The following is a 56,519-nucleotide window of genomic DNA, read 5'->3' on the forward strand; positions in this document are numbered from 1 at the left end:
TTCACCCATTCCAGAGTGATCGGAACCATTGCCAGCGCCGCGTCCAGTTCCTGCCAGAGTTCGGCGTTCGCCAGTTGCTTCTCCGGGCCGCGCTTCCAGCCCTTTTCCTTCCAGCCGTGACGCCAGGTGTTGCAGCCATTGACCACATACCGGCTGTCGCAGAGCAGGCGCACGGGCTCGACAACGCCGCGATCACGAAACCACTGGAGCGCCATCAGCACCCCGGTCATTTCCATGATGTTGTTCGTGGTGTCGGGATCGCCCCCACAGTCGGCGTGGATCTCGCGGCCGTCGCGATAGACGGCAAATCCCCACCCACCGGGGCCGGGGTTCGGATCACATGCGCCATCCGCGAAGATCACCAACCCGTCAGATAGGCCGGTTGCGCTGACCGGTGCGGGTCGAGCGCCGCTCTTGCCACCACGCTTGCGCGGTGACCTGCACTTCTTCGAGCCGTCCAGAGCGCCGGCAGCATGATAGGGCAACGCCTTCTGGATCTGCTGCAGAACCGGAAAGCAGGTTGCCCCCTTGGCCGGGAACCTGAAACGTGTCCCGGCAAGACGCTGCGCCATGAAGGCGGCCTGTCTCTCGGTCTTGAAGGCGGCTACGTCCATGCCCTGAGCTCGGAGCCAGTCACGGAGGCGGTGCAGGCCGTCAGGAAACTCATACATCGCTCGCCTCCCCGAAATGTCCGGGCAGCGCCTCGTGCAACTCCGTCAGGGCCTGCTTCCTGAATTGCTCCACAATCGGCAGCACAACCTTGTCGGCGCGCGCCTTGATCTCCCGGTCGGCACGCTCGCCAATCTCGAACAGGCGATCACGCAGAGCCAGAAGCTCCTTCTGATCGTTCGAGAACGCCACAACGTCCTCGCGATAACGCCGACCGGAATACGCCTCGCGCCGCGCTCCATGGCGCAACTCGCCTTCGGCCATAAAGGTCTTGGGCATCACCTTGGTAACCCGGAGAACGGGCATCATGGTTTCGGGATCATCACGATCCCAATTGCTGGTGAAGTCGTAGCCGCAACTAGCAAGGCCGCTGAGGTTCTCGGAAATATCCTTGCTCGGGTCGAAGTGCGCATCATCGAGAACAAGCGCATAGCCACCGGCTTCAATGTCTACGAATTTCGTCATGTCGATTCCTTTTCGTCTCGCGCGCGCGGATGAAGAGCTGTGTCGCTTCGCGATGCAGGGATTTCATCCCCGCACCCCAGACCGGGAGATGATCTCCCGGACCCTCCACGTGCCGCTGCGCGGCCCGAAGGTCTGCCCATCTCCTGGTCAGAACCGAAGAGGAAATCACAGAGCTCTTCGCCTTGAAGATTTTTCAGGGAGGGATTGAGTTTCGGATGCACGGGCGTGCCAGCTGGATGAGCGGCTGTGAATTCGATCTCTCGAATGGCTACTCGGATTTCAGCTTCCGCGAGGTCTTGAGCCTCGTGCCTGCCGAGGTCCAATTCGAAGCCGTCAACCTTGAGCTTTGCTCTCCAAAGCTGACGATCTTTTTCGAAGAAAACTCTTCCAACGCAGCGATGAATTTCAGCGCCGCCATCACCGTATATACTCTTCCTTATATGGGACAGCGTGGGGGCACCGGACATTTGTCCGCTTAACTGGCTCTGGGGCACACCGGACATTTGTCCGCTTAATATCTTTCCGGATTTAGCGGCAAATACGTCCTCTTTGCTCACGTCAAAATCGACATCAAGCGAGAGGCAAATGACATCGGTGGCGCGCCCTCGTTTTCCCCATTCCGATTGCTTGGATCGCGCGATGACGCCCATGGTCTCCAGAGCGGTTAGACCACGCCGGACATTCCGATCCGACATGCTGACTTTCTTGGCGAGTTGAGCTTGCGTGATCCTGCACACACCGTCCGAGCGTGGGGGCACCGGCAAAATTGCCGCTTAATTCACCGTGGGGCACACCGGCAGGTTTGCCGCTTATTCCCTTTCCGGATTTAGCGGCAAGAACGGCCTCTCGATCAATGTCGAAATCGAGATCAAGTGCGAGGCAGATGACATCGACTGCGCGCCCACGCTTCCCCCAGCCGGGTTGTTTCGTCCGATGAACGACGCCAAGCACCTCAAGTGTCGATATGCCGGCCCTGACCGTGCGCTCACCCAAGCCTGATTTGGAAGTGAGCTTCTTCTGCGTGATCCTGCACACACCGTCCTCGGTGGACGCTGCCAGCGCCTGGAGGATTGCTGTGAGCGACTTGTCCTCGATCTTCTGGCGCTTGAACCACTCTCGAGCTGCCTTGCTCATAGGCCCCTCCTCCGCAAGCGCATGGAAAGGAAGGCGTTGGCGGCACGAAGCCGCCAAATCTTGCACCAGAGGAAAGGGATCGCGATAAGCAGGCCCGGAATGGTCTGCGGCCCTAAGCGGGAATCTGCGGCCGGCATCTGGGGAACCGTTCTCGTCATGAGGCACCTCCACGCTTCTGGGCATCGTGGATTTCGTGCCAGATGCGTTTGACCTCCTCGGCCTTCTCCAGCATCAGGCGGGCAACGTAGAGGCCTGTATCGGCCTGCCGTGCTGTGAGCACGACACGATCATTGCAGCGATGCTCTTCAAGCAGATTGCGGATGGTCTCCATGGTGAGGTGAGCCATGTCGACCAGATCGTAGACCGGGCATTCCAAGGGGCTCATGTTCCAGACGGGAACATGGTCGAAATGAGAGTTGTTTGCAGCCATGTCACACCCCCTTGCTGCTTGGGAACACCATGTCCCAATTCGGGGTTTTGTAGGCATCGAGGTTTTCCAGAAAGATCGCATGCCGATCCGAGGCAGGCGGGAAGATGCGGATTGCCCATTTCTCGCCCTGCATCTCCTCTTCGATCCAGTCTGCAAGAGCGTTGGAAAGCTCCTGCGAAAGACGACGGATGCGCTCCATGCGCATTTCGCCACGTGGGTCTGTACGCGCGGCCGGCGGGGTGCTATCGCTTGTGCTGTTCATTTGCTCACCTGTTGGGATGCTGTTGAACACAGGCTCGGAAGGTGTGCCAGCACCTCCGGGCCGTTTTTGTTTCTGGGTCATGCTGCGTCTTCCTCCATGAAGAAGGCGATCAGCTTGCTGCGGCTGACGACATAGCGCTCACCGATTTGCTTCACCATCGGCAGCTTGCCGCCTGCGATCATGTGATAGGTCTGCTGGTAGGAGCGGCCGATAATGTCGGCAATCGCCTGCACGCCCCAGACCAAATCGAGTTCCTTCTCTTCGCTCATTTTAAGTTTCCTTAAACCACGTTTGTCGTTGTTGCTTGCGTAGAAGATATCCAATGGACATCATCGAATGTCGTTATATCCATTGGACATTATTGACGCAAGATCGAAAATATCCAAAGGACATCTTAAATGTGGAGAACTTAGAGAGATGGCCGAAAACAGGAGCAAGTCAGACGGGTTCATGCTCCGTTTCCCAGATGGTTTGCGCGATCGCATCAAAGAGGCCGCTCGGAGGCATGACCGATCAATGAATGCTGAGCTCATCGCTCGGATTACGGAGCATGATAATCTCCATCAGTTTTGGATGACCGCTGATTCCGAGATCGCGAAACTTGAGGCGCAAGCATCACAGGCGCAGGAATTGCGAGAAGAAATTGAGAAGCTACGGGAAAAGGTAGAAGAGCTTCGCGGGCAGGTCGCCTATCAGGAGGGCGTGACAGCCGCCTACCGAGATTCGTTGCTGGTCTTCGCTCAGCGAATGAAGGGCAGCAAGGAGGATGGCGAAACCCTCTTGAAGGAGATTGCGAAGGAAATCGCTGGGCGCGGTAAGGGGGAAGGCTCTGACGAATGAGCGTCCGCAAGCGCACATGGACCAACGGCAAGGGCGAAGAGAAAACGGTCATGAGACACCTCCGCGCTTCTGAGCGTCGTGGACCTCGTGCCATATCCGTTTGACCTCTTCGGCCTTCTCAAGCATCAGGCGAGCAGCGTAGAGGCCCGTGTCGGCCTGCCGTGCGGTGAGGGTGACCATGTCCGAGCCGCGATGCTCTTCCAGAAGATCGTGGATGATCTGGAGAGTGAGGTGCGCCATGTCGACCACATCGTAGACAGGGCATTCCAGATCGGCATGGGTGGTGTTGGCGCTCATGCCGCTGCCCTCCCGCTATTGCTGGAGCGGAAAGCAACGCCGTGATGACGCGCGACCAAGCTGGCAGCCAGCGCGCTGAAATCAGCGAGGTCATCCGAGAGCCAGACATTCAGCTTGAGCAGCAGCCATGCGCGATGCTCATCCATCTGGGGATCGACAGGATCGGACGCGGTCGCGATCTTTCGGACCTCATCGAACAGCACGTCGAAGAACTCAGCGACCTTGGAAACCACGTCGCCAGCGGGGTTGAGGCTGTCGTCGCTGTTGCGAAACCTCGGCTCATTGCTGATGCCGAGCAGCGCCTCACGCCCTACGTAAAGCGCATCGGCTACATGGTGGAGGTGCTTTGCAGTCAGGGCCGACAGCTCGGCCTTGCTCAAGGTGACAGTTGCGGCAGCGCCCGTGGACGTGCTATCGGTCTTCGCGTTCATATTCTCACCTGTTGGGGTAGGGTTAGAACCACGGTCCGGAGAGGTTGCAGCCTCTGCCGGGCCTTTCTTTTGGGTGCGTGTCATGCTGCATTCCCCTTGCGAGGCTCGACAGTGATCGTGAAGGCTGCCGGCTCCTGATGTGATCCATCTCCAACGGCGCGCTCGATCTTGGTGACCTTGTTCGCAAGCATTCGGACAATGCCGTCCGTCCGCTTGATCATCTCGATCAGCTCGGAGGGGAAATCCACCGATGCGGCGCGGCCTTCCATCCGTTCGCGGACAACCGTGTTGCACCACATATGAAATTCCGGGGAGAGGTACTTCGCGTAGGCCATGGCGATCTGCCAGTGAGCCCATGTCACGCCGTTCCGGCCACGACCTGCCGAGATAATATCGGATTTTCCGACAATATCGGCTACGTGCTCAACAAAGGCTTGGCTGCCGGGGAGAGCGCGCCATTTCGCAGGCGCCTTCTGCGGGTCGGAGCCCGACGCCTTCCACATTCCAGTCAGGCTGATCATTTCGCCCTTGAGAGAGATGCGGCTGCCTGCGTAGTCGACCATTTGAACTGCGGTGTTCATGCCACCCTCCGATCGCTGGTCGAACGAACCGGCTCCGAGAGCCGTTCAGCGGCCCATTTGTCCAGATCATCAACATGGTAGAGCGGGATGCGTCCCGAGTAGGTCATCAGCGGACCACCGCCGATGGAAGCGAGCTTGTTTAGAGTGGCGACGGCAATCGGGATGCCGTGTTTCTCCGCGAGATATGCCGGAACCTCTGACCGGCGAAGACGTGGCTTTTCGTCATTCATCGTTTGTTAAATCCTATTCCAGTAAGGTTGATGGCATCGGTGCCATCACTGGAATATTCCCCAGAAGGATGCTTATGTCAATGATGTGGTGGCATTGGTGCCATCTTTTTTGTGCGTGAGTAAAATGGTCAAAAAATCAGCAGCCAAGGATCAGGATAAATTCGTCGTTCGTCTGCCAGACGGCATGCGGGATCGGATCAAGGCGAAGGCTGACCGCGCGGGCATGTCTATGAATGAGGCGATCGTCTGGTGTCTGGATCAATATTTTCCTGCGCCAACCACCATCGACGAGAAGCTTAATGAGCTGGCCGATATGGTTTCAATCCTGAAGGGTGACAACACCTACGAAGGCGTTGACCGTCTTGTCGCAGCGGTACAGGACACAATCGGTGACGTTTACAGTGGCGCTCTGAAAACGCCGCCTGAGTTCAATAAATTGGTTTCTGAGCGGTTCGAGCGTTGGCAGGAAGAGGAACAGGAGAACCTGCGCGAACGGCACGAGAACCCGTTCGATGACGCCAATTGGCCCTCTGAGGAAGATCCGTTCCCTGATCCAGTTGACGACGAAAAGAGCTAAGCCCGCCTCGGCATCTCCAGTACCTTCCCGCTCTCGCCGGTCATCTGGCGATGTACTTCCCCGCAGACCTTGTTCGCAGCCGCCACGAGCACGCTGTCGAGCCTATGGATATAGCGGCTCGTGACTGTGCCTGTGGTGTGTCCGAGCAATGCGGCGATGGTGCTCTCGGCAAACCCGATGTCGCCCGCCACACTGGCATAGCTATGGCGCATGGTGTGAGGCGTCACGCCTTCCAGATCGGCCCGCTCCATGAAGCGCGCCCACGCCCCCGACAGGCCGTTGTAGTGGCCGTTCTTCCGTAGTGCCGGGAGGACGTAGGGATTGCCAGGCACGCGCAGCGCCTTCCGCAGCACGTCGAATGCTTCCTTGCCGACCGGGCGCACTGATGGACCGCTCTTGCTGTCCTCCAGCCGAAAGCACTGGCCTTCCTCGTCCACCTCCGACCAGCGCAGCTTTACGATCTCCCCAAGGCGGCAGCCGGTCAGCACCAGCAGCAACGCTCCTGTCACTGCTTGAGGGGTGTCGTATTCGGCAGTCTCGCCGGTCAGCGCCTTTCCAAGCGCCCTGTACTCGTCAGGCACAAGACGGCGGGTCCGTACGCCATCGGCAGGCAGTTTGATGCCCTGAGCGGGATTGCTGGGGATGATGCCCTCATCAACGGCGTAGGTGAGAATGCCGCCGAGAAAGCCCGTGGTGCGGGCTGCCGTGCCGATGCCGCCCTTGACCTCTACTCGGGCTCCGTTCTTCCCGGATCGATCCTTGCGCGCTGTCTTGCCGGCCGCCACGTCACGCATGAACTTCGTCACGTCCGCGCGGGTGAGGTCGATAACGAGCTTGTTGCCGAGGAGTGGCTTGATGTGCCGAGCGATGCGGCCACGATCAATCTCGATGGTGGAGGCTTTCTTTGGCCGGTTCGTTCGCCGCCCAAGGATCTGACCTTTCTCCGCCACGCTCATGTACTGGTCGCAGAGCTGCGCCACCGTGAGCGAATTTCGGCGCGTCCGTCTCTCCAGCAGAGGATCGGCCTTCTTGAGCACCACCCCGCCCATGGTTTCGATTGCCAGCTTGCGGGCTTGGTCCGCAGTCAATACGCCGTGCTTGCCGATGGTCATCCGCCGCCGCCGACCGTCAACACGATAGTCCACGAAATAGGTTTTCGAGCCGGATGGATGGACGTAGAAGCCGAAGCCCTTAAGGTCGGAGCACCAGACGGTGTATTGCTTCTCGCGAGGATCGGCATTGTCGACAACAGACTTGGTGAGTTTCGGCACGGTGGGCTTCCTTGGTGAGCGTCAACTCACAGTATGCTCACCACAATGCAGGAAACAAGAGCCACTTGCCGGCATGATGGGAAAAGGTAAGGGAACACGGCAAGCCTTGCATCGCATGGCATTGGAAAGGATGGGGAAACTCCATCTATAGCGGGATAATGCCATGCTGCCGCCCAAGGAAGGAAGCCATTATGACTTGCCCATCGCCCTTGGGCTTATGGCGGCGCTTGGCGCGGTACCGGCTGATGCATTGTCCGAATATGTGGTTCTGGGCGAACTTTCCCTCGACGGAACAGTGGCAGCGGTGAACGGTGTTCTTCCTGCAGCGATCGGAGCCAACGCCATGGGCAAGGGGTTAATCTGTCCACACGCCTGCGGACCGGAGGCTGCCTGGGCCGGCACCGATATCGACATTCTGGCGCCACGCAGCCTGATCGCGCTCGCCAATCACTTCCGGGGTACGCAGGTGATGACGAGACCGGAGCCTTCCATGGGACCGCAAGCGACGAAAGGACCCGATCTGGCCGACATAAAGGGGCAGGAGACCGCGCGCCGCGCGCTCGAAGTGGCCGCTGCCGGCGGCCACAACATGCTCATGATCGGCCCGCCCGGCGCCGGAAAATCGATGCTGGCGCAACGTCTTCCATCCATCTTGCCACCCCTCTCGCCCAAAGAACTGCTGGAGGTGTCCATGATCGCCTCCATCGCGGGTGAACTCGCGGAAGGCAAGCTCACGGACCGGCGCCCTTTCCGCGCACCGCATCATTCCGCATCCATGGCGGCCATTGTTGGCGGCGGATTGCGGGCGCGGCCGGGCGAAGCTTCCCTTTCGCATCATGGCGTGCTGTTTCTGGATGAATTGCCCGAGTTCTCGCCGCAGGTGCTCGATTCACTCCGCCAGCCTCTCGAAACAGCCGAATGCGTGATTGCCCGCGCCAACCACAGGATCAGCTATCCCGCACGCATCCAGCTTATCGCCGCCATGAATCCGTGCCGCTGCGGCATGGCGGGCGAGCCGGGCCATCGATGCCAGCGTGGGCCACGCTGCCAGGTAGACTACCAAGCGCGCATTTCAGGTCCATTGCTGGATCGGATCGACCTGCGGATCGACGTTCCTGCTGTCTCCGCAACGGATCTTATCGGTGCATCCTCCGCCCCTGCGGAGACAAGCGCCACGGTCGCCGAGCGCGTCGCGCGCGCACGTGACGTGCAGCGGCGGCGCTTTTCCGCACTCGGCCTGCCGGACTGGACCACGAATGCGGCCTGTTCCGCCTCCATGATCGAGGAAATCGTAAGCCTGGACGCAGACGGCGCGCGCCTGATCCGCGAGGCGAGCGAGAAACTCGGGTTTTCGGCGCGCGCCTATCATCGCGTGCTGAAGGTGGCCCGCACGCTTGCAGACCTTGACGGGGCAGAAGCGGTCAGGCGTATCCATCTTGCCGAGGCCATCTCCTACCGCACGGCCGGTGCACGGCTGCCGCAGGCGGCATGAATTGCCGGGCGCCTGTCCATCGGGACTATTCCATTGCTGCAGCCATGGTTGGCGCGTGAGGTACAATTCGATGTCGGTCACGCATACGGATCGCTTTGTTCGAACATCTGCCCCGCGACCGATGATGCCCTTGTCTTTTCCTCACCGTATCCGCCTTTAAAAACCGGAAATCCCCGGCCTGCCCGGCAGGCGATCAAGGGCGCCCAGAGCAATGAGAGCCCTACCTTCGGGCAAGTCGGTGTTCGACGCCCTGGAAGCGCTCTTCCCGCCAATGCGAAAGCAGGGTATCGCTGCACGAAAGGTTTGTGATCCTGCTTCGGAGTGCATCTTGACCAATTCTTCCAGCAGACTGCGGATTGCTGTTCTCTTCGGCGGGCGATCCGCCGAACACGACGTCTCGGTGCTTTCGGCCACGAACGCCGTGCGAGCGATGGATCCGGAGAAATACGACGTGATTCCGGTGTTCATCACACGTGAAGGTGTTTGGCTTCTCAGCCATTTTGAGGGCGGAGAACTGACGCAACCCGCATCTGGAACCGAGATTTGCCCGGTGCCGGGCGGCAGGGGCCGGTTGCTCGCGATCCCCCCGGAGGGCGCTCCGTTCGAGCTTCCCGCCATCTCAGCGCTCTTCCCGGTTCTGCATGGGCTTCCGGGGGAAGACGGGGCGGTTCAGGGGCTGGCGGAAGTGGCCCTCGTACCACTGATCGGCTGCGGCGTTCTGGGGTCGGCCACAGCGCTCGACAAGGACATTGCCAAGCGCCTGCTTCTCCAGGCCGGTCTTCCCGCCGCCCGTTCCATCACCATTCGTCGGGGAGAGGCGCCCAAGTTTGCGGCGCTTTCTGGTGAGCTCGGCCTGCCACTCTTCATCAAGCCTGCCCGACAGGGTTCGTCAGTCGGCGTGAGCAAGGTCACAGGTGAAGACGACTACCTCGCGGCGCTCGAACTGGGTTTCCGGCATGACGGCAAGCTCCTCGCCGAAGAATTCATCAAAGGCCGCGAGATCGAATGCAGCGTCCTTGAAGACGCGCAAGGCACGCTTTTCGTTTCACGGCCCGGCGAGATCGTGACCGGCCAAAGCCATGGCTTCTACAGCTATGAAGCGAAATATATCGATGAGGCCGGCGCCCAGCTGGTGGTGCCTGCCGTGCTGCCCGAAGCGGTGGAGGCGGCTATCCGCGAAACCGCTGGAAAAGCCTTCCAGGCCTTGGGCTGCGACGCGATGGCTCGCGTGGACTTCTTCGTCACCGAGGATATGCGCTTTCTCGTCAACGAGCTCAACACCATTCCCGGCTTCACGAATATCAGCATGTATGCGAAGGCGATGGCAGCGAGCGGCATCGCCTATCCAGACGTGATCGACCGGCTGATCGCTCATGGCCTGACACGCGCCGACCGCAACGGCTAGAGTATCCGCCGAGAGCCGGAAGCGATTTTCGGAAAGCACGGTGCATAGTTCAATAACGTGCCGCACTCTTTGAGACCCAAAAGGATGCTCAAAGGGCGTTCGATTTTCACGCTTTCAGATTTATGCAGACCTAAGCTCCGTTCAGCTGTCTGCAAAATGTCTTTCGGGTAAAGCTGCCCGACCACCGCGTAATCCCCCAGCAGTTTTCGGACGGGTTCAGCCACCCCTGGCGGTTACTGGCTGACGGCGCCCACGACCGGGTTGTTGTCTTCGCGCAGACTTACCCACATGCCCGTGTGGTTGCTCGCCTGACGCTTCAGATAGCGATAGCCGGTCTGGTTCCAGAGCTTTACCGTGTCATTCAGATTGTCGAGAACGAAATCTCCACGGTCCGTGCGCACCGTGAGGATTGCGTGCCCTTCGCCATCGGGCTTACGCACGACAGTGATCAGGAGATTGGCCAGCGATATTCCCTTGCGCATCAGCGCCCGGCGCTTCTCCAGCACGTAGTCCTCGCAATCGCCTACGCCCGTCGACGGATAGGTCCAGACTTCCTCCTCGCCGTAGATATCGATGTCGTTCATCGGCTTGACAGCCTGATTGACCGACTTGTTGACAGAGACCAGCTTGCGCCAGAGCGCCTTGTTCATCTTCTCAGGCCCCGTGTCCCGTGGGCGCAAAGAACATTCCAGCGGATTGGCCTTGCAGAATTCGTAATGGCCGATGGGCTGCGACGTGAGCCCGCCAGTGGCCATGCTGTTTCCGGCTTCGGCTTGTGCCAAGCCAATGGCCAGCAGCACGCCAGAAAGCGCGGTCAGGGCAAAGCCCGACCGGGCGCGAAACGCGCCCCTGCATAAGACGGATAAGATTCCGCGAGATATCGCGGCCACATTCCGCCCGTGGCCTCCAAAGAGGAAGCCCCCCCGCCAAGCAGCCATCATGCCGCTCTCCGCTTCTTTCTATCGTTAATGAAACGTTAAGAAGCAGAACGGTCGACTGTCAATCGATGCAGGGACAAAGTTTCAAGGATGGTTACCGCCGAGACGGTGAGGAGCGGTTTTTGCGCGGTGGCTGTTGCGAAAATGCAAATCGCCGTGACCGCAACCAACTTCATGAGCGACACCGCAGCAGGCGTCGCCCTGTTCCCGGTCAAACCGGCTTTCGCTCAAGCCGGTTTGGGACCGTTTCGCCGTGCGGCGGTTGTGGCCTTTCCGCTCTTGGCGCGCGAACTCGCCGTCTTGCGCGGCCCCCCCTTGCCGGACGTTGCTGCGGCAGGTTTTTTCGGTGCGGCGGCACGCGGCTTGGGAGCCGATGTTGCGGTCGCCGAAGTCTTTTCGGCCTGTCCCGCCGGATTGCTGCGCATGAAATCGAGGATGCGCGGCGCGATCTCCGAGCGGAACCGCGAGCCATTGAAGACCCCGTAATGGCCTACCGCGGGCTGAAGATAGTGATGGCGCATGTCCGCCGGGATGTTCTCGCACAGCCTGTGGGCTGCTTCCGTCTGGCCGACGCCGGAAATATCGTCGTTCTCGCCCTCTACCGTCAGAAGAGCCACACGACGAATTGCCTTCGGATCGACAAGTTTGCCACGATGCTTCATCTGGCCTTTGGGCAGATCGTGGCGGATGAACACCGTTTCGACCGTCTGCAGATAAAACTCGGCGGTCAGATCCATCACCGCCAGATATTCGTCATAGAAGTCACGGTGTTTCTCGGCGGAATCGCCGTCGTTCTTCACCAGATGCATGAAAAACTCCTTGTGCGCCGTAATATGGCGGTCGAGGTTCATGCTCATGAAGCCGGAAAGCTGCAGAAAGCCGGGATAGACCATGCGCATGAAACCGGGATTCGGCCATGGCACTGGCATCACGGCATTCTCGCGGAACCAGCCAATGCCTTTTTCTTCCGCCAGCTTGTTGACGGCAGTGGGGTTCTGGCGCGTGTCGATCGGGCCGCCCATCAGGGTCATGCTGGCAGGCGTGCATTTATCCTTGCGCGCTTCCATCAAAGAGACAGCCGCCAGCACCGGAACGGAAGGCTGGCAAACGGCCATCACATGCGTATCAGGCCCAAGGTGCTGGAACATTTCGATCAGGTAATCGATGAAATCATCGAGGTCGAACATGCCCTCGGAAAGCGCGACCGTACGCGCATCGGTCCAGTCGGTGATATAGACATCCGCATAGGGCAGCATGGTTTCCACCGTGCCCCGCAACAAGGTTGCATAGTGACCGGACATCGGCGCAACCATAAGGATGGAGGGGCCACGCCGCGCACCTTCCGGCAGATCGCGCTTGAAATGCAGGAGCTGGCAGAATGGCTTCTTCCAGACGATCTCCTCATGCACCGCGACGCGCACGCCGTTCACATTGGTTTCGGTGAGGCCGAATGCCGGCTTGGTGTAGCGGCGGGTAGTACGCTCGAAAAGTTCTGCGCCCGCAGCGAGTGTGCGACCGAGATAAGTCTGCGCCATGGGGTTTAATGGGTTGCTGTAGAAAAGCCGTACGGCGTCGGCATAGGCCCGCGCCGGCTGCAGCGCGGCGTGGTTAAATTCATAAAGCTGATAATACATCGCTTGGGTTCCTGGGCGACCTTCGCTCATGCCGCGCCGCTCAGCGGTTGGGAACGCGCGGCGGCGAAGCCTTGGTCATTTGCTTGACCTCTAGACTACCCCACTTTTGCTGCGTTGCAATAGAAACACGGGCTTTAGGCCTCCGGCAAAAAGAGGGCCGCTACACAAAATACTGATATAAAAAAGGAAAAAGAGGTTTAGACTTATATTTTGGTGTTGCGTCGCAGCATCAAAAAACGGCTCTGCGCTGCAACACCAGGTGGAATTTCGGCAAAAAAGCGCTCTTTCAAGGCCTCAGGCGCTTCCTCCAACGGCAGCTCAACGAAGCCATGGCGCGCATAGAAAGGCCCATTGAACGGCAGCGTGCGAAACGTGCTGAGCGACACTCCTTCCAGGCCCTGCGCCCGGCTTGCCTCCACTACGGCAGCCAGCAACGCCCCGCCCAGCCCACGCCGGCCGTGCTCCGGAGCGACGGAAAGTTCCAACAGGTGAAGAAAAGAGGATACGGGGCCAGCGATTGCGAAGCCTGCTGGTCCCTCCTGTGCATGCACGGCCACGAAAATCCGGTTCTGCGACGCGATGGCGTCGAAATCTTCCACCCTTGTCGCGGGCGCTTCCGCAATGTCGGGATATCCATGCACGGCAAAAAGCTGCGCTGCGCGCTTTTCGACATCCGACAAACGCTCAGCATCGCTGTCGCGATAAGCCCGGATTACATAATCCGGGCCAGGCTCGACCGTGGTTCTGCCCATGCCTATTTCAGGGGTCCCACCCGGCTTCAGGGTTATTCCGCACCTTCGACGAGGATCATGTCCGCCTCTGCCACCGTGGTGCGGATCGCCTTTGCAGCCTGATATTCAGGCGAATTGTAACAATCGCGTGCAGCCTGCAGAGAAGGAAACTCGATCACCACATTGCGCCCGCGCCCGGTGCCTTCAAGCCCGTCCCATGCACCACCGCGCGCCAGAAAGCGCGCGCCATATCGCTCGAAAGCGAGCTTGGCGGTGGACACATAGTCCTTGTACCGCTCAGGGTCGCGGACATCCACATGTGCGATCCAATATCCCTTGGGCATCTTCGGCTCCTCCCTCTCTTAAACCTGTGCTCACGTATTCAGGCGGCCGCCATTTCGTCGAGAATGGCCTGCGCCGCCGCTTTCGGATCTTCCGCGGCAACGACCGGCCGCGCAACCACCAGATGCGTGCTGCCGGCGCGAATGGCATCGGCCGGCGTCATGATGCGCTTCTGGTCGCCGCGCTCACTCCCCGCCGGCCGGATGCCCGGAGTGACCACCGCCATGCCGGCGCCCGTGACGGCACTCACTTCTGCAACCTCGGTCGGGGCGCAAACGATGCCGCCCATGCCCGCATCCCGCGCCTGCGCGGCGCGCTTCAGAACCAGGTCCCGCGCGCTGGCCGCATACCCGGCTTCCTTCAGGTCCGCATCGTCCATGGATGTGAGCACGGTGACACCGAGCAGTGTGAGACCCGACCCCCTGGCTGCCTCGACGGCCGCACGCATGGCCTTGGGATAGGCATGGATGGTCAACATCGACATGCCCATGCGCGCAATGTTCTCCACGCCCTTGGCCACCGTGTTGTCGATATCCAAAAGCTTCATGTCGAGAAAGACCTTCTTGCCGGCGCCGGTGAGCTCGCGTGCAAAGCCCAACCCGCCGGCAAAGGCAAGCTGGTGGCCGATCTTATAGAACGAAACCGTGTCGCCGAGCGTGGCAACGATGCGGTCTGCCTCCGTCAGGGTCGGAACATCAAGACCGACGATCAGGCGGTCACGCATGGCTAGGGTCATCTTCAGGCCTCCACCCGGTTGGACAGAAGGCGCGCATGCTCGATGACAGCACGGCAGACGCCCTCCATCATTCCGCGCGTACGTTCATCCTTGAAATTGCCTTCCTCGTCGAAGGCATCCTGTGCCCGCGCGACGGAGCATTGCGGCGTCACGATCTCGGCGCGGCAGTTCATCAGCACCGCCCGCAAATGATATAGCCCGCGAATGCCGGCGAAATTGCCATCGGACGACGAACAAAGTCCCACGACCTTGCCCGCCCAGGGACGCACCGGCCTTCCATCGATTTTCGAGATGCGGGACACCCAGTCGACGGTGTTTTTCAGAAGGGGCGGAATGGAGGCATTGTATTCCGGGCTGGCGATCAACACGCCATCATGCGCAGCGATGAGACCACCCAGCTTCAATGCGCTTTCGGGAATTCCTTTTTCCTTTTCCAGATCCTGATCCATGATCGGCAGCGGATAATCTGCCAGGGATATGCGCGTCACCTCGGCCCCCTGCTCTGCAAGCTCCTTGGTGGCAGCGTCGGCGGTGCGCCCGCTGAAGGCGCCTGTGCGGGTGGACCCGGCAAAGACCAGGATTCTGGGGATCATCGGCAAGCTCCTCTGTTTCGAAGAGGGGTATAGGCATTGCCGATATCAATCAATGGCCTTGAGGATGCCGCCACAGAGCCTGCCCGGCAACCGGGGATATCAAAACGAAAAGCAAAAAAGGAAAGGCTAATGCCTGGCCCTGCGATAAACCCAGAGCCGCGTCGGCGGAATGTTGCGCAGGATGAAATCGAAATGCTCAACCGTGTAGTTTCCGCGCCCAGGCGGAACCGGAGATTTCGGGCCGTAGGTGAGCTGAACCACCGGGCGCCCTTCGGGAATGCGCGCTAAGAGGCTTTCCAGATAAGCAACCCGCGCTGGAACCGGAAAATTGAGCAAAGGGACACCAGAGACAACGCTGTCGAAGAGCTTCGGCCCGTCGTCGCCCAGCGTCCCATCGAGATTGAAGGCATCACCCTCGATCACATTGACACCGGGATAGCACCTGCGCAGGTGTTTCACGAAATCAGCGGAATATTCGACCGCGTAGAGATTTTCCGGTTTCACGCCATGGGCGAGGATTGCCCGCGTGATGACCCCGGTGCCCGGCCCGACTTCGAGAACCGGAAGGCCCGACGTCGGGTCAATAATGGAGGCCATTCGCCGTGCGGTTATGCCGGATGTGGGAATGATGGAACCTACGGCCTTCGGCTGGTCGATCCAGCCCCGGAAGAAGCGCAACTCGTCACCGAAGCGATCCGCGATCGCCTTGCGCATACCCAGACCCTTGCTCATCTTCCCGCTTCCTCCTTCGCAAAAAACCCGCCGGTTGAGTTCCATGGCGGGCAGGCGCTGTCCGCCACCTTCAGGCTTCGGGACAATCGACTGCAAGCGCGCGTTTCTAGCACGGTTTGCTTACTCGCCGAAGGACTCGAAGAAATCTTTCATACGTGAAAAGAAGCCAGCCGATTGGGGGCTGTTCTCCTTGGATGAAATCTTCTCGAACTCCTCGAGAAGCTCTCGCTGCTTGCGCGTCAGGCTCTGCGGCGTTTCCACCGCGACCTGAATATAAAGATCGCCCACCTGCGACTGGCGCAGAACCGGCATGCCCTTGCCCTTGAGGCGGAACTGTCGGCCGTTCTGCGTGCCTTCGGGTACCTTCACGCGCGTCTGGGTTCCATCAAGGGTCGCCACCTCGAACGAGCCGCCAAGAGCAGCCGTCGTCATGGAGATGGGCACCTTGCAATAGAGATCGGCGCCGTCGCGCTGGAAGAATTCGTGCGGCTTCACCGAGAGGAAAATATAGAGATCGCCGGGCGGACCGCCCCGCAAACCGGCCTCGCCCTCGCCGGCTAGGCGAATACGCGTCCCGTCCTCGATACCGGCGGGAATGTTGACTGAAAGCGAACGTTCCTCGGCCACCCGGCCCTGGCCGGAACATTTCGTGCAGGGGTCGGAGATGATCTCGCCGCGCCCCTGGCATTGCGGACAGGTGCGCTCGATGGCGAAGAAGCCCTGAGCCGCCCGCACGCGACCGGCGCCCTGACACATCGGACATGTCGTGGGAGAGGAACCAGGCTTGGCGCCCGAGCCCGAACATTCGTCGCAAGCGACTGCCGTGGGCACTCGAATCTGGCTCGTCTTGCCAGTGAACGCCTCCTCGAGCGTTATTTCCATGTTGAAGCGGAGGTCAGCACCATGCTGGCGGCTGCTGCGGCGCTGCCGCCCGCCGCCCATCACGTCGCCGAAAATATCCTCGAAGATATCGGCAAAACCGCCGCCGCCGAAGCCACCCCGTCCGCCCATGCCGCCATTCTCGAAAGCTGCATGCCCGAACTGGTCGTAGGCCGCGCGCTTCTGCGGATCGCGCAGCGTCTCATAGGCCTCGTTGATTTCCTTGAACTTGTGCTCGGCTTCGTCATCGCCAGGATTGCGGTCGGGATGATACCGCATGGCCAGTTTTCGAAACGCGCTTTTAAGTTCTTTCTCATCGGCGGTTCTCGACACGCAGAGCGTCTCGTAAAAATCTGCCTTCATAGAAGAGTCCCGCATGGTCTTATTAAAACGAACACCATCCCCCGATCCGTGTCCGCTATTTAGGTATTCGCAAGAGCGAATGCCATAGTTCGCGGCAGATTGCCAGCCGTCGCCGCAGTTCAACGCCGCTTTTGCGCAACCACAAGGGCAGTCAATGGCAGCGTTGTCAGGCGGGCGCTGGCTTGACGCGCTTGGGCTTCGCGATTCCCATAGCCTGCAAAAGTCTGCCCGCGACCGCATTTTCAAAGAACCGGAACGAGAATATCGCGATGAAAACCGTCAGCAGCATCACCATCGCGGTATACGCAAAAAAGATGATGCTGGACGACGAACCGATGAAATGGCTCCAGGCAAAGGAAAAAAACAGGCTCTCCGTGACCGGATGCCAGAGATAGATGCCGAAAGAGACTGCGGCCGCCGGCCGGAATATGGCGGGATAGGTGTAGCCTTCGGGATCGTTTCGCTCGATGACGCCGGCAAGGAAAACCGCAAAGCCGAGAAGGGCGAGCGTCACATAGATGTTCAGCTGCAACACCATCGCCGCACAGGCAAAGAAGATGGCGACCCAGGCCGGCCCGCGCGAGGTAAGCCGCAGGCGCGAACGCGCCGCAAGCACGGCAAGCAATGCACCCAGCGCGAAATCGGCAAAGGCACGATAGGCGCCCCAGGTATCGGCCTTGACCCAGCTTTCAAAGGGCATCAGGCCCGTGCGGATCATGGCTTCCAGTGCGGCATAGGACAAAAGAAGCAGGACAATTAAGCCTGTCACCCCACCAAAACGATAGGCAAAGATGATGATCGGCAACAACAGATAGGCGAACCATTCCGCCGAGAGCGACCAGGATACGAAGTTGAAGGTGAGATGGTCGTTCACCCCCCAGGCCTGAATGAGCAGAAGATTGGCTGGCAACGCATCCCAGCGATAGAGCGCAGCCTCGCCGCCGGTGCGCAGAAGACCGAGATGGACGGCGAGCCCGACGAGAATAAAATAGGAAAGCGTCGCAAGATGCAGCGGATAGAGCCGCGCCAGACGCTTGCAAAGATAAATCACATAACTGCGCGCATCGTGGACCTGATCGGCATAGCGGCTGAAGATCAGAAAGCCGGATATGATGAAGAACATGTCCAGCAATGGCCGTAATGCTGAAAGTTCATCCTTCACCCATTGGCTTTCGCCAGGCGCGAAATGCCCGAAATGGTAAAGCATGATGAGTAAAGCGGCGACCAATCGCCAGATTTCAAACAATCGATAACGGATCACGGCCCCCACCACTTCCGTTGAATTTCATCAAGCGGACATGTTCGGGGCAGAGACTTAAAAAGCCATGAAAAAAGCCCGGATCATCGATCCGGGCTTTTTCAATTGCATTTGAAGGAGCCGATCAAGCCGACTTCTTGTCGTCCTCGTCAATTTCCTCGAAGTCGGCATCGACGACGTCTTCACCGTCGGCCTTGGCATCGGCCTGAGCGTCGCTCTCGGCGGCCTCCGCCTGGCTGGCCTCATACATGGCCTGGCCGAGCTTCATGGATACTTCCGCAAGAGCGGTGGACTTAGCCTTGATGTCCTCGGCATCGTCACCTTCGACAGACGTCTTCAGCGCGGCCAGGGCATCCTCAATCGCCTTCTTCTCCTCTTCCGAAACCTTGTCGCCGTAATCCTTCAGCGACTTCTCGGTCGAATGAATGAGCGCTTCGGCCTGGTTCTTGGCTTCGACAGCCTCGCGACGCTTCTTGTCAGCCTCGGCGTTCGCTTCCGCGTCCTTCACCATCTTCTCGATGTCGGCGTCGGACAGACCGCCCGAAGCCTGAATGCGGATCGCCTGCTCCTTGCCCGTCCCCTTGTCCTTCGCGGACACGTTGACGATGCCGTTGGCGTCGATGTCGAACGTGACCTCGATCTGCGGCACGCCGCGCGGTGCGGGCGGAAGGCCCGTCAGGTCGAAGCGGCCGAGGCTCTTGTTGTCGGCAGCCATCTCGCGCTCGCCCTGGAACACGTTGATGGTCACCGCATTCTGATTGTCCTCGGCGGTCGAGAAGACCTGGCTCTTCTTGGTCGGGATCGTGGTGTTGCGGTCGATCAGGCGGGTGAAAACGCCACCGAGCGTCTCGATGCCCAGCGAAAGCGGGGTCACGTCGAGCAGCAACACGTCCTTCACATCGCCCTGCAGAACGCCGGCCTGAATGGCGGCACCCATGGCGACGACCTCGTCCGGGTTGACGCCCTTGTGGGGCTCCTTGCCGAAGAAGTTCTTAACCGTTTCCTGAACCTTGGGCATGCGAGTCATGCCGCCGACCAAAACCACCTCGTCGATCTCGCCGGCCTTGAGGCCAGCATCCTTGAGCGCTGCCTTGCAGGGCTCGACGGTGCGGGCGACAAGATCTTCGACCAGGCTCTCGAACTTGGCGCGGGTCAGCTTCATCGTCAGGTGCTTCGGACCGGACTGGTCTGCCGTGATGAAGGGCAGGTTGATCTCGGTCTGCGAGGACGAGGACAGCTCGATCTTCGCCTTTTCGGCTGCTTCCTTGAGGCGCTGAAGGGCAAGCTTGTCCTGCTTCAGGTCTATGCCCTGTTCCTTCTTGAACTCGGCCGCCAGATATTCGACGAGCCGCATGTCGAAGTCTTCACCGCCGAGGAAGGTGTCGCCATTGGTCGACTTCACCTCGAACACGCCGTCGCCGATCTCCAGGATGGAGATGTCGAACGTGCCGCCGCCAAGATCGTAGACCGCGATGGTCTTGCCGTCCTTCTTGTCTAGGCCGTAGGCGAGCGCGGCAGCGGTCGGCTCGTTGATGATGCGCAGCACTTCCAGGCCGGCGATCTTGCCGGCATCCTTGGTAGCCTGACGCTGGGCGTCGTTGAAATAGGCGGGAACGGTGATGACCGCCTTCTCGACCTTCTCGCCGAGATAGGCTTCCGCCGTTTCCTTCATCTTCTGCAGGATCATCGCCGAAATCTGGCTGGGCGACAGCTTCTTGCCGCCGGCCTCGACCCATGCATCGCCATTGTCGCCGTTGACGATCTTGTAGGGGACGAGGTCCTTGTCCTTCTTCGTCACCGGGTCGTCATAGCGACGGCCGATGAGGCGCTTGATCGCAAAAAGGGTGTTTTCCGGGTTGGTGACCGCCTGGCGCTTTGCCGGCTGGCCGACCAGCCGCTCGTCGGAATCCGTGAATGCCACGATCGACGGGGTGGTACGCGCGCCTTCGGCGTTTTCGATCACCTTCGCGTCCTTGCCGTCCATGACGGCAACGCAGGAGTTCGTTGTTCCGAGGTCGATACCAATAACTTTTGCCATGTCTTCTCTCCGCTAAGCAGGCTGTCGGGACCCAATCAGGCGTTCCACGTGACAGCCCCTGTTCACACGAATTTGCCGTGGCGAAGCCCATAGCTGGAACACGCCGAACGGCATCGAGGCGTATATAAGAATGGGACTTTTCAGACGCAAGGCACGATTGCTCCGGACGGTGTTTTAAGATGGGACGCGAGGGGCATCAGGGCGATCCGGCAAACATGGGGGAGGGGGTTATGTAGAACGCTTTTTCTCGGACCGAATTTGAATATAACAACCCATATTTTTAGTATATTTGCAATTGTATAACAAAATATTCTGCGTCATCTGGAAATTGTGGGGCTGATCATACGTGGCCGACTGGGCCAAATGCCGCATGAGATTTCTATTACTTGTTCCTGGTGGAATCATCCTCACTCTTCTTGCGCATTTTCAATTGGCAAGTGCCATGACAACACGCGCATGGTATCTGAGTCCTGTTCCCTCGGCGAAATACGAGCCCCAATTCGACTGGATCGACGACACCGGGCGTCGCCTGAGCCATGCGATCTATGATTTCACCGACAACGCAGAGCGCATGTGCCTTGCCGCGGCGATCTATTTCGAAGCGCGTAGCGAACCCATAAGCGGCCAGTGGGCCGTTGCGATGGTCATCCTGAACCGGGTGCAGTCGCGGGGTTATCCGCCATCGGTTTGCGGCGTTGTCTTCCAGAACGCGCGCTGGCGCAACCGCTGCCAGTTCTCCTTCGCCTGTACCGGGATTTCCCTCATTCCAAAGGAAAAGAAAGCCTGGAAGGTGGCACAGGGCATCGCAAATTCAATTCCGGCTTGTGCTCCGGACTGCGATTCCGATCCTCTTCCGGATGAGAAGGATATACTCGCTGTCTCGGGCGCCACGCACTACCATGCGACCTACGTGAAACCGCGCTGGGCGCGGCAGATGAGGAATGTGGGACGCATCGGAAGCCACATCTTCTTCGAAACGGGCGTGCCCAAACGCAACGGATCGTGATTTGAAAAAGGCTCGGGGCCCGCAATTCACCCGCCGATCGCCCGGAAAGCGCACGCTGCCGAACGGTTCAGCGTTTCATGGAAACGCTGAACCGTTTCGTATTTTTATTCTTAGGCATTTATGCGGACGTCAGGCGTTTCCGCCTGACCGCGAAATGCTCTAGCCGCGCAACACACCGCCCGTCTGCTTGCCGACATTCTCGACGACCCTGCCGGCGAGCGCTTCGAGTTCCTCGTCGGTCAGCGTCTTGTCGCGAGGCTGGATCGCCACCTCGATGGCGACGGACTTCTTGTCCTCACCCAGCGAAGCGCCCTCGAAGATATCGAATACACGCACTGCAGTGATCAGCTTCTTGTCGGCCGCCGCCGCGGCCCGCTCGATGGACACCGCCTCGACGCCCTTGTTGACCACGAAGGCGAAATCGCGCCGCACGAGCTGGAAAGGCGACAGATCAAGACGCGGTTTGGTGCGCGTGGCCTTGGCCTTCGGCTCGGGAATGGCATCGATGAAAACTTCGAAACCGCAGACCGGACCGTCAGCGTCGAGCGCCTCGAGCGTGCGTGGATGGATTTCACCGAAGGTCGCGAGCACGATCTTTGGCCCGAGGCGGACCGTTCCAGATCGGCCCGGGTGATACCATTCAGGGCCACCTGCAACCACCTGCAGCTTGTCGGCAGGCGCACCCGCCGCCTCAAGAGCCGCAAGCGCATCAGCCTTGGCGTCGAATACATCGACAGCCGGGCTGTTGCCACGCCAGTGACGCCCGGCCCCTTCCATCTTGGCCGTGCCGCGCCGGATGCCGCCCGCAACACGGCGCTGACCTTCATAGCGGTCGTTCTCATAAATGCCGGAGACCTCGAACAAGGCCACGTCCGCAAAACCGCGCGCCGCGTTGCGCTGGCCCGCCGCGATCAACCCCGGCAGGAGCGAAGGCCGCATGTCGGACATGGAGGCCGCAATCGGGTTCGAGAGTTTCAACATCGGATCGCCACCGCCGAAAAGCTTTGCCTGCTTTTCGTCGATGAAGCTCCAGGTCACCGCCTCCATCATGCCGCGTACGGCAAGCGCGCGACGCGCCGAGCGGGTGCGGTTCTGCAGGGTCGTCAGGATCTGCCCATTGACGGCTCCGTGCGAGGGAAGCGGAGCGGGCGCGATCTCGTTCACGCCGTGTATGCGCATGACCTCTTCCACAAGGTCGGCCTTGCCGTCGACATCGGGGCGCCAGGAGGGAATAGAGACTTCAAGAACATCCCCCTCGCCTTTTGCCGCGAATCCGAGACGCTCCAGAATTCCACGGCTTTCGGCACCAGACACTTCGAGGCCGGTCAGGCGTTTCACCTCCGCCACCGGGAAGGAAATGCCGCGCGGCTCATAGCCCTGGTAGCCGACCACGCGCAGCTCGCTCGGTTCGCCACCGCAAAGGTCGAGAACCAACTGCGTGGCGAGCTCCAGCCCCGGCACCATCATCTCGGGGTCGACGCCACGCTCGAAGCGATAGCGTGCATCGGTGATGATGCCGAGATCGCGGCCCGTACGGGCAACGTTCATGGGGTCCCAGAGGGCGGATTCAACAAGCACATCCGTGGTGTTCTCGTCGCAGCCCGAATGCTCGCCGCCCATGATGCCGGCAATGGATTCGACACCGTTTCCATCGGCTATGACGCATATTTCCGGCGTCAGCCTGTATTCGCGCTCGTCCAGCGCGAGCACCGTCTCGCCATCACGCGCGCGGCGGATGGTGAGGTCGCCCTTCACCTTTGCGGCGTCGAATACATGCAGCGGGCGGCCGCGGTCGAAGGTCACATAGTTGGTGATGTCCACCAGCGCGTTGATCGGGCGCAGGCCAATCGCCTTCAGCCGCTGCTGCATCCATTTCGGCGAAGGGCCGTTCTTCACGCCGCGCACCAGACGCAGGCCGAAGCCTGGGCACAGGTCCGGCGCCTCAATGATCACATCCACCGGACAAGCGCCCTTGCCGGCAACCGCGGGAATGGCTGCATTCTTCAGCGTGCCCAGACCGGCGGCCGCCAGGTCGCGCGCGATGCCGAAAACGCTCGTGCAGTCGGGGCGGTTCGGCGTGAGGCCGATCTCGATCACCGGATCGTCGAGCTTTGCCCAAGTCGCGAAGGAAGTACCGACGGGGGCGTCCTTCGGCAAATCGATGATGCCATTGTGCTCGTCGGAGATTTCGAGCTCGCGTTCGGAGCACATCATGCCGTGGCTTTCCACGCCACGGATCTTGCCGACGGAGAGCGTCACATCGATGCCTGGCACATAGGTACCGGGTGCCGCGAAAGCGCCGATCAGGCCGGCCTGCGCATTGGGAGCGCCACAGACGACCTGCACCGGCTTGCCATCGCCCGTATCGACCGAAAGCACACGCAGGCGGTCGGCATCGGGGTGCTGCTCGGCCGTCAGGACCCTGGCGATGACGAAGGGCTTCAGCGCCGCCTTGTCGTCCACGTCCTCGACCTCAAGGCCGATCATGGTGAGCTTCTCGACGATCTGGTCGAGCGTGGCGTCGGTCTCAAGGTGCTCCTTGAGCCAGGAGAGCGTGAATTTCATGGCATCATTCCTTCGGGTCTTGCCGTTCCAGGATTTTCACCAGCCGGAACCGCTCGCAAACCAGTTTCATATCGGGGCTGAAGCCGCCATTTCGTTGGAAATAGGCCTCATGTCCCTCGCGCCAGCAGGTCAGCGAGAGGTCTCCCTCGCCTTCGGCGCGTGCAAAATCTTCATCCACTTCGCTGAAGGCGCGAATGGTGACCTCTACCGTCTCGATTACAGCAGCAGGGCGTCCCGCCCCATCCAGGACGATATCCTGCCGCCCAACCCGCGGCATCGGCTCACCGCCGGCCTCGAAGTCGCACAAGGCCCCGCAGGTTGCCGTCTTGCGCCCGGCAAGCACCAGCTCCAGCAGTTCATCTGCCAATGCCGGGCTATCACCGAACGCGAAACGGACCGCCTCGCTGTGGCCTTCGGGCGAAGTCATCAGGCGCTCAATCCGCCAAACAGCGTCGGCAGGTCGAGCGGGCGGAAGCCGTAATGCTCCAGCCAACGCACATCGGCGTCGAAATAATCACGCAGGTCCGGCATGCCGTATTTCAGCGTCGCGATACGGTCTATCCCCATGCCCCAGGCGAAGCCCTGATATTCATCCGGGTCGAGACCGCAGGCGCGAAGCACATTCGGATGCACCATGCCGCAGCCAAGGATTTCCATCCAGTCATTGCCCTCGCCGAAGCGAACCTCGCCCGGCTGCGAACGGTCGCACTGAATGTCCACCTCCAGGCTCGGTTCGGTGAAGGGAAAGAAGGACGGACGGAAACGCATATTGAGATGCGGCACCTCGAAGAAGGCCTTGCAGAACTCCTGCAGCACCCACTTCATGTTGGCCACATTGGCCGTCTTGTCGATCACCAGCCCTTCGAGCTGGTGGAACATGGGCGAGTGGGTCGCGTCCGAATCCTGCCGGTAGGTCTTGCCGGGGATGACGATGCGGATCGGCGGTTCCTGCTTTTCCATCGTATGAATCTGCACAGGCGAGGTGTGCGTGCGCAGAAGCTTGCGCTCGCCCTTTTCATCCGGCGGGAAGAAAAATGTATCGTGCATCTCGCGCGCGGGATGCCCTTCGGGGAAATTCAGCGCGGTGAAGTTGTAGTAGTCGGTCTCGATGTCCGGACCTTCAGCAATGGCGAAACCCATATCCGCGAAAATGGCCGTGATCTCGTCAATCACTTGGCTGATCGGATGAATGCGGCCGCGCTCGGCAGGCGGGCGGCGAACCGGCAATGTCACGTCCACCTTCTCGCGCTCAAGGCGCGCATCGATGGCCGCATCGCGCAACTCCGTGCGGCGTGCCGTCAGAGCTTCCGTGATACGGGCCTTCAGGCCATTGATCGCCGGGCCCATGACCTGGCGCTCTTCCGCAGACATGGCGCCGAGGGTCTTCAGCTTCTCGGAAACCGAACCCTTTTTGCCGAGGGCCGCGATGCGCACTGCCTCGATCTGCTGTTCATCGACAGCAGCCGCGATCTCCGCGGAGATGGTTTTTTCCAGTTCTTCGAGTTCGCTCATCCCTCGTAGCCCCTTTCGGCATTCATATCCTGCCGACGGGTCTCCGCCGGCGCTTCGGACGTCCGCTGAACGGCCGTCTTCAAAAATCGCATTGCTTTCAACACGCGCCTGCCATCGCTGCCAAGCCCCCGGTATTCGATTGCGGTCAGAAGAGGCCGGCGGCATGGCAGCTTCCGCCTCCTCTTCAACACCCACGAAACCCCTTTCGCCATCTTCATTGATGAACATGTCACGCGAATAAGAGCCCCCGTGGAAGAAGTCTCTTCATCGCCGCCGGCAAAAGAGCCTCCGTCGTGTCTTCGATCATGCGGTTCATGGAAACGCTGACCAAACCATCCCCTCGTTCTTCCGCTTTCATGCGGACGCCAGGCAAGCCCGCCTGATTGCAAAATGCCTAAAGCGTGTCGCGATCTTTCAGATTCGCTTCCTGCGCCTTGAGTTCCTGGTCGCACACATGTCTCTATCCCGGAACCGGTTCCCGCGTCCGCGAGACATGCGTTGATCAAAAAGAAAAAACCCGCGCCAGCCCTGCCAGCGCGGGTTTCCCGAACTAAACCTTGATGCTTCGGGAAGCGCTGGCCTTAGGCGACAGCGCTTTCAAAAGCATTCGGCGTCGTGTCCTTGAGATAGACGAGCGCTTCCTTCGCCTTGCCAACGATGGCGGCGAAAGCCTGCGGCTCGTGCACCGCCATGTCGGCGAGCACCTTGCGGTCGATCTCAATACCGGCCTTGTTCAGACCGTCAATGAGGCGGCCATAGGTCAGGCCGTGCTCGCGCGCGGCGGCGTTGATGCGCTGGATCCACAGGGCGCGGAAATTGCGCTTGCGGTTCTTGCGGTCGCGATAAGCATACTGGAGCGACTTCTCGACAGCCTGCTTCGCGATGCGGATGGTGTTCTTGCGACGGCCATAGAAACCCTTTGCGGCTTTCATGACCTTCTTGTGCTTGGCGTGGGCGGTAACGCCCCTCTTTACGCGTGCCATGACATGATCTCCTTAAAACTGTTCCGGGTTCTGCCGATCAGAAGCTGTAGGGCAGGAACTTCTTCACGATCTTCGTATCGGGATCGGAAAGAACCATCGTGCCCCGCGCATCGCGGATGAACTTCTTGGAACGCTTGATCATGCCGTGGCGCTTGCCTGCGGCACCGACCTTGACCTTGCCGGTGGCGGTAACCTTGAACCGCTTCTTGGCAGAAGACTTCGTCTTCATCTTGGGCATTTTGCTTCTCCGTTCTTCTTGCTCACACCGGTTCGCGGCCGGTTTGCGGTGCAAACTTCGCTTCACCGGATCCAAAAGGACCGTTTCGATGTCGCGTGCTGTGCGGCGTGAGCTCATTCAGCATTAAGAACCGCCACGGCATGCCCTGCCGGACGGTTCGGGAACGCGGCCTTATAGCGGCGGTCCGCCGTTTGCGCAACTCCTGTTTTGCAGTGCGCGAAAGCCGATGCGGCCGCTCAATACATCCTGAACAGGATCGGCAGCATTGCATGTTCCTGGAGATATTCGACAAACTCGAAAGCCGGCATCGCCAGGAAGAAGACGAGACCATCCGAGAGCGTGCGATAAAGACGCTTGGGCAGCACAATCAGCGTTTCAGGGTCCCGGAACAGGCTGGGTTTGGGGAGAAAGGCCGGAACCCGGGCAGCATAGGCATCGTAGCTGGCACCGAATTCCCCGCGCAGGAAAAGCGCCTCGCGCCGCATGGTGACGCTCAGAATAAAGACAGTGATCACGGCGCTGGCAAGTGCCATGACCAGGCTTCCGGTCTGAGCGCCAACGCCCGCAGCACCTACGGACGAAAAGAAATAAAGCGGATTGCGGGTCATCGAATATGGCCCGTCCTGCACAAGCTCGGACGATTTGCGCCCGCCGATATAAAGCGTGCACCACAGGCGTCCGAGAATGGCGATACCGATCAGACCCAGCCCGAAAAGCTCGATGGCTTCCTCGACATTGAAGCCGAAGGGCCGGAAATGCTCCCATCCCGCACGGGTGAAAAGAACAAAGCTGCAAAGGATGATCGCAATGATCCAGAAGCTGGCAATGCGCAGCCTCTGAAACTGCCCGAGAGCAATCTGGTAAATCTGCATCCGCTGGTAATCCCCACACACCGTATCGTAAGCCGGTTAGGGCAAGATTAAGGCACATTTTTGAGCCGCGTGAAAAGACGCAGCACAAACCACCCATGCGAATCGAGGCCCCGCATGCAAACGGACTACGGGAACCGCCGGAGCGGCATCCGCAGCCTGTTCGCATGCGACCTCGCAATGAGATGCTGGGCGTTAGCGCGCCGGCCGGCGCGCATATTAAGGCGGCAGCCGCGTCAGATGCGCGGCGCCAGAACCATCATCATCTGACGGCCTTCGAGCTTGGGCTCGGCTTCGACCTTGGCAATCTCTTCCACTTCCTCGCGCACGCGGTTCAGAAGCTGCATGCCAAGTTCCATATGGGCCATTTCACGGCCACGGAAACGCAGGGTCAGCTTGACCTTGTCGCCTTCCTCGAAGAAGCGGCGCACGGCCTTCATCTTCACCTCATAGTCATGGGTGTCGATGTTCGGACGCATCTTGATCTCCTTGATCTCGATGGTCTTCTGCTTCTTGCGCGCCTCAGCAGCCTTTTTCTGGCTCTGATATTTCATCTTGCCAAGATCACCGATCTTGCAGACGGGCGGTTCGGAATTGGGAGCGATTTCAATGAGGTCGAGACCGGCTTCCTCGGCAGCAGCGAGCGCATCCTCAATGGAAACCACGCCGCGATTGTTGCCTTCGTCGTCGATCAGCTGAACCTTGGGAACCCGGATGTCACGGTTTGCGCGCGGGCCTTCCTTCACTTGGGCCTGCGCTTTGAACGGTCTGCGAATGGTCGTTATCTCCTCGAGTTATTGAACCATCGAATTTCTTGTAGCCGGCGTTCCGCCAGCCCTTAGAGAGGCGTATGTCGTCTCTGCACGCGAAGTGTCAATAGCATATAAAGGTGAAAGAATCACGCCGCCCGTTCTGCATTTGTCGCGAAACGGCCATTTGATGAAGGAGATCGCCATGTCCGGCACGCCGACGAACAGCCAGCCGAACTTCCTGACGGTGGATGGAACCGACATCGCGTATCGGCACCGGGCAGGCAAGGCGCCCGGCATCGTCTGGCTCGGCGGCTACCGTTCCGACATGCTGGGCACCAAGGCGGAAGCGCTGGATGACTGGGCAGCAAAGACCGGGCATTCATTTTTGCGCCACGACTATTCGGGGCATGGCGAATCGGGCGGTGCATTCCACGACGGCACGATCTCGCGTTGGCTTGGTGAGAGTCTGGCGGTTTTCCGCGCCTTCAGCGAAGGGCCGCAGATTCTCGTCGGTTCTTCCATGGGGGCGTGGATCGCACTGCGCATGGTCCAGGAACTCAACCGCGCCGGAGAAGAAAAACGGCTGGCAGGCCTTCTCCTTCTGGCGCCGGCTCCCGATTTCACCATGGAACTGATCGAACCGGAGCTGACGGAGGAGCACCGCAAGGCGCTCGCCGAACAGGGTTTCATGGAAGAACCGTCCGAATATTCCGACGAACCATATATCTACACGCGTGCGCTCTTTGAGGACGGGCTCAACAACCGTGTTCTGACCGGGGTACTCGATACCCATTGCCCCGTGCATATCCTGCAAGGCAAGGCCGATCCGGACGTGCCCTATACCCATGCGATGCGGCTGACAGAGCATCTGCCCGCCGACGATGTTACGCTTTCGCTTGTCTCCGATGGAGATCATCGCCTTTCGCGGCCCCAGGACATCGCCCTGATCCTGCGCACGCTGGAAGGCCTGATCGAGCGCCACAGATAGGCTCTTCGAGGTACGGCGAGACGCAAACGCATTACGAAAAATCCGTTCCTTTCCAATGGGTTCATTGAATCCCTCAGGTTGCATTCTTGAAACCGGGGGTAGCGGTTCCCATTTCGAAATCATGCAACTGCCCGGGAGTTGCACGCTCAAACAAAGGAACGGGTGACCATGACAAACTCTGCTCTTATCCGTCCCGCTTGGACGCCTGCAACGATTGCCCTGATGGTGGTGGGCTTCATGGTGTTTTGGCCGCTCGGCTTCGCCATGCTTGCCTATATCCTGTGGGGCGACCGCCTCGGGGATTTCAAGCGAGACGTGAACCGAAAGACCGACGACTTCTTTGCCGGCTGCCGCCGTGCATCGAACAAGCATGCCTTCACCGGCAACGTGGCCTTCGACGACTGGCGCGACAAGGAGTTGGAGCGCCTTGCCGAGGAACGCCGCAAGCTGGACGAAATGCGTGACGAGTTCGATACCTATGTCCGCGAGTTGCGCCGCGCCAAGGACCAGGAAGATTTCGATCGCTTCATGAACGAACGCAACAGGGGTCGCAAATCCGGCCGCGGCAAGTCCGTGCCCGATATTACCGACGAGGCATAACCGCTTCTGCGGCTTCTCAGGCTGCACGACGATCTGAACGGCATCTCGATGAGATGCCGTTTTCTTTTTGAAATCACGGCAGGGCGATCCCTGCTCCGCCGGCGTGGCGAATCATCTATCCTTGTTTCCATGGCACTTGGTTTTTTCAAACGGATCGGCCTCAAGGTCACCGCCCCGCCGGCCGAACGCGTGCATTGCGTCGCCGGGCGCGAATTGCCGTTGCGTATTGTCGAGAACAGCCGCGCCAAGCGCCTTACATTGCGTATCGAGCCAGGCGGCAAGGGATTGCGCGTCACCGTGCCGCCAGGGCTCGCGCGCTCGCGCCAGGTGGATGAGTTCCTCGACAGGCATGAAGGCTGGCTCACCGAGCGGCTGAAAAAACTGCCCGACCGACCGGTCGTGCGGCCCGGCATCAAGATTCCCGTGCGCGGCAAGCCGCATCTCATCGTGCACGAACCCGAAAAACGCGGCGCTGCCCGTATCGGCGAACGGGATGGCGAGCCTGTCCTCATCGTCTTCGGGGATATCGATCACCTGCCAAAACGGGTTGCGGATTTTCTCAAGCGCGAAGCCAAGCGCGACATCGAGGCGCTGGTGGCCCGTCATACGGCGACGCTCGGCAAGCGGGCCCGCTCCATCCGCTTTCGGGATACCAAGAGCCGCTGGGGCTCGTGCACCTCGGACGGGATCCTCTCCTTTTCATGGCGCATCATGATGGCGCCGGCGCCGGTCATCGATTATCTGGTCGCCCATGAGGTCGCGCATCTGAATGAAATGAACCACAGTGCCCGCTTCTGGAAACTGTGCCGCGAGTTGTGTCCTGAAACAGACCGTTGCAAGGACTGGCTGAAGCGCAACGGAACTGCCTTGCAGGCAATCGGCTTCGAGTGACCCCGGCACCAGCCGCAGCGGGCATCTCCCTCGACTCCGCCGCTTTTTCGTGCCACTTCCCTGTCCATGACACTCGACATCAAGATATGCGGTCTGAAGACGCCCGAAGCGGTGGACGCAGCCCTTGCGGGCGGGGCGAGCCATATCGGTTTCATCTTCTTTGAGAAGAGCCCCCGCAATATAGGCGCTGAAGCCGCAGCCGAGCTGCGTAAACGGGCGCTGGGGAAGGCTCAGGCCGTCGCCGTCAGCGTGGATGCGACGGACGACGTTCTCGACGCGATCGTCGAAACCATGAAGCCCGACATGCTCCAGCTTCACGGCAAGGAAAGCCCGGAACGCGTGCGCGCCGTCAAGGCGCGATACGGTCTCTCCGTGATGAAAGCCTTTTCCATTCGCGATGCCGCCGATATTGCCGGCATCGAACCCTATCGCGGCGTCGCGGACCGGTTTCTTTTCGATGCCAAACCGCCCAAAGGCTCCGAGCTTCCGGGCGGCAACGGCATCGCCTTCGACTGGCGGTTGCTCAGCGGACTTGACGATAAGGTTGATTACATGCTTTCGGGTGGCCTGAACGCGGCCAATATCGGCGCTGCCCTCAGCGCCGTGTCGCCGCGTGGCATAGATATCTCGTCGGGCGTGGAAAGCGCGCCGGGCGAAAAGAACCCGGATCTGATACGCGAATTCTTCAGCGCCGTGCGGGCGGCGCTTGCGAATGATGCGGCTCTGACATGAGGAGAGCGCTTTGAACAAGCCGGCCGAGCTCAATTCCTTCCGTAGCGGTCCCGACGAGTCGGGCATGTTCGGCATCTTTGGCGGCCGCTTCGTCGCCGAGACGCTGATGCCGCTCATTCTCGATCTCGAGAAGCATTGGAACGAGGCCAAGAACGATCCTGCTTTCCGCGCCGAGCTCGACAATCTGGGCAAGCATTATACGGGTCGTCCCTCGCCGCTCTATTATGCCGAGCGGCTGAGCGAACATCTCGGCGGGGCCAAGATCTATTTCAAGCGCGAAGACCTCAACCACACCGGCTCGCATAAGATCAACAACTGTCTCGGACAGATTCTGCTTGCCAAGCGCATGGGCAAGACCCGCATTATCGCCGAAACGGGCGCGGGTCAGCACGGTGTCGCCTCGGCCACCGTTTCGGCGCGCTTCGGCCTGCCTTGTGTGGTCTATATGGGCGCCACAGACGTGGAACGGCAAAAGCCCAACGTCTTCCGCATGAACCTTCTCGGAGCGCAGGTGAAGCCGGTTTCTGCTGGCCACGGTACGCTCAAGGACGCGATGAACGAGGCGCTCCGCGACTGGGTCACGAATGTCGAGGATACCTATTACCTGATCGGCACGGCTGCTGGCCCCCACCCCTATCCCGAGATGGTGCGCGAACTGCAATCGGTGATCGGTATCGAGGCGCGCGCCCAGATTCTGGAACAGGAAGGGCGCCTTCCTGATGCGATCGTGGCGGCGGTCGGCGGCGGATCGAACGCCATCGGCCTTTTCCATGCCTTCCTGGACGACCGCGATGTCGCCATCCATGGCGTGGAAGCAGGCGGCCATGGCCTGCAGGGCGACGAGCACTGCGCCTCCATGACAGCGGGGCGCCCGGGCGTCCTGCACGGCAACCGCACCTATCTTCTGCAGAACGAAGACGGTCAGATTCTCGACGGTCACTCAATTTCGGCCGGCCTTGATTATCCCGGCGTCGGCCCCGAGCACAGCTGGCTCAAGGATTCGGGCCGCGTCACCTATACGCCCGTGCTCGATGAAGAGGCGCTGGAGGCCTTCCAGCTGACCACCCGCATCGAGGGCATCATTCCCGCGCTTGAATCGGCCCACGCCATCGCCGAAGCCATCAAGCTGGCCCCCAAGATGGGCAAGGATCAGATCATGATCGTCAACTTCTCCGGGCGCGGCGACAAGGACGTCCACACCGTCGGCAAGATGCTTGGCATGGAAATCTGAGACGCGAATTTCTGGCAGGGCGCGGCCCTCGCGCCCCGCAGCTTCGGTGTCGAGCGCTGAAGCCGTTGCAGCAACAGGAATGCAAGACGGCGTGGGGGCGCCGCGCTGGATGAACGAGGACAAAAGACCATCATGACCACCCGCATCGACCGACGTTTCGCACGCCTGAAGGAAGAAAACCGGCCGGCGCTCGTTACCTATTTCATGGGTGGCGACCCCGATTACGACACCGCGCTTTCCATCATGAAGGCGCTGCCGGAAGCCGGCAGCGACGTGATCGAACTCGGCATGCCCTTCTCCGACCCCATGGCGGACGGGCCAGCTATCCAGGCTGCAGGACTGCGCGCCCTGAAAAGCGGACAGACGCTGCGCAAGACCTTGCAGATGGCGCGCGATTTCCGGACCGGCGACGACGATACGCCCATCGTCATGATGGGCTATTACAATCCGATCTATGTCTATGGCGTGGAGCGTTTCCTCGTGGACGCGAAGGAAGCGGGCATCGACGGTCTCATCATCGTCGACCTGCCGCCGGAGATGGACCAGGAACTGTGCGTGCCGGCGCTGAGGGCCGGGCTGAATTTCATCCGCCTCGCCACCCCCACAACCGATGAAGAGCGCCTGCCCACAGTTCTTCAGAATACGTCGGGCTTCGTCTACTATGTGTCGATGACGGGCGTGACCGGGTCGGCGCTGCCCGATACCAGCCGCGTTTCGGGTGCGGTAAAGCGCATCAAGGAGCATACGGATCTGCCGGTCTGCGTCGGCTTCGGCGTCAAGACCGCGCGTCAGGCCAAGGCCATTGGCGAGGCCGCCGACGGCGTGGTTGTCGGTACGGCGATCGTGGCGGCGATCGCCCAGTGCTATGATCCGGAGGGAAAGCAGCTCGCCGATCCTGCCGAGGCGGTCGCCACACTCGTGCGCGGCCTTGCCGACGGCGTCCGCGAAGCGCGCCTTGCTCCTGCCCGATAGACGCGCCAACCTGCGATACCCGTCTCAGATCATGAGAAAGAAGGCACAGCAATGAACTGGATCACCAGCTACGTCCGGCCGAAGATCAACTCGATGCTCGGTCGCCGTGACATGCCGGAGAACCTCTGGATCAAGGATCCGGATACCGGCGAGATGGTCTTTCACAAGGACTTGGAGGAAAATCTCTGGGTCATCCCGGCTTCCGGCCATCACATGAAGATTTCCGCGCGCGAGCGGCTGAAATCCTTTTTCGACGATGGCGCCTACGAGTTGCTGGAAAGCCCGAAGGCCGCTATCGATCCGCTGAAATTCCGCGACGAACGCCGCTACACCGATCGCCTGCGCGATGCGAAGGCCAAGACGGGCATGGAAGATGCCGTGCTCAGCGGCGTCGGCAAGGTCGAGGGGCTGGAGCTTCTTGCCACCGTACAGGACTTCGCCTTCATGGGCGGTTCGCTGGGCATGGCTGCCGGAGAGGCGATCATCCGCGGCTTCGAGACCGCGCTGGAACGTCGCCTGCCGCTGGTGCTGTTCGCCGCCTCGGGCGGGGCGCGCATGCAGGAAGGCATATTGTCTCTCATGCAGCTGCCGCGCACCACTGTTGCGCTCGACCGCCTCAAGGAGGCGGGCCTGCCCTATATTGTCGTGCTCACCAATCCGACCACGGGCGGCGTGACCGCTTCCTACGCCATGCTGGGCGATGTGCACATCGCAGAGCCGGGTGCGCTGATCGGTTTTGCCGGGCCTCGCGTGATCGAGCAGACCATTCGCGAAAAGCTTCCGGAAGGCTTCCAGCGCGCGGAGTATCTCAAGGAGCACGGCATGGTCGACATGGTCGTGTCGCGTCTTGAGATGCGCGAGACCATCGCGCGATTGCTCAAGATCCTGCTGAAGGAAAAGGTGGCTGAAACGCCCGTTGCCCTGGAACCCGCCGAAGACGTGTTGTCTGCCGATGCGAATGATGAAACCGTCACGGTTGAGAAGCCGGAGGCGTGACCGGGCAGGCAGGGTGCCAGCAATGCCTTTCCGCCTCATGAGGTGATACGGAAATGACCACTGTTTCCGCGGCCGAGCGAGAGATCGAGCGCCTTTTGTCGCTGCACCCGAAAGGGTTCGACCTGTCGCTCGACCGCATCAGGCGCCTGCTCGACCGGTTGGGCAATCCCGAGCGGCGGATGCCGCCCGTCATTCACATTGCCGGAACGAACGGCAAGGGTTCGGCAACCGCTTTCGCCCGCGCGGCGCTGGAAGCTTCCGGCCGGATCGTGCACGTCCACACGTCGCCTCACCTCGTACGCTGGCACGAGCGGTACCGTATCGGCGAGGATGGCGGCGGAAAGCTGGTGGAAGATGCGGTTCTCGCTGACGCGGTGGCACGCGTCGCAAAGGCCAATGGCGGCGAGCCGATCACCGTTTTTGAAATCCTGACGGCTGTCACCTTCGTGCTTTTCTCTGAAGATCCCGCCGACGCGGCGATCATCGAGGTGGGGCTCGGCGGCCGCTACGACGCCACCAATGTCATCGAGAAGCCGGCTGTGAGCCTGATCATGCCGATCTCGCTCGACCACGAGGCCTATCTCGGCGACCGGGTGGAGCTGATCGCCGCGGAAAAGGCGGGCATCATCAAGCGCGGCTGCCCGGCGGTGGTGGGGCAACAGCCCTTCGACGCGGCCCGCGAGGTTCTGGCCGACACGGCGGAACGGCTTGCGTGCCCGCTTTCGATCTATGGCGAGGATTTTCTCGCCTTCGAGGAAAATGGCCGCATGGTCTATCAGGACCATGATTGCCTTTTCGACCTGCCGCTGCCACGGCTTGCCGGCCGGCATCAGATCGCCAATGCGGCCGCAGCACTGGCGGCAGTGAAAGCGGCGGGCTTTCCCGTGAGCCTGCGCACTGCTGAAGCCGCCATGGAACGCGTCTCATGGCCGGGGCGCATGCAACGCCTGGCTCCAGGGCCGCTTGCCGAGCTTGCGCCGAAGGGGGCCGAGATATGGATCGACGGCGGCCACAATCCAGGTGCGGGAGAAGCCATCGCCGAAGCACTGGCCGCTGAAGAGGATCGCTCGCCGCGACCGCTTTTCCTGATTGCCGGCATGATCAATACGAAGGACCAGCGCGGCTACTTTCGCGCCTTCGAGGGCATGGCGCGGCATGTCTATACTGTGCCGGTGGACTCCAGCGATGCGGGCGTCCCCAATGCCGAGCTTGCCGCCCGCGCCATGGAGGCCGGCCTTTCGGCCGAACCCGTGCATTCAGTCGCCAATGCGCTGATGCTCCTTCGCGATACGCTCGACCGTGGTCGCGACGGCACAGAGCCGCCGCCTCGCATCCTTATCTGCGGTTCGCTTTACCTGATCGGTTCGGTTCTGGCCGAGAACAACACCCCGCCCGTTTGAAGGTCTGCCTGAGACAGGCTTCATGGCACAGGCCTTGCGCGCTGTTGCCGCCCGATCGCAAATGCCGTCAGCCTCGCCGCCAGCGACGACCCTGGGTTTCCACGCCAAATCGAACGGGTGTGCGTGCGAAGGCGGCGAGCCCGCTCAAGGCCGCCATCGGGTGCGTGATGACATAGGTCGGGATATCGCGCATCAGGGCTTCGTGAGGAGCCTTGTCCTCGAAAGCTGCACGGAACTTGCCGTTCTTCAGCGTCGGCACGATCTTCTGGGCGATGCCACCCGTCAGATAGACGCCGCCACGGCTCATGAAGATGAGCGCCATATCACCCGCGAGCCGACCAAGATAAGTCACGAAAAGATCGAGCGTTTCGACCGCAACAGGATCGACGCCCGAAAGCCCCGCCCCTGTGATCTCGGCGGGCGTTTCGTAGCTTGCGTCCTTGCCATCCGCCCGGGCTATTGCGCGGTAGAGGTTGACGAGGCCGCGACCGCACAGGATTTGCTCCGCGGAAACACGGCCCTCGATGCGCTCGATATGCGGAAAGATTTCCAGGTCGCGCTCGGTGCGAGGGCCAAGATCGACGTGGCCGCCTTCACCGGGAACGGGAAACCAGGTGTGTTGCGCATGGACGAGGCCAGCCATGCCAAGACCTGTTCCGGGGCCGAGCACCACACGGCTGCCGGTGGCTTCAGTCCTGCCGGGGCAAACCATTTCCAGATGCTCGTCGCCAAGCGCAACCGAGGCCAGCGCCTGAGCCTCGAAGTCGTTGATGACGACGATGTCGGAAATGCCCATCGTTTCCATCATCTGGCGCGGTCGGACGACCCAGCCGCAATTCGTCAGGTCTATCTCATCGCCATCCACCGGACCGGCAACCGCCAGCACGGCCGAGCGCGGAAGGATGGAGGTACGGTCCAGAATGGCCGACTGGATCGCTTCATCGATCGTTTCGTAATCAGCCGTCTGGACGACGGGAAACGTCTTCGGTTCGGCGTTGGAATCCAGAAGGATCGCAAAGCGGGCATTGGTGCCGCCGATATCGCCGATCAGAACCGGGAATCTGAGTGCTGCGTCGTTTTCGTTTCTGAAATGCATGGCGATGGTCAAATCCCGTCCCGGCTCCTCCGGCGCCCGATCCACCCAGCCAGGCGCGCAATCCCTTTGCCTTTCCGCATCGATGCGGATGTCAGGCAAAACCGCCCGACTGCAAACGCTCCTAGCGGCTTAAATCGATTGAAGCGCCGTGGCAAGCGACCGCGCCGCAAAACGCGGCGCGCAGCCGCGTTTTTTCGCCCTGTGAAGACGTGAGGGTTATTGCAAGGCTGGCCGTTCGCTCGGACGCGGCACCTGATTGGCCGGCATGGATGACAATATGCTGGCCGGATCTTCTGCTTGATACCCCAGAACGGGAAGAGGCGCGGAAGCGGCCTGCGATGCCCCTCCCTCACCCGTCATCGTGACGGCCATCTCGGAGGCAGGCGCCGCAGCGCTCAAAACGGAACGGCAGGCAGAAGGCAGGGCGGCCATGGTCATGACATCGCGCGCCTTCGGTTTGGCCGGTCCCTTGGCCGGGCGCCAGGGCTCATCGGTGAACCACCAGTCAAGCGATTTGTCGCAACCGTCTCCCGGCGGCGGGGCGGCCTGCGCCTTGCAACCAGTGGAGCCGGCGGGGCAGGCTATGCGCAGATGGAAGTGATAATAATGCCCCCAGAAGGGACGCACCTTGCGCAGCCAGCTCCGATCACCACGTACCGTATCGCACAGTTTCTTCTTGATCCCGGGGTGAACGAGAATGCGTTCCACCTGCGGATAGCTTGCCGCCCGACGCAGAACGGCCTCATGCGCCGGCGTCCATTTACGGTCGTCCACATAAAGCGAATCGCCCTTGAGCATGGACACCGCACTGACATTCTCCCGCTCCGAATTGGTGAAGCGGCGCGAAGGCATGGGGGTAAACCAGATATCGGCGTCCAGGCCGATCTGGTGGGACGCGTGGCCCGTCAGCATGGGACCGCCACGCGGTTGGGAAATATCACCCACAAGAAGGCCGTTCCAGCCGTCCTGTGCAGCCTCGCGAGACAGGCGTTCGAGCGTGGCGATCAGCTGCGGATGCCCCCAGCGACGGTTGCGCGAAAGGCGCATCGCCTGCCAGTGGGGGCCATCCTTGGCTATCGCCATGCCGCCGGAAAAACATCCCTTGGAATAGAACCCGAAAGATTGGGGCGCCGTGGCTGCCGGCAATTTCTGGGCACCGAAAAGCTCCTTGGCCAATGGCTCGGCGCCGGCCGGTGCCGCATAGGCGGTCAGGCCGACCAAAGCCGCTGCAACAAGCTTCAACAGGCTTGGGAATCGCATCTCTTCCTCGTTGTGAACCCGCCCTTCCAAGCGTGCATCATAACACAGACAGCGATTCGCCGCTGCCCACCGGCGGCACGCTTCAGGAATTTTCAGCGCGCCAGTTTCCCTCCGCCCACATGGCGTCCAGGGCTGCTCGATAGTCGGGATGGCGCATGCGATAGCCGGTCGCCTTGAGACGCGCATTGGAAGCCCGCTTGCATTCGCCATAAAAGGACAGCGCCATGGGACCGAGCCCTGCTTCCTCGAACGGCGTTTCAGGCGGCGGCTCGATGCCCATCAGGCGAGCGGCATATGTCACCACGTCGGGTGCCGGCGAAGGCGCATCGTCGGTGACATTGAATATACCGCGTTCAAACCGGCGCGCCAGATGCGCGGTTGCGCCGGCAATGTCGTCGGCATGGATGCGATTGAAAACCTGGCCCGGCTTGACGATGCGCTGGGCTTTTCCTGCGGCGAGATTTGCGAAGGCGTTGCGGCCTGGGCCGTAAATGCCCGACAGGCGCAGGACCGCAACGGGCAGACCTGTCTCTTCACCCAGGCGCAGCCATTCCTCTTCCACCTCGAGGCGCTTTCTGGACCGCTCGGAAACGGGATTGCAGGAGCTGGTCTCATCCACCCAACCGCCCGCATGATCGCCATAAACGCCGATCGTGGAGAGATAGCAAATCCACTTCAACGCCGGCATGGCGCCCTTGATGGTTTCGCGCGCGACATTGAGGACCGGGTCCCCGTTCTGTTCCGGCGCGATGCTCACCACGAGATGCGTGGTGTGGGAAAGCGCTTCCGCCGCGCTTTGCGAGAGGTTCGAACCATCGAAGACAAATGGTGTGATCCCGGCGGCTTCAAGCACACCGAATTTCGCCTTGTCGCGCGTCGTACCGCCTACAAAATCGGTGACCTCGGCCAGCTCCCTGGCGATGGCACGTCCAGAATATCCCGCGCCGAATATGAAAAATGTCTTGGTCATTATTGTTTTCTCCACTCAGCCCGCACCGCCAAATCCTCTTCCGATGCATACAAACGCTCTGCGAGCCTGGCAAATTCTTGCGGGGCGAGAAGTTGCTCCAGTGCCCAGACCGCAGCGCCGCGCACCAACGGCGAAGGATCCGAAGCCAGTTCCTCGCAACGGGCGGCGAGCCCGTCGTCACGGGAATTTCCAGCGGCAATCAACACATTGCGGATGAAGCGGTCGCGCCCGATGCGTTTGACGGGTGAGCCGGAGAAAAGCGTCCGGAAAGCCGGATCGTCGAGCAGCAGCAGATCGGCCAGCGCCGGTTCGTTCAGATCGTCACGCGCCTTGAGTTTGGCTTCGGCCGCCGTGACGGCGAACTTGTTCCATGGACAAACGGCCAGGCAATCGTCGCAGCCGTAAATCCGGTTTCCCATGCGGGCTCGAAAAGCGCGGGGAATAGGGCCCTTGTGCTCAATAGTGAGATAGGAAATGCAGCGCCGCGCATCGAGCTGATACGGCGCGGGGAAAGCATCGGTCGGGCAAATGTCGAGGCAGGCGCGGCAGGAGCCGCAGTGATCGCGCTCCGGCTCGTCAGCTGCAAGCCGCGCCGTGGTGAAGATCGAGCCCAGGAAAAGCCAGGAGCCGAAATCACGACTTACCAGATTGGTGTGCTTGCCCTGCCAACCAAGCCCCGCTTCCCTGGCGAGAGGCTTTTCCATCACGGGCGCGGTGTCGACGAAGACCTTCACGTCCTCCCTGGTGCGTGCAGCGAGTTTGCCGGCAAGCTGCTTCAGCTTGCCCTTGACCACATCATGGTAGTCTCGGTTGCGCGCATAGACGGAGATCGATGCCTTGTCCGGCTTGTCCAGAAGAGCGAGCGGATTTTCGTCGGGGCCGTAATTCATGCCCAGCATGATGACGGAACGGACCTCCGGCCACAGATCGCGCGGATGCGCCCGGCGGTCTGCGGTATCCTCCATCCATAGCATGGTGCCGTGGCGGCCTTCGTCCAGAAAGTGGCGCAACTCTACCGCGCGCGAAGGCGCTTCCTCCGCAGAGGCTATCGCCACGGCATCGAAGCCCACCGCACGAGCCTCCTTTTCGATGAAGGCGCGAAGCCGGTCGGCCTCAGCGCCGGACATCAGAAATCCAGATCCGCATAGTGCGAAACAGGCGTGAGCCCACGCACGCGGTCGGCCAGTATGGGACGGAAGGACGGGCGTGATTTCATACGGCTGTACCAGTCGCGGGCCGCCGGGAAATCATGCCACTCGACCTCGCCCAGATAATCGAGAACCGACAGGGCGCCAGCCGCAGCAAGGTCGGCATAGGATAGTCGTTTGCCGGCAAGCCAGTCGCGCGTCCCCGCGAGCCAGTTTGTGTATTTCATGTGCTGACGCACATTGGCGCGGGCGGCGCGAATGGCGGCAGAATCCGGCGATCCGCCCCCTTCGGCCCCCGCCATATGCGGTTTCAGGGCGCGCTCGCGCACCAGATGGCGCGTCACATCGGCATCGGCCTTGACCAGATACCAATCGATAAGCCGGCGAATTTCGGCTCGCTGGATGGGGTCTTCCGCCATCAGGCGCTTTTCACGCTTCAGCGCACCGCGGGTCTCGTCCAGATATTCGGAAATGACGGTTGCGCCGACCACGGGCTGGTCGCCCTCGGCCAGAAGCACGGGGATGGTTCCAGCCGGATTGAGCGCCAGGAACTCCTCGCGGCGCGCCCAGGGGCGCTCCTCGATCAGGACAAGTTCCTCGCCATATTCGCCAAAGGCGAGGCGCACGAAACGACAGGAGGCGTAGAGGGGGTGGTGAAACAACGTCAGCATGCAGCGACTTCTAACGCAAAGCTCTGGCCATTTCATGGCCGTGGCGGTAATTCTCGAACCGACTGATTCCGGGAGTTCTTCTCCAGCTATAGGTGGAGACTGTCGGCCTGACAAGCGACCCACTGGAGCGCCCCGCGTCCATTCGGACGCACAAGGAACGCTCTATCTTATTGTTTCTCCGCATTCATGCGGTCGTCAGATGTGACCGCCCAACCGTAAAATACCGTAGCGAGCCATAGCCAGGAGTGAACGTGACCGATCAAACCATCGTTGGAGCGCTTCTGCTCGGAATTCTGGAAGGGCTCACCGAGTTCATTCCCGTTTCCTCCACCGGCCATATCCTGCTTGCTGGCCATTTTCTCGGGTTCAAATCCACCGGCAAAGCCTTCGAGGTGCTGATCCAGCTCGGCGCTATCCTCGCCATTCTCAGCGTTTATGCAGGCCGCCTCTGGCAGATGCTGATCGACCTGCCGCGCGACCGCGCGACGCAGCGCTTCGTACTCGGCATCCTGCTCGCCTTCCTGCCTGCCATGGTGATCGGCGTATTTGCCTACAAGATCATCAAGACCGTGTTCTTCGAGACACCGCTTCTGATCTGCGTGATGCTGATCCTCGGCGGCTTTGTGCTCCTGTGGGTAGACCGCTGGGCAACCAAGCCCCGCTACACCGATATAACGAAATTCCCCATGTCGATGTACTTCACCATCGGCCTGATACAGTGCCTGTCGATGATTCCGGGCACTTCGCGTTCCGGTTCCACTATCGTGGGCGGCCTGCTTCTGGGGGCCGACAAGCGCTCGGCGGCGGAATTCTCCTTCTTTCTGGCCATGCCCACCATGACGGGCGCCTTTGCCTACGATCTCTACAAGAATTACGACGTGCTCTCGGCCGCCGACGTGAAAATCATAGCCATCGGTTTCATCGCCGCGTTCATTGCCGCCCTGATCGTCGTGCGCTGGCTGCTCGGCTATGTCTCGAAGCATGGCTATTCGCTGTTCGGCTGGTGGCGCCTGATTGTCGGCGGTGTGGGGCTTGCCGCCCTTCTCATGTGGGGCTGACGCCTGCCGCCTGGCCAGATCGAAAACAAAAACCCGGCGCGAGGCCGGGTTTTTCATCTTAACGGGAATGGTCTTCCAAGAACCGTCAGGCGACCGCACCGCTGATCCAGGCCGAAAGCGCAGTCTTGGGGGCTGCACCGACCTTCATGTCGGCCACTTCACCGCCCTTGAACATGATCAGCGTGGGAATCGAGCGCACGCCGAACTGAGCGGCGATCTCCGGATTCTCATCGATGTTGAGCTTGGCGATCTTCACCTTGCCCTGCATCTCAGAGGAAATTTCCTCAAGCGCCGGCGCGATCATCTTGCAGGGACCGCACCACTCGGCCCAGAAGTCGACGACCACGGGCTCGGAAGCCTGCAGCACATCCGACTGGAAGTTGTTCTTGTCCGCTTTCACGGTGGCCATGGAAATTCTCCTCATCGGCAAAAAGAAGTCACACCACATGTGGTGGTCGCGCGGTCGCGCGTCAAGCTCCCTTGTGTCACGAGGCGGTGAGTCGGGCAAGGGAGAGGGCAAGCTCTTCTTCCGGCACCGGCAGAAGAAGGGGCACTTCGGTGAACAGCAACGCGGCGCGCACTGCTCGGCCGGGATAAAGCGGCTTCAAAAGCTCCGCGTAAAGCGCCAGCTGGGCCAGATAGGCCCGGGGCGCGCGCGACAGCGTCTCAGGCGCGGGACGATTGGTCTTGTAATCGACGATCAGAACAGAATCCTGCGTCACGGCGAGACGATCGATCTTGCCGGCGACGGAGCGCCTTGCATCCCCCAATTCCAGTTCGCCCGACACCGAAACCTCCGCGCGCGAACCGGCGGTGAAAAGCGGCGCGAAGCGCTCATCCGCGAGAATCGATTCGACCGAGCGCCATGCGCTTTCGCGCTCAGCCTCATTCCAGTTTGCGCCGGCGCGCGCGAGATAACGCCGCGCAGCCATTTCATGGGTCTCCGGCGGGCAATCGGGCAACATTTGCAACAGGCGGTGGACGGCAAGGCCACGCTGGATGGCAAAGCCGGGCTTCTGCGCCCCGTCGAGTACGGGAGAGCGCGGCGAGACGACAGCCTCATAGTCCGTCTCGATCAGCGCGCCGGCGCGCGAGGGCGAAAGAGGCCGCGGCAGATTGACCTGCTCGGGTGGCAGTTCATGCAACGCCTGGGGCAATGGAACGGTTTTCGCCTCGACCAACGGCGCGGATGGCTGCTCCACCTGAGGCGGCGCATCCGAGACGCGATATCGGTAGACGGGCGCGCATTGTTGCGGAACCACGCGTTCCTCCACATGGGAGGAACCGGCAAAGGCCTGGCGCGCGATGTTCTGCCATGTCAGCCCTTGTGGCTCGCGTGGGCCATGATAGCCGCAGACGATCAAACGGTCCTCCGCACGCGTCATGCCCACATAGAGGAGGCGGCGATATTCTTCCTCGGCCTTCAAGCGCGCTTCAGCCTCGAAGCCGGCGGCGACCGAGTTCGAGACATCCTTTCCCGCGCGCCACAGAAAGCCCTTGCCCTGCCAATGGGTTTCTGAAGGTCGGCCCGAAGGTTGAAAAGGCATGAGCTTGGGCAGGTGCTGCGCGGAGAAGGGTGCGCTGCCCGGATCGACAAGAAACACAACCGGCGCCTCAAGCCCCTTGGAGGCGTGAACCGTCATGATGCGCAGTTCATCGCGCGTCTGGTCCATCTCGCGTTTGATCTCGGGCGCCTGCCCGTCGAGCGCGGACAGAAGCGCCTCAAGCCCGTTCAGGCCGGCGCGTTCGCCAGCCAGCGCAAAGGACAGGAATTCATCCAGAATGTCATTTGCCTCATGGCCGAGACGCGCCACAAACAGGGCCCGCGCACCCTCACGGCGGTTGTTGCGGTCGCAATTGCCCGACAGAAGGCCCGCATAGAATTCGAAAGCCGGTTTGAAAGCCGCCTCGTTCTGCCAGCGCTGCAGGGTTTCCACCATGGCAGCGACAGCGGGATCGCCCAGCGCCTGGGCGCGCATGGCATCGAAAAGCGGCGTGGCCGCGCCCCGCTTCCAGGCAAGCCGGAAGAGACGTTCCTCGTCCATTCCGAAAAGCGGGCTCTTCAGGACCGCGGCTAGCGACAGATCATCGTGCGGCTGAAGGAGAAAGCGCCCGAGCGCGATCAGGTCCTGCACGGCGATATGGGCTGTGAGGCGCAACCGGTCAGCACCCGCCACATCGATGTGGCGGTTCTTCAGGCTGCGCGACAGCGCATGCACGAAACGGTCGCGCTTGCGCACGAGAACGAGAACATCGCCTGCCGTCAGCCGTTTGCCCGTCCCTTCGATGATCTCGCCATCGCGAATCCAGCCCTCCACCGTTTCGGCTATGGTTTCGGCAAGGCGCACGGCGGGAGCGGAGGCATGGTCGATTGCTTCAGTCCAGTCGTCCGGTTCCTCCACAACCTCGGGCGCGATGGGCGACCATACCTCCACATAGCCCGGTGCATTCTGGCGGATCGCCTTGTGCTCTATCGGCTCGGGATCGCGCGTGAGGCCCTGGCGCACTTCCTCGCGGGAGAACACCAGATCAGCGGCGGACAACACATCTTCCGTCGAGCGGAAGGAACGCGTCAGGCGAACCTTCTCGAACCGCCGCTCGGCAGCTCGGACCTTCTCGCGGAAAGCGCGCCCGCTCTCGTCGAAAGCGGCGGGCTCGGCGCCCTGGAAAGAGTAGATCGACTGCTTTTCGTCACCCACGGCAAAGATGGTGCGGGCGATGCCGGTGCGTGCGCCATCGCCGGCAAAGAACTCCTCGGCAAGCAACCGCACGATCTGCCATTGCTCCGGACTCGTGTCCTGTGCCTCGTCGATGAGAATGTGATCGATGCCTTTGTCGAGCTTGTATTGCACCCATGGTCCGGCATCGGCGCGCGCCAGAAGCCGGATGGTGCGCATGATGAGATCATTGAAATCCAGAAAACCTCGGGCGCGCTTAAGCCGTTCGTAGCGCGCAATCATGCCATCGGCGATGGTGAGTGCCGCGCGGGTTGCTTCCAGCATGCGGAAGAGCGCCAGACGGTCGACCGCTGCCTTGATCAGTCCGGCGGCTTCCGCATAACGCTCCACGATACCGGGCACCGCATTGCGCAGCGCGGCCTTGAAGGTGCTTTCGCCATAAATGCCGCCATCAGCCTTGAGGAAGCCTTCCGCGAGATGCCCGAGGCGGCGGACGGGATCGGTTTCCTCAAAAGCCCGCGTGGCGCCGGGAACGATGCTTTTCAGAACGGTCTTTGCATCGGCGGCCTCGGCTTCGGCCACAAAGGCGCGGAAAGCACCCGCGTCGAAACCCGGCAGGGGCCAGATTGAAGCAGCAATGCTTTCGGCGGTCACACCTTCGATAAAGCCAAACTGCTCGAAAAGCGCCGAATAATCCTCCTCGTCCTGTCCGATCTGGTCGATCAGAGTGCGCAGACCGTCGCGGCGTGCAACGATTTCTCCAAGCAGATCCTGCAAGCCGCTCTCGCCGCCGCGCTCCAGAACAGAAGCGAAGGCTTCCGCAAGCGCACTGCCATCGACCATGGCTCCGGTCAAAAGATCACGGCGCGCCTCGGCGAGCAGCGCCTCTTCCATCTGCGAATCCAGAAGCTCGAAATGGCCGGCGATATTCGCTTCCAGCGGGAACTGGTGCAGGATCGCCTCGCAGAAGGCGTGGATGGTCTGAATCTTGAGGCCGCCCGGCGTTTCCAGGGCCCGCGCAAAAAGCCGGCGGGCGCGCGCGCGCTTTTCGGCATCGGGCCTGCTGCCTTCGAGATCAGCGATGGCAGTCGAGAGCTCATCGTCCGGCAACAGGCTCCACTTCGCCAGATCGCGAAAAACCCGGTTCGCCATGTTGGCGGCAGCGGCGCGCGTATAGGTCAGACACAGGATCTTCGAAGGATCCGCGCCTTTCAGGAGCAGGCGGATCACGCGCTGGGCGAGCACATGGGTCTTGCCGGAACCGGCATTGGCCGACACCCATGCCGAATTGGCGGGGTCGGCGGCGCGGGTCTGTGCCTCGCGCGTGTCAGGCGGGATGACGAAAGGCTTCTTCATTCGCCATCTCCCTCCTCGCCGGCTTCGCCGCCTGCCGACCATTCGAGCACACGCGCCAGATGATCATAGTCACCGTCCATATCGCCTTCACGGAAGGGAAGCACGCGCGAGCGATAACCGATATCGGCGCGGTGATAATGCGCCAGAAGCTGGGCGAGCCGTTCCCACGCTTCGGCTGCAAGGCCGGGGGCGGACTTCTCGCTGCCCTTCATCTTCAGGATCGATTCCTGCAAAACCTTGCCATTGGCCTTCAACCGCACATATGCCAGCTCGCCGGGCTCTGCGGGACCGAGATCGGCAAAGGCACCACGCTGAAGCAAGGCCGCTTCCAGCGCCAGTTGCGGGGAAAGCAGCGTATGGGCCTGCCGGCGGGAAGGGGAGGCGCCTGTCTTGTAGTCCAGCACATCGGCACTGCCGTCGTCGCGGATATCGATACGGTCGGCGCGGCCACGCAGCGTCAGGCCAAGACCTGCCACTTCTGTCTCCGATGCTCGGATTTCCGCATGACGCGCCGCGATGCCCTCGCTGCGGTCGCGCTCCCATTCGATGACGGATGCCGCCGTGCGCTCGAAACGCGGCCACCACACCGCCGCAACATCCATCGGGAGGGCTGCCTCCGCGAAACGCCGGCGGCCAGCCGCCAGAAGCTGCTCCAATGCCTCCGGTCCGGCGGGATCAGCGCATTCGCGAATGAAGTCCTGAAGGATGTCATGGAAGAGATTGCCGCGTTCGGCGGCACCCGGATCACGGATCAGCGGATCAAGCGCCGAGAGCTCCAATATGCGTCGTGCATAGACCGCATAGGGATCGCGCCGCAGCGTCTCGATCTCGGTGACAGAGAAACGCAAGGGGCGCGCTTCCAGCGGCGGTGCGGGCTCGGGACGCGGCGCGAAATCCTCGTCGGGCCGATCGTCCAGCTGCCGCGCCCAACCGATGAGCTGGCGACCGCGCGCGCGCATGGCCTCTGTCGCCTCTTCACCTGCAAAGGCCGCGATGCGCTGCAACCAGCGCGAGGCGACGGCGGGTGCATCGCCAGAACGGGCAGAGCGCGTCAGCACCACTTTCGGTGCGCCCATCGCCATCATGAAATCATGCGCCGCCTGTCCGATACGGCGCTCCGGCGGCTCCAGCGAAAGCTCCGCCTTCATCAGGCGCGACATGAAGCGGTCTGAGGAGGGAATGGACGGCCATGTGCCTTCGTTCATACCGCCAAGCACCATGGTGTCGACACCCAGAAGACGCGCTTCCAGCGTGCCCCAGATGGAGACGCGGCGGTCGGCCCCCATGGCCGGCTTGACCGAGGATGTGGCGATCAGCGCCGCAAAGACGGATGGCCATTCGGACGGAGAAAAGGACAGCGAAGAGGCCGAGCCCGTAACGCCACGCAGGAACGCAGCCATCGCTTCGCCGCGCTCGCCTTCATAATAGGCCGACAGACTGCCGTCTTCCGAACGCGCCAGCGCTTCCAGCACCTCCACCGTGCGGCGCGCCATATCGGACACGGTCACATCCCGCAGCGCACGGATTTCAGCAAGTGGCATCAACGCATCGGCGAGTGCCGCCAGAACATCCCGCGCTTCGGCGAGCGCTGCATCGTTGACGCGAGGAAGCCAAAAGGGCTTGCGCGCCTCTTCCTCCAGCTTCCGCCAGCGCTCCTCGAAGAGATTGCCCAATGTGCATATGTCGGGCCGGCCCGTGCCGCCGCGCAGCGCTACCAGCTCGACGGTCTCGGCGGCGCGGCGCACCTTGGCGCGCTTCATGCCAAGCCGCAGCAGCGGATGCTTGAGAAAGGCCACAAGCATGACCGGCTCGCCCGGACGGAACATCGCTTCCAGCAGAAAGCGCGCCAGCGTCGCAGGCGGTGTGTCGGCGAGCGGCGTTCCACCGGAATCGTCGGCCTCGATGCCAAAGCGCCGCAACTCCACCGCAACACGCCGGGCCAAGCCCCTGTCCGGTGTGACCAGAGCCGCTGTCGCATGGTCTTCTGCAAGCGCAAGACGCAGCGCGACCGCAATGGAAAGTGCTTCCTCGCGCTCGTTTGCCGTCTCGACCAGTGTGAGACCGGCAAGCGCTCCGCCTTCATTCGCGTCCTGTGCCAGCGGGCGGTTTTCCATCCACGCATCTGTGGTTTCTGCGGGACGCAGCGCCTCACTGACCAGCGAGCGGCGGGCGGCGAGCTCCGGCGAAGGGGTCGCCAGTTCCTCCACTTCGTCGCGCTCGATACCGATTGCAGCCAGGAGCTTCTTGAGACCGGCCTGCGGATGGCCATAGGCGGAAGGTTCCTCCGCCGCACCGACGCCCTCCCAGCCGCGCGCATCCAGCCGCTTGTCGAGCCCTGGCAGCACGACAGCGCCCATTTCCAATGTCGCGATGGTGGCGAGAAGCCGCGCCGTAGCGGGGATGGAGCCGGTGGACCCGGCCGCGATGACCGGACCAGGATGGGTTCGCGCACGCAGACGCGCCGCCTCCGCCGCCAACATGGCGTTGCGATGGGCGGCCGGGTTGGAGCGATCCACATCCTGCAGGAGATCAGGCCAATGCGCGGTCACGATCTGCAGGAATTGCAGCGTCACCTGCCACCAATGCGCCAGAGCGTCCGGCGCGAGGCTCGACAGTTTCGTCCAGTCGGCCTCCTCGGTTTCGATCTCATCCATCAGGGCGGCGAGATCGCGGGCAAGCCAGATGGAATCCGACGCCGAAGCCGGCACCACGACGCCTTCCTCGAAAAGCGCTGCAACGTAGGAGGGAAGCCGCGCCTTCCAGGCCTGTACCAGAGGCGCAAGCAGGAGAATCCTGTCGAGCGCCTCGATGGGGGGAGCGAGATCAAACGCGGCGGGCGATTCGATATCGAAAAGCGCGGCCTCCTCATCGAACTCGCCCAAGGGGCGGATGACCGGCAATATCACCGAACGTCCCGCAAGCTTTTCCATCAGGACGCCGCGGAGCGCACGTGCAGCGCGGCGGGTCGGCAGATAAATCGTGACGTCGGCAAGCGCCAGCGGGTCGCCCTTGTAGCGGAAGCCCGACACAAGGCGTCCATCGAGAAGCGCTTCGGCAAGCGTGGGCAGGAAATCCACGCCCGGCGGAATGGAGTAAACGCGCGGCTCCTGCCTAGCCGGCTTCATCTTGCCCACGTCGTCCTGCGACGCCTGTTTCACGTCGTTGCGCGACATGTTTTTCTCGCCGTTGCGCGACGACCACCTCAGCCGGTGCAATGGCATCCGGTGTGCCGACGGTAATCCAGTCGCCGCCCATCTTCATGCCGAAGAGCCTGCCCTTGGAGGCGGCGGCATCGAAATACGCATTCAGGGATTGCGGCCCGGACCCGGCGCCGGCAAAAATACGCGGGTCGAGAATGATCGCGCCAGCGTAGATAACTCCCGTGTCGCCCATTTTGGCGCGCGTCAGCCTTCCATCCGCATCCATGAGGAAGTCGACCGAGCCGGAATGGCCTGTCGCCTGTTCGAAATCCGCAACCATGAGAAGAATATCCATGGTCTCACCGTCCCAGGCAAGGGCGAGCCGCTCGAGATTGGGCGTTCCGCGATCGAGCCAGAACGTATCAGCGTTGACGATGAAGAACGGCGCTGCTCCCAGCTTCGGCAATGCCTTTATGACGCCACCCGCCGAATCCATCAGTCCGTCGCGCTCGTCGGAAATCACGATATGCGGCTTTTGCCGGCTTTTCAGATGTGCTTCCATCTGGTCGGCAAGGTAATGCACGTTGACGATGGCGGTGCCGACGCCGGCCTTTTCGAGTGTGTCGAGCGCCCAGTCGATCAGCGTCCTGCCGGCGACCCGCACCAGCGGCTTTGGCAGCGTCTCGGTAATGGGGCGCATGCGCTTGCCCAGACCGGCTGCAAGCACCATCGCCTTTTGCGGCATGGAGGTGCTCATGCTTCATCTTCCTTCAGGAAGCCGGCTTCTTCATAGAGCGCCTTCAGTTCGCCAAGCACGGGATGCCGCATGGCACGGCGCAGATAAGCGCGGATGCGCGGCAGATGGCGGATATAGAACGGCTTGTGATCGCGCTGTTCCAGCCGCACGAATGTGCCCAGAAGCTTGGAATTGCGTTGCGCGGCGCAAATGGCATAGGCCTCGTCGAAAGCCGCACGGTCGAATGCTCCTTGCGCGGCACGCGCTGCGCAATAGGCCTTGATAACCGCCTGCTCCAGTTCCTCGGGCATGGTGACACGCGCGTCGAGCGCCAGAGAGGCGACATCATACGCCGCCGGGCCACGCACGGCGTCCTGCAGGTCGATCAGGCCCAACCGGTCAAACCCCTCGCGCTCCTCGCGCCATATGATGTTCGGCGAATGAAAATCGCGCAGAACCAGATTGTGCTCCGCCGTGTCCAGCCGATCGAACAAGGTCTCCCAGCAACCGACATAGGCTGCGCGCTCTTCAACACTTGCCGCGCGACCGCTCATGAACGGCATATACCAGTCCGTGAGCAGGCTGACTTCGATGCCCAACGCCTCGTGATCATAGGGTGGGAGACGATGGGTCAGCCCTTCGGCGACCGGAAGCTCGGCAGGCCAGTCCAAACGATGAAGCTCGGCCAAAAGGCGAGCGGCCTCCACATATCGTTCAGCAACCGGGGCACCCTCATCCAGAAACGTCACATCGCCCAGATGCTCGGCAAGCAGCAATCCGTGCGGGAGGTCCTGTGCGTAGATATCGTAGGCAGCGAAACCACGCCCGCGAATAGCCTTCGCCATGGCGACCGATGCCGCCACCGACTGGCCGAGATGGGCGATGCGGCTATAGGGCCGGCCACAGGCGAGCAGGGGCTCGTCACGGCGCTCGGGCGCATTCATCAGGATGCGGCGCTCGCCGAGACTGGTCGTGATGGTCTCATAGGCGCGCAGGGAGGCATCGCCCAGGAGAAAGGCGCGCCGTGCGTCGAGCTCTCCGGCGCGGTTCAGGAAATCACGGATCAGAAAGCTGCGCTCCAGCCGGACCATGGCTTCCTCCGGCCCGGTCACGACGACCAGCCGGCCTTCGCCCTGTTCATGCAATCCGATGCGGATCGCCCCGGACAGCATGTCGCCGGCGCGCTCGGGCCATTCCACCAGGGCGATACCGCCCGACGCAGCTTCCGCGAGACCCAGTTCCTCCAGTTCGTCGGGCGAACCCAGACGATAGAGGTCGAAATGATGCACCGGGATGCGGGCGTCATAGCTTTGCACGAGTGTAAAGGTCGGGCTCGGCACGTCGAGCTGCGGGTCGCCGGCCAAAGCCCGGATCACGGAGCGGGCGAGCGTCGTCTTGCCCGCCCCCAGATCGCCCTTCAACGCGACAATGTCACCGGCCTTCAGCGCCACGGCGATATCCTCGCCGAAAAGCACGGTTGCCTCCTCATCCGGCAGGAAGCGTTCCAGAACACGCACACCCATTGGGACGGGTTACTCCGCGGCAGCGCGCGCCTGTTTTGGCGCGGAGGGGAACCGGCATGTCACCGTGGTGCCGCGCCCTTCGCCCGTATCAATATGCACCGAGCCGCCATGCAGCTCGACAAAGCTCTTCACGATGGAAAGACCAAGACCTGCCCCACGGCGGCGACCGCCATTCACCCGCGGCTCGAAGCGCTTGAAGATCGTTTCCAGAACATCCGGCGCCATGCCCGGTCCGTCGTCGTGAACGCGGAACTCGACTGCATCGTCCTGCCACCGGGCGGAAAGGCGGATCGTGCTGCCTTCCGGTGCATAGTTGGCGGCATTGGAAAGCAGGTTGAACAGCACCTGGCGCACGCGGTTCTCGTCGGCATGGAAGATCAGCGCGGTATCTTCCATCTCGATATCGAGCGCGATCTCATGCTCGCGCAGGCGCTCGGCAACGAGGCTCGCCGCCGTTTCGACCGTTTCGCCGACACGCACTTCGCCGATTTCCAGCTCCATGATGCCGGCATCGACCGTGGCGAGGTCGAGGATATCGTTCACCACCGTCAGGAGAACCGAAGACGACGAGCCGATATGTTCGACATATTCGCTCTGGCGCTGGGTGAGGGGACCCGTTTCCGGCAATCCGAGAAGCTCGGTGAAGCCGATGATATTGGTCAGGGGCGAGCGCAGTTCATAGGAAACATGCTGGACGAAATCGTTCTTCAGCTTGTCTGCCTTCTGGAGCGCGTCATTTTTTTCCTTCAGCGCGCGTTCCACGTTCACGCTGTCGGTCATGTCCACGAAGGTGATCATCACCTGTCCGTTGGGCAGATGAATGGTGGCATGGCTCAACACCGTGCCATTGATAAGCTCGGCCTGGCCATGCTCATTGCGACGCTCATCGTCGAAACCGGTCACGGAGGCGACGAAGCTGCTCCAGGGATTGTCGCGGACAAGCGTTTCGCAGACCGTGCGGATATCGGCGATATGCGCTCCGGGGGTAACCAGCAGATCCGGCAGGTTCCAGAGTTTCTGGAAGGCAGGGTTGGAAAGCTTCAGCCGCCCGTCGGAGCCGAACACAGCAACGCCTTCGGCCAGATTGTCGAGTGTCTCGCCCTGCACGCGCATGGCCGCATTGTATCGGCTTTCGAGATCGAATTTCTCGGTCAGGTTCTCGAAAACCCAGGTCACGCCGCCTTTCGGCTGCGGATTGGCGATGACACGGATCGTGCGCCCATCGGGCAGGTGCCACCAATGCTCCTGCGGCTTCACACTGCGATATGCGGAGAGGAGCCCTTCCTTCCAGCGGCGCCATTCAGGCTGTTCGGCAAGCGTTCCGTCGCTGCGCAGCCGATCGAGCACAAGAGCGTTTTCCGGCGCGCTTTCCAGGAAGGGCGTATCGAGGTTCCAAAGCTTCTGGAAAGACTGGTTGAAGAAACGCAGCTTCTGGTTTTCGTCGAAGATCGCCACAGCCGTTGTCAGCTGGTCCAGCGTGTCGGAGTGGCTGCGCACCGTACTTTCATATTCGCGGCGGATAGTCTCCATCTCGCTGATGTCGGAGGCGATACCCGCGGAGCCGCTGGCCCCCGCAAAATCGGTTACATTGAAAACCCGCCGCTCGCCGCGAACGACGGCTGTAACGGATTGACGGAAGACATCGCCTGAATCGCGATGGCGATTGGCGATCTCCTCACGCGCGGCGGCGGGCAGGAATTCCATGCCCTCGCGCCGCACCGTTTCAATGTCGGAACCGTCCACCGCACCGACGAATGCCCGGTTGGCCCAGCTCAGGCGGCCCGCCCTGTCGCGCAGCCAGAAAGGCATGTCCAGCGTATCGAGGAGACCGCGAAGGCTGTCGCGCTCAGCCTGGAAATCCTGCTGCTCCACCTTCAGCTGCGCGCGCTCCTGCTGGGCGGCGGAAAGGGAGATGAAGCGCACTGCCGTATATTGCGCCGCTTTGCGGCCTTGCGCTTCGAGAAGCGTGCCGGAGCGTGTCTCGACCGGGAAATCGAAAGTCTCACCCGTCTTGCGCAGGGCTTCCACGGCGCGGTCCATGGTGGAGGCGGAACGGGGCGTCATCCAGCGGCCAAACGCCAGGAAGGCGGAACGTTCTTCCGGGGCACCGCTACCGACAGGCAGATCGCCCACGATGCTCGGACTTTCCTCGCCCCCGCTCCAGACAACGGTGCGCTGGTCCTTCAGATTCAGGAGCGCCTCCGAGCGACCAAGCGCGCTGCTCAGCTCGGCCAGCCGCGCCCGCAATTCAAGATTTTCGGCGGCAATCCGCGCACGCTGGCGGATGAGCCAGATCGCCGAAACGAAAGCTGCGCCAAGAACGCCGGCAAAGATGGAAAACTGGAGCACGTCGAGCGTGCTGACGGGTTGCGAACCGACCATCGGGGCAGCCGACTGCGCTGCCGCGGCGACAGGTGTCACCGCAGTTGTCGCCAGCGCCCAAAGCCACGTCGTCCCTCGTATGACGCCTGCTCCGCGCTGTCGGCCACATGGGCCTCTAGATCCGCTGTTCAGCGGGTCTAGCCCCGGCATGTCCTGTTCCTTCTCCGCCGCATGATTTCTCAAGACCGCCCCTTTGAATCGCCAGGCTCGCAGCCCGCAGGGTCAGCGCCTTGCGAATCACTGCAATGTACCGCGTGTCCGAATCGTCGTGAAGAAGGACGCGCGACAAAAATAAAGCCGGACCAAAAGTCAATGGTCCGGCCTCAATATATTGTGTCTTGGTTAATAAATTCTAATACCGGTAGTGTTCCGGTTTAAACGGACCTTGCGGCGTGACGCCGATATAGGAAGCCTGTTCATCCGAAAGCGCGGTGAGCTTCGCACCAAGCTTGTCGAGATGCAGCCGCGCGACCTTTTCATCGAGGTGTTTCGGCAGGACATAGACTTCGTTGTCATACTTCTCGCCGCGCACGAAAAGCTCGATCTGCGCCAGCACCTGGTTGGTGAAGGAAGCCGACATGACGAAGCTCGGGTGACCCGTCGCGTTGCCAAGGTTGAGAAGACGGCCTTCGGACAGAAGAATCATTCTCTTCTCATCCGCAAAGGTGATCATGTCCACCTGCGGCTTGATGTTGGTCCATTTGAGATTGCGCAGCGATGCCACCTGAATCTCATTGTCGAAGTGACCGATATTGCCGACGATCACCATGTCCTTCATCTTGCGCATGTGATCAAGGGTGATGACGTCCTTGTTGCCGGTCGTCGTGATGACGATGTCGGCGGTCGGCGCGGCATCGTCCAGCGTGACGACCTCGAACCCGTCCATCGCCGCCTGCAGGGCACAGATCGGATCCACCTCAGTAACTTTCACACGCGCACCGGCGCCGGCCAGCGACTGGGCCGAACCCTTGCCGACATCGCCGTAGCCGCAGACCACGGCGACCTTGCCGGCCATCATCACGTCCGTGGCGCGGCGGATGCCGTCGACCAGCGATTCCTTGCAACCATATTTGTTGTCGAATTTCGACTTGGTGACGGAATCATTGACGTTGATCGCAGGGAAGGGGAGCAGGCCCTTCTTCTGAAGCTGGTAAAGCCGGTTCACACCTGTCGTCGTTTCCTCGGTCACGCCGCGGATCGCCTCACGCTGGCGCGTGAAAAAGCCCGGTGTCGCCGCCATGCGCTTCTTGATCTGGGCGAAAAGAATTTCCTCTTCCTCGCTGCCAGGGTTCGAAAGCACGTCCTCACCCGCTTCGGCGCGCGCACCGATCAGAATATACATGGTGGCGTCGCCGCCATCGTCGAGGATCATGTTGGAGGGCTCGCCATCAGCCCATTGGAAAATCTGGTCGGTGTAGGTCCAGTACTCTTCTAGCGTCTCGCCCTTTACGGCGAAGACCGGGGTGCCCGTCGCAGCGATGGCGGACGCGGCGTGATCCTGGGTGGAGAAGATATTGCAAGAGGCCCAGCGCACATCGGCGCCCAACGCTTTCAGCGTCTCGATCAGGACCGCAGTCTGGATCGTCATGTGCAGCGAGCCGGAGATACGAGCGCCTTTCAGCGGCTTTTCCCTGCCGAACTCCTCGCGGCAGGCCATCAGGCCCGGCATCTCGGTTTCGGCAATGTCGATTTCCTTGCGACCCCAGTCAGCCAGCTTGATGTCGGCGACCACGTAATCCTTGTCAGCGCTCATGGGCGTAAACTCCGATTTTCCTGAAATCCGGCAGGACCGGCCGAAAGCCGGTCAGCACAATGCGCTCTGCCTACCAGATCGCAGAGCAGCCCACAATGCATATAAAGAAATCTTTATTCGTGCATGTCCGAGAGGAAGTTCTCTCAGCATTCCTCGCCGAAGCGCGCGGCGATCAATTCCTCAAGGGCGGCGAGCACCGCTTCCGCCTGGGGCCCGCTTGCATGAACGCGGATGGAACATCCGGGGCTCGCTGCAAGCATCATCAGGCCCATGATCGAAGTGCCGCCAACAGAGATACCGTCCTTCTCGACTTCCACCTCGGCCTCGTGCGCCTCAACCGTCTGGACGAACTTCGCCGAAGCACGGGCATGAAGGCCGCGCTGATTGACGATCAGAAAATCGCGGCTGAAGACCACCGCCGAGGCGCTTCTTAATTCGGTCTTCTGCGCGGAAATCTCATTCATTTGGCGGACAGGACCTGACTTGCGACATTGATGTATTTACGGCCGGCGTCCTGTGCATCCTTCAATGCCTGCTCCATGTCGTCGCTGGCACGTGCAGAGGAAAGCTTGATCAGCATCGGCAGATTCATGCCGGCAATAACTTCGATGCGCCCCGCATCCATGACGGAGATGGCCAGATTGGACGGCGTGCCACCAAACATGTCGGTGAGAATGATAACGCC

The 56,519-nt window shown here is 61.2% G+C and carries 55 protein-coding genes and 2 pseudogenes (1 of these 57 running past the window's edge); 14 read left to right on the forward strand and 43 right to left on the reverse strand.

Annotation, left to right across the window (positions count from 1 at the left end; translation table 11 throughout):
- From NA8A_RS24375 to NA8A_RS13670, 7 genes are all read right to left on the reverse strand, one after another.
- Positions 1–671, reverse strand: a 671-nt coding sequence (locus tag NA8A_RS24375) for a ribonuclease H family protein (RefSeq protein WP_009450899.1), incomplete at its 3' end; no start/stop codon positions are given.
- A complete protein-coding gene (locus NA8A_RS13645; RefSeq protein WP_009450900.1) occupies positions 664–1,134 on the reverse strand; it encodes a hypothetical protein in 471 nt (156 codons plus the stop codon). The genes NA8A_RS13645 and NA8A_RS24375, both read right to left, overlap by 8 nt.
- Positions 1,131–1,784, reverse strand: coding sequence for a hypothetical protein (locus NA8A_RS25120; protein ID WP_157174145.1), 654 nt, complete (start codon positions 1,782–1,784; stop codon positions 1,131–1,133). Before NA8A_RS25120 ends, NA8A_RS13645 begins: the two co-directional genes overlap by 4 nt.
- Positions 1,705–2,268: a hypothetical protein gene (locus NA8A_RS25280; protein ID WP_009450902.1), complete on the reverse strand. Its 564-nt coding sequence runs from the start codon at positions 2,266–2,268 to the stop codon at positions 1,705–1,707. Before NA8A_RS25280 ends, NA8A_RS25120 begins: the two co-directional genes overlap by 80 nt.
- Positions 2,269–2,422: 154 nt before the next feature.
- Complete coding sequence (locus tag NA8A_RS13660; RefSeq protein WP_009450903.1) at positions 2,423–2,698, reverse strand: macro domain-containing protein; 276 nt, start codon at positions 2,696–2,698, stop codon at positions 2,423–2,425.
- 1 nt (position 2,699) lies between these two features.
- On the reverse strand, positions 2,700–2,960 hold the full coding sequence (locus NA8A_RS13665) for a hypothetical protein (RefSeq protein ID WP_143087955.1): 261 nt from the start codon (positions 2,958–2,960) through the stop codon (positions 2,700–2,702).
- Positions 2,961–3,037: 77 nt separating this feature from the next.
- A complete protein-coding gene (locus NA8A_RS13670; protein WP_009450905.1) occupies positions 3,038–3,229 on the reverse strand; it encodes a helix-turn-helix domain-containing protein in 192 nt (63 codons plus the stop codon).
- A 148-nt stretch (positions 3,230–3,377) separates the two neighbouring features.
- Here NA8A_RS13670 and NA8A_RS13675 point away from each other — a divergent pair, with 148 nt between their 5' ends.
- Positions 3,378–3,800 carry an Arc family DNA-binding protein gene (locus tag NA8A_RS13675; RefSeq protein ID WP_009450906.1) on the forward strand — a complete coding sequence of 141 codons (423 nt, stop codon included), beginning with the start codon at positions 3,378–3,380 and terminating at the stop codon, positions 3,798–3,800.
- A 48-nt stretch (positions 3,801–3,848) separates the two neighbouring features.
- Here the strand turns inward: NA8A_RS13675 and NA8A_RS13680 are convergent, their stop codons facing one another.
- The 4 genes from NA8A_RS13680 to NA8A_RS13695 form a co-directional block, all read right to left on the reverse strand.
- The gene (locus NA8A_RS13680) at positions 3,849–4,097 is read right to left on the reverse strand and encodes a hypothetical protein (RefSeq protein ID WP_009450907.1); all 249 of its coding nucleotides are present in this window, start codon (positions 4,095–4,097) and stop codon (positions 3,849–3,851) included.
- Positions 4,094–4,528: a hypothetical protein gene (locus tag NA8A_RS24380; protein WP_009450908.1), complete on the reverse strand. Its 435-nt coding sequence runs from the start codon at positions 4,526–4,528 to the stop codon at positions 4,094–4,096. Before NA8A_RS24380 ends, NA8A_RS13680 begins: the two co-directional genes overlap by 4 nt.
- An 80-nt stretch (positions 4,529–4,608) precedes the next feature.
- A complete protein-coding gene (locus NA8A_RS13690; RefSeq protein ID WP_009450909.1) occupies positions 4,609–5,109 on the reverse strand; it encodes a KilA-N domain-containing protein in 501 nt (166 codons plus the stop codon).
- Positions 5,106–5,339: a hypothetical protein gene (locus tag NA8A_RS13695; protein ID WP_009450910.1), complete on the reverse strand. Its 234-nt coding sequence runs from the start codon at positions 5,337–5,339 to the stop codon at positions 5,106–5,108. Before NA8A_RS13695 ends, NA8A_RS13690 begins: the two co-directional genes overlap by 4 nt.
- Before the next feature lie 124 nt (positions 5,340–5,463).
- Here NA8A_RS13695 and NA8A_RS24385 point away from each other — a divergent pair, with 124 nt between their 5' ends.
- Positions 5,464–5,916: an Arc family DNA-binding protein gene (locus NA8A_RS24385; RefSeq protein WP_009450911.1), complete on the forward strand. Its 453-nt coding sequence runs from the start codon at positions 5,464–5,466 to the stop codon at positions 5,914–5,916.
- Here NA8A_RS24385 and NA8A_RS13705 read toward each other — a convergent pair.
- Positions 5,913–7,187, reverse strand: coding sequence for a tyrosine-type recombinase/integrase (locus tag NA8A_RS13705; protein ID WP_009450912.1), 1,275 nt, complete (start codon positions 7,185–7,187; stop codon positions 5,913–5,915). The genes NA8A_RS24385 and NA8A_RS13705 overlap by 4 nt on opposite strands.
- 172 nt (positions 7,188–7,359) lie before the next feature.
- Here NA8A_RS13705 and NA8A_RS13710 point away from each other — a divergent pair.
- Together NA8A_RS13710 and NA8A_RS13715 are read left to right on the forward strand one after the other, a co-directional pair.
- Positions 7,360–8,679: pseudogene (locus NA8A_RS13710) on the forward strand (YifB family Mg chelatase-like AAA ATPase); the annotation flags it as partial.
- 328 nt (positions 8,680–9,007) lie between these two features.
- Positions 9,008–10,084: a D-alanine--D-alanine ligase family protein gene (locus tag NA8A_RS13715; protein WP_009450914.1), complete on the forward strand. Its 1,077-nt coding sequence runs from the start codon at positions 9,008–9,010 to the stop codon at positions 10,082–10,084.
- A gap of 233 nt (positions 10,085–10,317) precedes the next feature.
- On the opposite strand, the gene NA8A_RS13720 is transcribed toward NA8A_RS13715, so the two are convergent.
- From NA8A_RS13720 to dnaK, 10 genes are all read right to left on the reverse strand, one after another.
- Complete coding sequence (locus NA8A_RS13720; protein ID WP_240532792.1) at positions 10,318–10,839, reverse strand: transglutaminase-like cysteine peptidase; 522 nt, start codon at positions 10,837–10,839, stop codon at positions 10,318–10,320.
- A gap of 410 nt (positions 10,840–11,249) precedes the next feature.
- Positions 11,250–12,656: a polyhydroxyalkanoate depolymerase gene (locus NA8A_RS13725; protein WP_009450916.1), complete on the reverse strand. Its 1,407-nt coding sequence runs from the start codon at positions 12,654–12,656 to the stop codon at positions 11,250–11,252.
- A 203-nt stretch (positions 12,657–12,859) separates the two neighbouring features.
- Positions 12,860–13,408 carry a GNAT family N-acetyltransferase gene (locus NA8A_RS13730; RefSeq protein WP_009450917.1) on the reverse strand — a complete coding sequence of 183 codons (549 nt, stop codon included), beginning with the start codon at positions 13,406–13,408 and terminating at the stop codon, positions 12,860–12,862.
- A 32-nt stretch (positions 13,409–13,440) separates the two neighbouring features.
- Positions 13,441–13,731, reverse strand: a complete 291-nt coding sequence (locus NA8A_RS13735; protein WP_009450918.1) for a DUF1330 domain-containing protein — start codon at positions 13,729–13,731, stop codon at positions 13,441–13,443.
- 38 nt (positions 13,732–13,769) lie between these two features.
- A complete protein-coding gene (gene pyrF, locus NA8A_RS13740; RefSeq protein WP_051018010.1) occupies positions 13,770–14,465 on the reverse strand; it encodes an orotidine-5'-phosphate decarboxylase in 696 nt (231 codons plus the stop codon).
- Positions 14,466–14,467: 2 nt separating this feature from the next.
- Positions 14,468–15,058 (reverse strand): NADPH-dependent FMN reductase, encoded by a 591-nt coding sequence (locus NA8A_RS13745; protein WP_009450921.1) that lies wholly within the window; start codon positions 15,056–15,058, stop codon positions 14,468–14,470.
- A 126-nt stretch (positions 15,059–15,184) separates the two neighbouring features.
- A complete protein-coding gene (gene pmtA, locus NA8A_RS13750) occupies positions 15,185–15,790 on the reverse strand; it encodes a phospholipid N-methyltransferase PmtA (RefSeq protein WP_009450922.1) in 606 nt (201 codons plus the stop codon).
- 120 nt (positions 15,791–15,910) lie between these two features.
- Complete coding sequence (gene dnaJ / locus NA8A_RS13755; RefSeq protein ID WP_009450923.1) at positions 15,911–17,032, reverse strand: molecular chaperone DnaJ; 1,122 nt, start codon at positions 17,030–17,032, stop codon at positions 15,911–15,913.
- A 166-nt stretch (positions 17,033–17,198) separates the two neighbouring features.
- Positions 17,199–18,293: an acyltransferase family protein gene (locus tag NA8A_RS13760; RefSeq protein WP_009450924.1), complete on the reverse strand. Its 1,095-nt coding sequence runs from the start codon at positions 18,291–18,293 to the stop codon at positions 17,199–17,201.
- Positions 18,294–18,414: 121 nt separating this feature from the next.
- The gene (gene dnaK / locus NA8A_RS13765) at positions 18,415–20,328 is read right to left on the reverse strand and encodes a molecular chaperone DnaK (protein ID WP_009450925.1); all 1,914 of its coding nucleotides are present in this window, start codon (positions 20,326–20,328) and stop codon (positions 18,415–18,417) included.
- Positions 20,329–20,893: 565 nt separating this feature from the next.
- On the opposite strand from dnaK, the pseudogene NA8A_RS13770 reads away from it, so the two are divergent.
- A pseudogene (locus NA8A_RS13770) lies at positions 20,894–21,334 on the forward strand (cell wall hydrolase); the annotation flags it as partial.
- A gap of 159 nt (positions 21,335–21,493) precedes the next feature.
- On the opposite strand, the gene pheT reads toward NA8A_RS13770, so the two are convergent.
- From pheT to infC, 7 genes are all read right to left on the reverse strand, one after another.
- Positions 21,494–23,899, reverse strand: a complete 2,406-nt coding sequence (gene pheT, locus NA8A_RS13775) for a phenylalanine--tRNA ligase subunit beta (RefSeq protein ID WP_009450927.1) — start codon at positions 23,897–23,899, stop codon at positions 21,494–21,496.
- Between the two features lie 4 nt (positions 23,900–23,903).
- On the reverse strand, positions 23,904–24,326 hold the full coding sequence (locus NA8A_RS13780) for an ASCH domain-containing protein (protein WP_009450928.1): 423 nt from the start codon (positions 24,324–24,326) through the stop codon (positions 23,904–23,906).
- On the reverse strand, positions 24,326–25,411 hold the full coding sequence (gene pheS, locus NA8A_RS13785) for a phenylalanine--tRNA ligase subunit alpha (RefSeq protein WP_009450929.1): 1,086 nt from the start codon (positions 25,409–25,411) through the stop codon (positions 24,326–24,328). The genes NA8A_RS13780 and pheS overlap by 1 nt, the downstream gene beginning before the upstream one ends.
- Positions 25,412–25,992: 581 nt before the next feature.
- A complete protein-coding gene (rplT, locus tag NA8A_RS13790) occupies positions 25,993–26,394 on the reverse strand; it encodes a 50S ribosomal protein L20 (protein WP_009450931.1) in 402 nt (133 codons plus the stop codon).
- A gap of 37 nt (positions 26,395–26,431) precedes the next feature.
- Positions 26,432–26,632 (reverse strand): 50S ribosomal protein L35, encoded by a 201-nt coding sequence (gene rpmI / locus NA8A_RS13795; protein WP_009450932.1) that lies wholly within the window; start codon positions 26,630–26,632, stop codon positions 26,432–26,434.
- 236 nt (positions 26,633–26,868) lie between these two features.
- A complete protein-coding gene (locus NA8A_RS13800; protein WP_009450933.1) occupies positions 26,869–27,504 on the reverse strand; it encodes a methyltransferase family protein in 636 nt (211 codons plus the stop codon).
- A 233-nt stretch (positions 27,505–27,737) separates the two neighbouring features.
- Positions 27,738–28,277 carry a translation initiation factor IF-3 gene (infC, locus tag NA8A_RS13805; RefSeq protein ID WP_040672623.1) on the reverse strand — a complete coding sequence of 180 codons (540 nt, stop codon included), beginning with the start codon at positions 28,275–28,277 and terminating at the stop codon, positions 27,738–27,740.
- A gap of 178 nt (positions 28,278–28,455) precedes the next feature.
- On the opposite strand from infC, the gene NA8A_RS13810 reads away from it, so the two are divergent.
- From NA8A_RS13810 to NA8A_RS13845, 8 genes are all read left to right on the forward strand, one after another.
- Entirely contained in the window at positions 28,456–29,241 is a 786-nt protein-coding gene (locus tag NA8A_RS13810) for an alpha/beta hydrolase (RefSeq protein WP_040672658.1), read from the forward strand.
- 168 nt (positions 29,242–29,409) lie between these two features.
- Positions 29,410–29,841, forward strand: a complete 432-nt coding sequence (locus NA8A_RS13815; protein ID WP_009450936.1) for a DUF2852 domain-containing protein — start codon at positions 29,410–29,412, stop codon at positions 29,839–29,841.
- 129 nt (positions 29,842–29,970) lie between these two features.
- The gene (locus NA8A_RS13820; protein WP_009450937.1) at positions 29,971–30,732 is read left to right on the forward strand and encodes a M48 family metallopeptidase; all 762 of its coding nucleotides are present in this window, start codon (positions 29,971–29,973) and stop codon (positions 30,730–30,732) included.
- Positions 30,733–30,798: 66 nt separating this feature from the next.
- Positions 30,799–31,464 (forward strand): phosphoribosylanthranilate isomerase, encoded by a 666-nt coding sequence (locus tag NA8A_RS13825; RefSeq protein ID WP_009450938.1) that lies wholly within the window; start codon positions 30,799–30,801, stop codon positions 31,462–31,464.
- A gap of 10 nt (positions 31,465–31,474) precedes the next feature.
- Positions 31,475–32,695 carry a tryptophan synthase subunit beta gene (gene trpB / locus NA8A_RS13830; RefSeq protein WP_009450939.1) on the forward strand — a complete coding sequence of 407 codons (1,221 nt, stop codon included), beginning with the start codon at positions 31,475–31,477 and terminating at the stop codon, positions 32,693–32,695.
- 132 nt (positions 32,696–32,827) lie between these two features.
- Positions 32,828–33,667 (forward strand): tryptophan synthase subunit alpha, encoded by an 840-nt coding sequence (gene trpA / locus NA8A_RS13835; RefSeq protein ID WP_009450940.1) that lies wholly within the window; start codon positions 32,828–32,830, stop codon positions 33,665–33,667.
- Between the two features lie 51 nt (positions 33,668–33,718).
- On the forward strand, positions 33,719–34,663 hold the full coding sequence (accD, locus tag NA8A_RS13840; protein WP_009450941.1) for an acetyl-CoA carboxylase, carboxyltransferase subunit beta: 945 nt from the start codon (positions 33,719–33,721) through the stop codon (positions 34,661–34,663).
- Positions 34,664–34,716: 53 nt separating this feature from the next.
- On the forward strand, positions 34,717–36,063 hold the full coding sequence (locus tag NA8A_RS13845; RefSeq protein ID WP_009450942.1) for a bifunctional folylpolyglutamate synthase/dihydrofolate synthase: 1,347 nt from the start codon (positions 34,717–34,719) through the stop codon (positions 36,061–36,063).
- Between the two features lie 67 nt (positions 36,064–36,130).
- Here the strand turns inward: NA8A_RS13845 and NA8A_RS13850 are convergent, their stop codons facing one another.
- The 5 genes from NA8A_RS13850 to NA8A_RS13870 form a co-directional block, all read right to left on the reverse strand.
- Positions 36,131–37,159: a glucokinase gene (locus NA8A_RS13850; protein WP_040672662.1), complete on the reverse strand. Its 1,029-nt coding sequence runs from the start codon at positions 37,157–37,159 to the stop codon at positions 36,131–36,133.
- Between the two features lie 216 nt (positions 37,160–37,375).
- Complete coding sequence (mepA, locus tag NA8A_RS13855; RefSeq protein WP_009450944.1) at positions 37,376–38,419, reverse strand: penicillin-insensitive murein endopeptidase; 1,044 nt, start codon at positions 38,417–38,419, stop codon at positions 37,376–37,378.
- Between the two features lie 82 nt (positions 38,420–38,501).
- A complete protein-coding gene (locus tag NA8A_RS13860) occupies positions 38,502–39,389 on the reverse strand; it encodes an SDR family oxidoreductase (protein ID WP_009450945.1) in 888 nt (295 codons plus the stop codon).
- Entirely contained in the window at positions 39,389–40,516 is a 1,128-nt protein-coding gene (gene queG, locus NA8A_RS13865; protein WP_009450946.1) for a tRNA epoxyqueuosine(34) reductase QueG, read from the reverse strand. Before queG ends, NA8A_RS13860 begins: the two co-directional genes overlap by 1 nt.
- Entirely contained in the window at positions 40,516–41,208 is a 693-nt protein-coding gene (locus tag NA8A_RS13870) for a glutathione S-transferase family protein (RefSeq protein ID WP_009450947.1), read from the reverse strand. The genes queG and NA8A_RS13870 overlap by 1 nt, the downstream gene beginning before the upstream one ends.
- 251 nt (positions 41,209–41,459) lie before the next feature.
- On the opposite strand from NA8A_RS13870, the gene NA8A_RS13875 reads away from it, so the two are divergent.
- A complete protein-coding gene (locus NA8A_RS13875; RefSeq protein WP_009450948.1) occupies positions 41,460–42,266 on the forward strand; it encodes an undecaprenyl-diphosphate phosphatase in 807 nt (268 codons plus the stop codon).
- 85 nt (positions 42,267–42,351) lie between these two features.
- On the opposite strand, the gene trxA is transcribed toward NA8A_RS13875, so the two are convergent.
- The 9 genes from trxA to NA8A_RS13920 form a co-directional block, all read right to left on the reverse strand.
- A complete protein-coding gene (gene trxA, locus NA8A_RS13880; RefSeq protein WP_009450949.1) occupies positions 42,352–42,675 on the reverse strand; it encodes a thioredoxin in 324 nt (107 codons plus the stop codon).
- A gap of 76 nt (positions 42,676–42,751) precedes the next feature.
- Positions 42,752–46,300 carry a double-strand break repair helicase AddA gene (gene addA / locus NA8A_RS13885; protein ID WP_009450950.1) on the reverse strand — a complete coding sequence of 1,183 codons (3,549 nt, stop codon included), beginning with the start codon at positions 46,298–46,300 and terminating at the stop codon, positions 42,752–42,754.
- A complete protein-coding gene (gene addB / locus NA8A_RS13890; protein WP_040672663.1) occupies positions 46,297–49,425 on the reverse strand; it encodes a double-strand break repair protein AddB in 3,129 nt (1,042 codons plus the stop codon). The genes addA and addB overlap by 4 nt, the downstream gene beginning before the upstream one ends.
- Entirely contained in the window at positions 49,412–50,197 is a 786-nt protein-coding gene (locus tag NA8A_RS13895; protein WP_009450952.1) for a nucleotidyltransferase family protein, read from the reverse strand. Before NA8A_RS13895 ends, addB begins: the two co-directional genes overlap by 14 nt.
- Positions 50,194–51,699 (reverse strand): bifunctional tRNA (adenosine(37)-N6)-threonylcarbamoyltransferase complex ATPase subunit type 1 TsaE/phosphotransferase, encoded by a 1,506-nt coding sequence (locus NA8A_RS13900; protein ID WP_009450953.1) that lies wholly within the window; start codon positions 51,697–51,699, stop codon positions 50,194–50,196. The genes NA8A_RS13895 and NA8A_RS13900 overlap by 4 nt, the downstream gene beginning before the upstream one ends.
- A 9-nt stretch (positions 51,700–51,708) precedes the next feature.
- The gene (locus NA8A_RS13905) at positions 51,709–54,231 is read right to left on the reverse strand and encodes a PAS domain-containing sensor histidine kinase (protein ID WP_040672628.1); all 2,523 of its coding nucleotides are present in this window, start codon (positions 54,229–54,231) and stop codon (positions 51,709–51,711) included.
- A gap of 202 nt (positions 54,232–54,433) precedes the next feature.
- Positions 54,434–55,834 carry an adenosylhomocysteinase gene (ahcY, locus tag NA8A_RS13910; RefSeq protein WP_009450955.1) on the reverse strand — a complete coding sequence of 467 codons (1,401 nt, stop codon included), beginning with the start codon at positions 55,832–55,834 and terminating at the stop codon, positions 54,434–54,436.
- A 143-nt stretch (positions 55,835–55,977) separates the two neighbouring features.
- On the reverse strand, positions 55,978–56,298 hold the full coding sequence (locus tag NA8A_RS13915; RefSeq protein WP_009450956.1) for an HPr family phosphocarrier protein: 321 nt from the start codon (positions 56,296–56,298) through the stop codon (positions 55,978–55,980).
- Positions 56,295–56,519 carry the 3' portion of a PTS sugar transporter subunit IIA gene (locus NA8A_RS13920; protein WP_009450957.1) on the reverse strand. The gene runs 177 nt beyond the window's last position, so the window shows 225 of its 402 coding nt (coding positions 178–402); the start codon falls outside the window, past its right edge; it ends in the stop codon at positions 56,295–56,297. The genes NA8A_RS13915 and NA8A_RS13920 overlap by 4 nt, the downstream gene beginning before the upstream one ends.

This window comes from Nitratireductor indicus C115, from assembly GCF_000300515.1.
Classification (GTDB): Bacteria; Pseudomonadota; Alphaproteobacteria; order Rhizobiales; family Rhizobiaceae; genus Nitratireductor; species Nitratireductor indicus.

Coding starts and splice junctions, on each gene's coding strand:
- NA8A_RS13810 (WP_040672658.1), top strand. CDS start 28,456: ATGTCCGGCACGCCGACGAACAGCCAGCCGAACTTCCTGACGGTGGAT.
- NA8A_RS13670 (WP_009450905.1), bottom strand. CDS start 3,229: ATGAGCGAAGAGAAGGAACTCGATTTGGTCTGGGGCGTGCAGGCGATT.
- dnaK (WP_009450925.1), bottom strand. CDS start 20,328: ATGGCAAAAGTTATTGGTATCGACCTCGGAACAACGAACTCCTGCGTT.
- NA8A_RS13745 (WP_009450921.1), bottom strand. CDS start 15,058: ATGATCCCCAGAATCCTGGTCTTTGCCGGGTCCACCCGCACAGGCGCC.
- NA8A_RS13905 (WP_040672628.1), bottom strand. CDS start 54,231: ATGCCGGGGCTAGACCCGCTGAACAGCGGATCTAGAGGCCCATGTGGC.
- pmtA (WP_009450922.1), bottom strand. CDS start 15,790: ATGAGCAAGGGTCTGGGTATGCGCAAGGCGATCGCGGATCGCTTCGGT.
- trxA (WP_009450949.1), bottom strand. CDS start 42,675: ATGGCCACCGTGAAAGCGGACAAGAACAACTTCCAGTCGGATGTGCTG.
- NA8A_RS13690 (WP_009450909.1), bottom strand. CDS start 5,109: ATGAACACCGCAGTTCAAATGGTCGACTACGCAGGCAGCCGCATCTCT.
- NA8A_RS13900 (WP_009450953.1), bottom strand. CDS start 51,699: ATGGGTGTGCGTGTTCTGGAACGCTTCCTGCCGGATGAGGAGGCAACC.
- NA8A_RS13665 (WP_143087955.1), bottom strand. CDS start 2,960: ATGAACAGCACAAGCGATAGCACCCCGCCGGCCGCGCGTACAGACCCA.
- NA8A_RS13895 (WP_009450952.1), bottom strand. CDS start 50,197: ATGAGCACCTCCATGCCGCAAAAGGCGATGGTGCTTGCAGCCGGTCTG.
- NA8A_RS13680 (WP_009450907.1), bottom strand. CDS start 4,097: ATGAGCGCCAACACCACCCATGCCGATCTGGAATGCCCTGTCTACGAT.
- NA8A_RS13695 (WP_009450910.1), bottom strand. CDS start 5,339: ATGAATGACGAAAAGCCACGTCTTCGCCGGTCAGAGGTTCCGGCATAT.
- NA8A_RS13815 (WP_009450936.1), top strand. CDS start 29,410: ATGACAAACTCTGCTCTTATCCGTCCCGCTTGGACGCCTGCAACGATT.
- NA8A_RS13800 (WP_009450933.1), bottom strand. CDS start 27,504: ATGCAGATTTACCAGATTGCTCTCGGGCAGTTTCAGAGGCTGCGCATT.
- accD (WP_009450941.1), top strand. CDS start 33,719: ATGAACTGGATCACCAGCTACGTCCGGCCGAAGATCAACTCGATGCTC.
- pheS (WP_009450929.1), bottom strand. CDS start 25,411: ATGAGCGAACTCGAAGAACTGGAAAAAACCATCTCCGCGGAGATCGCG.
- NA8A_RS13850 (WP_040672662.1), bottom strand. CDS start 37,159: ATGCATTTCAGAAACGAAAACGACGCAGCACTCAGATTCCCGGTTCTG.
- ahcY (WP_009450955.1), bottom strand. CDS start 55,834: ATGAGCGCTGACAAGGATTACGTGGTCGCCGACATCAAGCTGGCTGAC.
- pyrF (WP_051018010.1), bottom strand. CDS start 14,465: ATGACCCTAGCCATGCGTGACCGCCTGATCGTCGGTCTTGATGTTCCG.
- NA8A_RS13735 (WP_009450918.1), bottom strand. CDS start 13,731: ATGCCCAAGGGATATTGGATCGCACATGTGGATGTCCGCGACCCTGAG.
- NA8A_RS13845 (WP_009450942.1), top strand. CDS start 34,717: ATGACCACTGTTTCCGCGGCCGAGCGAGAGATCGAGCGCCTTTTGTCG.
- NA8A_RS13725 (WP_009450916.1), bottom strand. CDS start 12,656: ATGTATTATCAGCTTTATGAATTTAACCACGCCGCGCTGCAGCCGGCG.
- trpA (WP_009450940.1), top strand. CDS start 32,828: ATGACCACCCGCATCGACCGACGTTTCGCACGCCTGAAGGAAGAAAAC.
- NA8A_RS13915 (WP_009450956.1), bottom strand. CDS start 56,298: ATGAATGAGATTTCCGCGCAGAAGACCGAATTAAGAAGCGCCTCGGCG.
- dnaJ (WP_009450923.1), bottom strand. CDS start 17,032: ATGAAGGCAGATTTTTACGAGACGCTCTGCGTGTCGAGAACCGCCGAT.
- NA8A_RS25280 (WP_009450902.1), bottom strand. CDS start 2,268: ATGAGCAAGGCAGCTCGAGAGTGGTTCAAGCGCCAGAAGATCGAGGAC.
- addA (WP_009450950.1), bottom strand. CDS start 46,300: ATGAAGAAGCCTTTCGTCATCCCGCCTGACACGCGCGAGGCACAGACC.
- NA8A_RS13780 (WP_009450928.1), bottom strand. CDS start 24,326: ATGACTTCGCCCGAAGGCCACAGCGAGGCGGTCCGTTTCGCGTTCGGT.
- NA8A_RS13820 (WP_009450937.1), top strand. CDS start 29,971: ATGGCACTTGGTTTTTTCAAACGGATCGGCCTCAAGGTCACCGCCCCG.
- rpmI (WP_009450932.1), bottom strand. CDS start 26,632: ATGCCCAAGATGAAGACGAAGTCTTCTGCCAAGAAGCGGTTCAAGGTT.
- NA8A_RS13660 (WP_009450903.1), bottom strand. CDS start 2,698: ATGGCTGCAAACAACTCTCATTTCGACCATGTTCCCGTCTGGAACATG.
- NA8A_RS13675 (WP_009450906.1), top strand. CDS start 3,378: ATGGCCGAAAACAGGAGCAAGTCAGACGGGTTCATGCTCCGTTTCCCA.
- NA8A_RS13730 (WP_009450917.1), bottom strand. CDS start 13,408: ATGGGCAGAACCACGGTCGAGCCTGGCCCGGATTATGTAATCCGGGCT.
- mepA (WP_009450944.1), bottom strand. CDS start 38,419: ATGCGATTCCCAAGCCTGTTGAAGCTTGTTGCAGCGGCTTTGGTCGGC.
- queG (WP_009450946.1), bottom strand. CDS start 40,516: ATGTCCGGCGCTGAGGCCGACCGGCTTCGCGCCTTCATCGAAAAGGAG.
- NA8A_RS13825 (WP_009450938.1), top strand. CDS start 30,799: ATGACACTCGACATCAAGATATGCGGTCTGAAGACGCCCGAAGCGGTG.
- NA8A_RS24385 (WP_009450911.1), top strand. CDS start 5,464: ATGGTCAAAAAATCAGCAGCCAAGGATCAGGATAAATTCGTCGTTCGT.
- NA8A_RS24380 (WP_009450908.1), bottom strand. CDS start 4,528: ATGAACGCGAAGACCGATAGCACGTCCACGGGCGCTGCCGCAACTGTC.
- rplT (WP_009450931.1), bottom strand. CDS start 26,394: ATGGCACGCGTAAAGAGGGGCGTTACCGCCCACGCCAAGCACAAGAAG.
- NA8A_RS13860 (WP_009450945.1), bottom strand. CDS start 39,389: ATGACCAAGACATTTTTCATATTCGGCGCGGGATATTCTGGACGTGCC.
- NA8A_RS13720 (WP_240532792.1), bottom strand. CDS start 10,839: ATGGCCACTGGCGGGCTCACGTCGCAGCCCATCGGCCATTACGAATTC.
- NA8A_RS25120 (WP_157174145.1), bottom strand. CDS start 1,784: ATGGGCGTCATCGCGCGATCCAAGCAATCGGAATGGGGAAAACGAGGG.
- addB (WP_040672663.1), bottom strand. CDS start 49,425: ATGAAGCCGGCTAGGCAGGAGCCGCGCGTTTACTCCATTCCGCCGGGC.
- NA8A_RS13645 (WP_009450900.1), bottom strand. CDS start 1,134: ATGACGAAATTCGTAGACATTGAAGCCGGTGGCTATGCGCTTGTTCTC.
- NA8A_RS13870 (WP_009450947.1), bottom strand. CDS start 41,208: ATGCTGACGTTGTTTCACCACCCCCTCTACGCCTCCTGTCGTTTCGTG.
- pheT (WP_009450927.1), bottom strand. CDS start 23,899: ATGAAATTCACGCTCTCCTGGCTCAAGGAGCACCTTGAGACCGACGCC.